Origin of the sequence: Nonomuraea sp. NPDC049758 (assembly GCF_040674635.1) — a bacterium.
In the GTDB taxonomy this organism is placed as follows: domain Bacteria; phylum Actinomycetota; class Actinomycetes; order Streptosporangiales; family Streptosporangiaceae; genus Nonomuraea.
This window is the reverse complement of record NZ_JBFAMZ010000023.1, coordinates 57672-113769: the sequence shown is the minus strand read 5'-3', so window position 1 is coordinate 113769 and position 56098 is coordinate 57672. Positions and strand designations below refer to the sequence as shown.

Here is a 56098-nt window from a genome sequence, read left to right as displayed (position 1 = left end):
GCGCAGGCCCGGCCGGGTCGTCGCGGTGGTCGCCCGTCTGCGTGGCCGCCAGTGTTCGGGCACCTATCCTTGCTTGCATGGGTGACGTACTGAAGGGGCGAGGTTGCGCGTGGGAGTTCGAGGACGGTGGGCTGCGCATTACGCCTGAGCCGGGTAAGGCGTCGAAACTGAGCATGGAGCTCGGAGAGCGGTTCGTGCCGTACGACGCGCTGGCCGATGTCTTGCTGGAGCCTGGTGCACGCGGCAGGGTGGTGTTGCGGGTGGTTCCCCGGGAGGGAGCCGATCCGGTCATGTCCGCGGCAACGGGGCAGCTCCAGGAATCGCTCGATCCGTACCGGCTGGTGCTGCCCGCCGCCACGAAGACGCTGGCCGACCAGTATGCCAACGAGGTGCGCGCGGCCCTGTCCCAGCGCGGTCCGGCTGAGCGGTTCCTGATCGCCGGTCCTTCGGTGCCGCGTCGTTTCAAGGCATGGGACGGTGAGGCCGCCTTCGACGGGCAGGCTGTCACCTTCACCTGGTTCGCGTCCGGAGCTTCCCCGGCCAAGTACACGGCAGGTGACCGACGTTACCCGATCACCGAGATCGAGGGCGTCGAGTGGCATGCACTGGAGGACGCTCGCGGGTCATTGCGGCTGCGCATCCGTGGGCACCAGGCCCTCTCCAACCCCAACAACGATCCCGCCTCCGTGGTGTTCGGCATTGGCTGGGGAGCCACGCATCACTCCCTGCCCTTCGCCGCCGCAGTGCTGGCCGCCGTACAAGCTCCCATGATCGAACAGGTCACGGCGGAAGGCTGAACTGCTGTCCCGTATGTGACTTTGTGCGCCTCGACGGGCGGCGCCAGTCGCGCTGGCACGGGTCGGCCATGACGCATCGAGCCGGACGCAGACGGGACGGTGTCGATGGCGCCGAACTCGGCGGTCACCTTCACTTGCCGCTGAAGACAGGGAAGGCGCTGTGGTCGCCGTGGTCCACATCGCGCAGGCCCCCGCAGAGCGTCCATGTCCGCGTCGGAGATTTCGAAGTCGACGTCGGCGTTGGACCGCATGTGCTCAGGATTCGCCGTCTTGGGCAGCGACACCGTGCCCAGCTGGAGGGTGTAGCGGATGCACAGCTGGGGGACGGACACCCCGTACTTCTCGGCCATCGCCCGGACGTCGGCGTTCTTCAGGATCGCACCGTGGGCGATCGGCGAGTACGCCTCGACGAGGATCTGCTGGCTCTCGCAGTAGGCCGGCAGCTCCGCGGGGGTGTTCCCGGCGTGCACGAGCAGCTGGTTCACGTGCAGGGCGACGGCGATCTCGGGTTGGCCTGGCCGAGCGTGATGTGCCGCAGTACCTCGAGTTCGCGGGGCGTGAGCGTGACCGGGCGGCGCGGCCGGGCGCTGGCGTGGTGCGGGGAGGCGATGCGGCGCAGCGCGTCGGGGAAGAGCACCGCGCGCCGGGAGTGCACCAGCCGGACGGCTTCCACGAGTTCGCCGGCCGGGCTCGTTTGAGCACGTACCCGGCGGCTCCGGCGCGCAGGGCGGCCCACACCAGCTGGTCGTCCTCGAAGGTGGTGACGATGACGACGCGGGTGGACGGGGAGCGGCGGGTCAGTTCGACGGTCGCGGCGAGGCCGTCCATGCGGGCATGCGGATGTCCATCAGCACGACGTCGGCGCCCGGCCGGTGGGGCGGGGGAGCCGGCGGTGGCGTTCTCGACGGTCACCACCAGCTCGCCGGGGGCGTCCGTGCTGACGTCGAGCGTGACGGGGCCGGACCGTGGCGCAGGGCGTTGGTGAGCGCCTCCCGGGCGATGGCGTAGGCGGTGCGGGAGGTGGCCGCAGGGATGCGGCCGAGGGGGCCGGCGTTCATGTGGACGTCGAGCCCGCGGGTGAGGGTGTGGAGCGAGTCGAGCGTGGGGGTGCGTGCCGCCTCGCCCGGCGTCGAGGACGCCGAGCAGCACGTCGAGGTACTCCTGGGCGGCGCGGGCGGTGTCGAGCAGGTGATCCAGCGAGCGCGTCGGGACGGGGGGCGGGGCGCTGGAGCGCGGCCTGCGCGGCCATGCCCTGCACCAGGACGATGCTGAGCGCGTGCCCGACCGCGTCGTGCAGCTCCAGCGCGAGGGTCTGGCGGCGGCCGAGCTCCTCCAGCATGCGGGACGGTTCGGCGCGGAGCAGGTGGCGCACCGCCCACCGCTGCCCGAATCCGGCCGCGACCATGGCGGTCGCCAGCGCGAGCACGGTGGCCAGCGGTTCGGCGTGTACGGCGGGCGGCTATGAGCGGCCATTACCCATCGTCATGGTCGGGACGGCTTCGAGGAGCTGCTTCGTGTACGGGTGCGCGGAACGCTCGATGACGTCCTCCGTCGTACCGTGCTCGACGAGCCGGCCGGACTTCATGACCGCGATCGAGTCGGCCACGTAGCGGACCACGGCGAGGTTGTGCGAGATGAACAGGATCCCGACACCGGTCCGGGTCTGGATCTCCTTGAGCAGGTTGAGCACGGCACCCTGGACCGAGACGTCGAGCGCCGACGTGATCTCGTCGGCGATCAGGACCTCGGGCTCGGCGGCGAGGGCGCGGGCGATGGCGACGCGCTGCCGCTGTCCGCCGGAGAGCTGCCGGGGGCGCTTGTGGACGTCGCCAGGATCGAGCCGGACCATTTCGAGCAGCTCGGTGACCCGGGCCGACCGCTCCCGCCGCCCGCTCCCCCGGGGCAGGCCCTCGGCGATCGACGCGCCGACGCTCATCCGCGGGTTGAGGGACGCGTACGGGTCCTGGAACACGTACTGCAACGGCGGGCGGTCGCGCGGGTCGAGCACCGCCCCCTTCCAGAGGATCGTGCCCGAGGTGAGCGGGGTGAGGCTGACCGCCGCCCGGGCGAGGGTCGACTTGCCGGACCCCGACTCGCCGACGAGCCCGACGACCGAGCCGGCCGCCACGGTCAGGCTGACCTCGTCGACGGCCGTCACGGCATCCTGATTGTGGCCGTACCGGACAACTATGTCGCGGAGCTCGAGCATGTCACGCCTCGCTTTCCAGGACCGGCAGCAGCGGATGCCAGCAGGCGACGGCGCCACCGCCGCCCGAGTCGGCCAGTTCGGGACGCGCCTGCCGGCATCGGTCGTCCGCCCGGCCGCACCGGGGCGCGAACGCGCAGCCCGGCGGCAGGTCAGAGGCGTGCGGCGGGCGGCCGGGAATGTTCGCGAGCGGCCGCGACCGGTCCGTCGACATGTCCGGGATGCTCGCGATCAACGCGCGGGTGTACGGATGCGCGGCCTCGGCGAGCCTGCTGACCGGCAGTTCCTCGACCACCCGGCCGGCGTACATGACCAGGACCCGGGAGGCGTTCTCAGCCACCACCGCGATGTCGTGGCTGATCAGCAGGACGGCGGCGTCGCTCTCCCGGGAGATGCGCCGCAGCAGGCCGAGCACCTCCTTCTGGACGGTCACGTCGAGGGCGGTGGTCGGCTCGTCGGCGACGATCAGCGCCGGCTGGGCCATGAGCCCCATCGCGATCGACGCGCGCTGGCGCATGCCGCCGGAGAACGCCATCGGGTACTGTTTCGCCCGCGCCTGCGGGTCGGTGATCAGCACTGCGCTGAGGCGGTCGACGGCTCGTCGCCACGCGTCCCGGCGGCCGAGGCGTTCGTGGGTCTCCGCGACCTCGGCGAGCTGGCGTCCGACCTTGAGCGTCGGGTTCAGCGACGACATCGGGTCCTGGAACACCATCGCGAGCGAGGTGCCGAGCAGCCGCTCGCGGTCGCGGGGGCGCATCCGCCGCAGCTCGTTGCCCTTGATCTGGTGCACGTCGGCCTCAGCGACGTTCGGGTACGAGGTGAGCTGTGCGGCCGCCATGGCGGTGAGGCTCTTGCCCGATCCCGACTCGCCGACCAGCCCGACGATCTCGCCGCTGCGAAGGCGCATGCTGACGTCGACGACCGGGGAGAAGGGCGCGGTCTCGCCGGGTACGGTGACGGTCAGGCGCTCGATCCGGAGCACCTCGTCGCCCGGTGGCGGCGTCTCGGCCGGGGCCGTGTCCCGGCGCTGGGACCTGAGGGACGGGAGCCGGAGGTGACCGTGCTGGCTGCCGCCGAGGACCTGGGTCAGCAGCTCGCCGGCGAGGACGAATGCGAGACCCGCGACGACGATCATGATGGACGGCGCGAGCGCGGCCGCCGGGTTGGTGTAGATGGCCGGCAACCCGTCGGCGAGCATGCGTCCCCAGTCGTACTGCGGCGGTTGCACGCCGAAGCCGATGTAGGACAGCGCCGATATGCTGAGCAGCGCCGCCCCGACCTGGCTCGTCGCGTTGATGACGAGGGGTTCGGAGATGTTCGGGATGACGTGGCGAATCAGGATCCGCCACCGCGGGACCCGGAGCAGTCGCGCGGCGGAGACGTAGTCGGCGTTCGCGACGCCGCTGGCGGTGGTGTGGGTCAGCCGCGCGAACGAGGGCGCGAAGGCGATCGCCATCGACAGCACGGCGCCGCGCGCCCCCACTCCGAAGATCATGGCGAGGAACAGGGCGAGCAGCAGCCCGGGAAAGGCGACCATCAGGTTCAGGACGGCGACCACCGCTCGGCCGGCGCGCCGGCCGAGCACGACGGGGACGGTGCCGATGATCAGCCCGCAGGCCACACCGATGCCGACGACGAGCAGAGCGAGGACGAGGGACAGCCGGGTGGCCACCAGCGTCCGCGTGAGGACGTCGCGTCCGAGGGCGTCCGTGCCGAACGGGTGCGCCGCCGACGGTCCCGCCTGGAGCGCGCCGCCCGCGATCTCCGTGGCCCGGTCGCCGAGCAGCAGCGGCGCCACGACGGCGGTCGCGACCAGGAGCAGCAGCAGGGCGACCGTGACCACGCCGAGCGGCGACGACAGGTGATGGCGGGTACGTGACCAGGACACGTCAGCTCTCCTTGATCGTCGAGCGCGGGTCGATGACGGCGATCGCGATGTCGACCGCGAGGTTGATCAGCAGGATGCCGGCGCCGAAGAAGAGCGCGACCGCCTGGACGACCGGGTAGTCCTTGGCGAGCACCGAATGCACGAGCTCGGCGCCGACGCCGGGCCAGGCGAACACGTTCTCCACGAGCACGGTGCCGGCCACCATCGACGCGAGGATCATGCCGGAGACGGTCAGCGTCGGGGTCAGCGTGTTCGGCAGCGCGTGCCGCAGGTAGATCAGCCGCGCCGGGAGGCGCTTCGCGCGCGCCGCCCGGATGTAGTCCTCGCCGAGCACCCGCTGGGTCTCGGCCCGGACGATCCGCGCCAGGTAGGCGGCCGGCCCCAGGACGAGGGCGGTCACCGGCAGCACGAACGACGCGGGACCGGACAGGCCCGCGACCGGCAGCGCGTTGAGGGAGACGGCGAAGACGAACACGAGTCCGACCGACACCAGGTAGTCCGGCACGGAGAGCGCGAGCCCGGTCACGCCGCCGAAGCCGAAGTGCAGGCCGCGGCCCCGGCCGTCCCGGGTGGCGATACCGAGGAGCAGGCCCACCGGTATCGCCACCGCGAGGCAGACCACGAACGCGGTCAGGCCGAGCTGGAGGGTCGCGGGCACCAACTGTGCCATCTTCTCCCGCACCGGCGTCTGGGTGTCCAGGGACGTACCGAGGTCGAGGTGGAGCAGGTTCCAGAGATAGTCCAGGTACTGCCGCCACAGCGGGTCGTTGAGCCCGAGACGCTCCCGGGTGGCCGCGATGGTCTCCGGCGGCGCCATCAGGCCCAGGGCTCCGCGTACCGGGTCGCCCGGCAGCGCGTGGACCATGGCGAACGATGCGGTGACGACGACCGCCAGCGAGACGACGAACCTCCCCAGCCGCCGGATCAGGAAGACCGGCCACGGGTGCCTGGCGCGCAGCGACGACTTCACAGAACCTCCCATCCTCCCCGCCGTACCTAGCGCAGAACCCGGAGCGAGGTGGGCTCCAGCACGCGGGCGACGACGTCGAACTTGGCCCCGTTGCCCCAGTAGAGGTAGGGCGAGACGGCGATCGGGGTGATGTCCGCGTCCTTGATCAGGGCACCCTCGCCCGCGTTCCAGTCGGCGCAGCCGCCGGTGCCGGACTTCGCCTGCGCCGCCTTGATCGAGCTGTCGAAGACGTCGTTGCGCATCGAGCCGTAGTTGATGCCGCCATTCGACGGGGTGGCACCGGAGAAGAACGGCACGAGCGTGGCCGGGTTGGACACGCCGAGGCCGATGAGGGTCGCGGTCCACGGGCCCTTGCCGCCGAAGACGACGTCGGACCGCGCGGCGAACGACTGCCCCTTGAGGTCCACCTTGACGCCGAGCGCCGTCCACTTCTGGCCGATGTACTCGGCCGCCGCTGCGGTGGTGGTGTCCTCATTGTCGTAGACGAACGCGACCTCGAGCGGCTTGCCGTCCTTGGCCCGGGCTCCGCCGCCGGCGGCCGTCCAGCCGGCCCGGTCGAGCAGCGCCGCCGCGGCGGCCGCGTCGTACGCCGGCTTGTTCGGGGTGACGGTGTCACCGCTGCAGATCTTCGGGTCGGTCAGCAGCCCGTTGGCCTCCTGTCCGAGGCCGCTGGTGGCGACCTGGGCCAGTTCCTTCATGTTGAGAGCGCCGACGAGCGCGCGCCGAACGTTGACGTCGGCGGTCGGCAGACCGGCGGCCTGGTTGAAGGTGAGCTCGTCGTCGATGATGCTGCCGCCGTCCGAGAACACCTTGGCGGCCTTGAGCCGCTGGGTGTCGGCACCGGAGAGGTGCGAGATGTTGACGCCCTTGCTCAGCAGGAGGTTGGCCGTCGTGGTCACGCTCGTCACGAGCTTGAAGGTCACCTTCGCCGGCATGCCCTTCTCGGCGGTCGAGGCGCCGTTCGGCCCCCAGGCGTACCCGTCGCGGCGGGTGTACGTGTACTGGTTGCCGGCCTGCACGCTGGAGAGGACGAACGGACCGGAGCCGGCGGAGGCCGCCTTGAGGGAGTCGCGGCTCTTGATGGCGCTCGAGCAGACAAGCGGCAGCTCGGCCAGGTTCTGGAAGAAGAAGGGCGCGCCCTCCTTGAGCTTGACCGCGACGGTGCCGGCGGCCTTGTCGGCCGTTGCCGTGGCGCCGGCAGGAACGGCGGCGCCACGCATGGGCGAGCCGTTGCCCTCGGCGGCCACGTAGTTGATGTTGTCGGCCACCGTCTGCGCGTCCATCGGCGAGCCGTCCGAGCAGGTGACGCCCTCGCGGACGGTCAGCGTGTAGGAGGTTCCCTCGCCGCTCCACGACTTGACGACGCTGGGCGCCACCTCGCCGGAGTCCAGCAGCTTGACGGGCGTGTCGTAGGCGAAGACGGCCATCATCTTGTTGACGCCGTTGACCGAGCGCTGCGGGTCGAGCGCGCCGGGGTCGCTGTCGATCGCGATGGTGAGCGAGCCGCCGTCGGCATAGTCGTCGCCGGACGAGCTACCGGTGCTCCCACCGTTGGAGCAGGCAGCCAGCGCGACCGTCGAGCACAATACGGAAACCGAGACACGAAAAGGGCGATTTCGGACCATTGGCGCGTGACTTCCTCTGCGGCCGGCGGGACGAGCCAGCTCGGCGCTGGGTGATGTAACCCACGATTGAAGCCACAGCGCGGCGGCGATTCTTGTACAAGCCCACAAAGGTGCCCGTGCTCGATCGTGGCCAGACCCAAGCCCCACGGTCGCCCCTCACTTTAACGTCGTCCGTCAGACCGTATCCGACTAGGTGAAACGTGGATCAAATGACGGAGGGGTCCGGGTTGGTGGACGTCGAAAGCCTCGGCAAGCGGTACCAGGAGCTCCGGTACCGCACGGCGCCCACCTGGGCGCACCTGATCGGTGAGTACTCGGTGGCAGGGCGCTTCGAGGACGTCAGCGCGACGGCCGAGGCGGCCGAGCTCCGCGAGCTGCGCGAGATGGCACATGCCGCCGCCGCGCTCGCCCGTACGCCGGACGGCACACCCGTCTCGCTCGACGCCGCGGTCCTCGCCTGGCAGGCCGCGACCAGAGCCGACGTGCTCGAACACCGGTTCGCCGAGCTCGACGTCGACCCGCTCTTCGGGCCGGTGACCCAGTTCCCGGGCCGGGTCGCCAAGCTGGCGCTCCCGTCCGCCGAGGTGGCCGGCGCCCTGCCGATGAAGTACCGCGGCTTCGCGCGCAATCTGCGCGACAGGCTGGAGCGTCTCGCTGCGGGCCGCGCGGCCGGCCGTACCCCGGTCGCCTTCGCCGTGGCGGACACCGTGGACAGGGTGCGGAAGTGGCTGGACGTCCCGCTCGAGGACGACCCGCTGCTGGCCGTCGACCGCGCCGCGCGCACGGATCACCTGCGCGCGGTGGTCGGCGAGATGGTGCGCCCCGCGCTGGCCGACTATGCCGACGCGTTGACATGGGAGGTCGCGCCGTCCGCGCGGCCCGACGAGCGGTGCGGGCTGTGCTGGCTCGACGACGGCGATCGCGTCTACGCCGCCCTGGTCCGCTCGCACACCACCACCGACCTCCACCCTGACCGCATCCACGAGATCGGGCTCGCCCAGGTCGCGGCCCTGGACGAGGAGTACGCCGCCCTCGGCCGGGAGGTCTTCGGCACCTCGGACGTGGCCGCCGTCATGGCCAGGATGCGCGACGACCCGGCCCTGCACTTCGACGACGCCGCCGGCCTCGTACGCGCCGCGGAGGTCGCCCTGGCCCGGGCGACCGACCGCGCCCCGGACTGGTTCGGGCGGCTGCCCCGCGCCACGTGCGCGGTCGAGGCGGCGACGAGCGGATCGCTCGGCCAGTACATGCTTGCGCCGAAGGACGGCTCGCGGGGCGGGACGTTCGTCATCAACGTCTCCGATCCGCGTGCCTGGGCCCGGTACGAGGTTGAGGCCCTCGCCTTCCACGAGGGCGTTCCCGGGCACCACCTGCAGATGGGCCTCGCCGCCGAGCTCACCGAGCTGTCGGAGTTCCGCCGCACCACCACGGTCACCGGCTTTCTCGAAGGCTGGGGGCTGTACGCCGAACGGCTCGCCGACGAGATGGGCCTCTACAGCAGCCCGCTGGACCGGCTCGGCATGCTGTCGTTCGACTCGCTGCGGGCCTGCCGCCTGGTCATCGACACCGGCCTGCACGCCAAGGGCTGGAGCCGGCAGCGGGCCAAGCGCTACCTGGCCGAGCACTCCCCGCTGAGCCCGGGGCACATCGACGCGGAGGTCGACCGGTACATCGTGACGCCGGGCCAGGCCTTGGCCTACTTGGTCGGCCGGCTCGAGATCGTGCGGATCCGGCGGGAGGCGGAGCGCCGGCAGGGTGCCGGCTTCGACCTGGCCCGGTTCCACGACGTGGTGCTCGGCGCGGGGCAGCTGCCGCTGCCCTTGCTGGAGGCGCACGTCGCCGCGGCACTACCAGGCGTCGTCGGGTAGCGCGCCGGGCGGGCGGCGGCGATGCCAGTCGCTGACCGCCTGCACGGCTTCGCCCACCATGAGCAGGGCCCGGTCGGCGCCGCGCCGGCCGACCAGCTGTGCGCCGACCGGCAGCCCGGCCGGCGAGGGCGACACCGGCAGGCCGAGGACGGGCAGGCCGGTGATCGACCAGCAGCCGGTGAGCTGGTTGATCCGCCGGCTGGCGAGGGTGAGATCGCCCTCCCCGGCAACGGGCGCGACGAAGGGCGTCGCCGGCACGGCGATGACGTCGGCCTCGGCGAGCACCTCGTCGACCCGGGCCCGCCAGACGAAGGCCACCGCGAGCGCGCTCTCGATCTCCTCGGTGGTGACCCGGCGGCCCGCCTCGATCCGCCCCTTGATCCCGGCGCAGACGCGGGCGTCGTGCCAGTACGGCCGGAGGTGGCGGATCGCCTCGGAGTTCTGCAGCGCGGCCATCGCCTGGTGCACCCGATCGACGTCGCGCAGTGCCACCCGCCGGATCTTCGCGCCGTGCGCGCCCAGCAGGTCGAGCAGGTCGCGGAAGCCGGCGGCGACCGCGGGCTCCAGGTCGTCGAGGAAGTACTGCTCGGGTACGGCCACGGTCAGGCTGGACAGGTCCCGCGGCGGAAGCGGCCGCGAGCCCGTGCCGGCCATGACCTCCAGGGCGATGCGGGCCTCGGCCGCACTACGCGCGAGCGGCCCGACGACGTCCATGCTGGGGCTCAGCGGCGTCACTCCCAGCGTCGGCACCAGCCCGTGGCTCGGGCGCAGCGTGGTCACCCCGCAGAACGCGGCCGGGTTGCGCAGCGAGCCGCCGGTATCCGTGCCGATCGCGAGCCGGACCAGGCCCGCGGCGACCGCGACGGCCGACCCGCCGCTCGAGCCGCCGGGGATCCGGTCCAGGTCCCACGGGTTGCGGCAGGCGCCCCACGTGTCGTTCTGCGTGGTCGCCCCGAAGCTGATCTCCTCGAGGTTCGCCTTGGCGACGATCCGCGCGCCGGCGGCCCGCAGCCGGCGCACCACCTCCGCGTCGATCGCCGCCGCGGGCGGATGCGGGGCGCGGAGCCCGTCGGTGCGCACCGTCCCGGCGACGTCGATGTTGTCCTTGACCGCGATGGTCCAGCCCGCCATCGGGCCGTTCTTCCCGGCCGCGATGTCGTCCTCGATCAGCTGGGTGAAAGCGTTCAGCCGGGCGGCGAGCGCCACCACGGCGGCGGGAGCGCCGCTCACCGTTCACCGCCGAAGGCGCCGCCCCGTGCAAGATCGGCCAGTTCCGCGGCGCTCATGCCGAGTTCCTCCCGCAGGATCTGCTCGCGGTGCTCGCCGAGGCCCGGCGCTCGGTCCGGCGCCGGGTTCTCCCACCAGGCGCGTCCCGCCGTGCGCACGTGCCGTACCGTACCGAAGCTGGGGTGGTCGGTGTCGACGACCAGGCCGCGCTGCGCGGCCTGCGGCTCCTCGAAGGCCTCGCGCAGCCCGTTGACCGGGCCGCACGGCACGCCCGCCGCCGACAGCAGGCCGACCCAGTGGTCGGTGCCGTGCCGGGACAGGGCGGAGTCCAGCACCGCGTCCAGCTCGGCCTGGTGCGCCTGGCGGCCGGCGAGCGTCGCGAACCGGGGATCAGCGGCGACCTCGGCGACGCCCAGCACCTTGGTCAGGCGCTCGAAGAACACCGGCTTGACGCAGGCGAGCATCAACCAGCCGTCCGCGGTGGGGTAGGCGCCGAACGGCACTACCGAGGGGTGCGCCGACCGGGTCTTGCGGCGGGTCTCGTGCCCCCGGGTGAGGAACCAGGTCGCCGGGTAGGAGAGCATCGCCATCGCCGTGTCGAAGAGGCTGACGTCGCACTCGCCGCCGACGCCGTCGCGCCGGGCGACGTGGACCCCAGCCAGCAACGACATCGCCGCGACGACTCCGCCGCAGTAGTCGACCAGCGAAAGACCGCTCTTGGTCGGCGGTCCGGCCGGGTCGCCGGTCAGGTCCATCCACGCGGCGAGACCCTGGACGACGTAGTCGTACGCCGGCTCCGCCCGCCGCGGCCCGGTCATCCCGTAACCGGACAGCGAGCAGACCACCAGCCGCGGATTGAGGTGGCTCAGGTCGGCGTACCGGAGGCCGAGCTTGTCCGGCACGTCCCCGCGCAGGTTGTACATGAGCGCGTCGGCGCCCTCGACGAGGCGGTGCAGCACCGCCACGCCGGCCGGAACCGAGAGGTCGAGGCAGATGCTGCGCTTGTTCCGGTTGAAGCTCTGGAAGAAGAGGCTGTCGTCGTCCTCGGCGAACGGCGGGACATGCCGCCCGATGTCGCCGCCCGTACGCGCGTCCTCGATTTTGATCACGTCGGCGCCGAGCTCGGCGAGGTGCAACGATCCGAATGGGCCGGCGCCGTACTGCTCGACGGCGATGATCCTGATGTCACTGAGTCCCGTCACGTCTGCTCCTGTGCTCGATGACCGCGTGGGTGCGTGCCATCTCGTTCCTGGTCACCATCACTGCCTCGTCGACGCCCATGCCGGGCCGGGCCAGCAGCACGTCCGCGCCCGCGCCCATCGCGACGTGGGTGGCGATGCGGGCCGACAGGTCGGTCTCGGTGCACGACCCTCCGAGGTACGCCGCGACGCCCGCGGCCCGGCAGGCGAGAACGGACCGCACGGCGTCGTCGAGGCTGCCGACGTCGGGCATCTTGATCTGGATCATGTCGGCCGCCCGCGCGTCGAGGAAGGCCAGCACGTCCTCGTGGGTGTTGCACCACTCGTCGGCGACGATCTGGACGCCGGTTTCGTGTTCACGCAGGCGCAGGAGGACGTCGATCTGGGCCTCCCGCGACGCCGCGCGCATCGGCTGCTCGACGCGCAGCGGGAACGGCGCGCACTTCTCGGCCAGCCGGGCGAGGAAGCCGGCCACCTCGGCCGTGGAGGGGAAGACGTCGCCGAGGGTGCCGTAGCAGTCGATGTGGATCACTGGCCGGTAGTCGTCGTCCGGGCGCCGCGCCAGCACCCGGTCGCGTACCCAGCCGACATACTCCAGCAGCAGGTGGCCGCCGGGCCCGACGAGCAGATCGGCGTTGTTGATCAGCCCGTGCGGCAGGCTCTCGACCCGGCGCAGCACCATCCGGTCGACCGCGCCCCGCCGGTCCTCGCCGGACTGGGCGAGCAGCGGGACCGGACCGATCGGATCGGCGCCGCCGTACTCGGCGGCGACCACCTCGGCCATCGTGCGCCGGGTGGCGTTCGCGGCCGCGTCGAGCAGGGCCTGGCTGACCCCGTACGCGACCGCTCGTGGCAGCCCGAGCGGCGCGATCAGGGCGGAGGTCTCCCGGAAGGAGTCCACGGTCGCGTCCAGCAGGACGTCGCGCAGCACCGGCAGCCAGCGATCGCGGGCCGCCTCCGCCAGCAGGACGGGCTCGCGTCCGGAGCCGCCGGCGTACTGCACCGACACCCCGGCCCCGGTGGCCACGCGGTCGTCGTCGAGGACGAGCAGAATCTGCAGCGACTCGCTGGGCTGGCGGATCGCGCGGTAGCCCGGGGTGAGCGCGGGGCCGTCGTAGAAGTAGCCGTCGCGTACCGCCCCGGCCTTGATCGCCGCCTGGTCGTCGTTGCTGTAGGTGCCGATGCCGGGCACCGCCAGAATCTCCGAGACGCGCATCAGCCGGCGTACCTTGTCACCCAGTCCACGACCCGGGCGTTGTAGTCACGCCGGAACCGGGGCGGGCTGTTGAACAGCATGTTGTGCGACGCCTCCGGGTAGATCACGATCTCGGTCTGCACGCCGAGCTCGCGCAGCGCCGTGTGCCACTGCCTGGCCTGGTCGAGCGGGCAGCGGACGTCCGCACCGCCGTGCAGGAGCAGTGTGGGAGTGCGTACGTCGGCCACGTGGGTGATGGGCGACATCGCCGCGTAGTTCTCGGTGTCCGCCCAGAACGCGCCGCCCCATTCGCTGGTCGACAGGGCGCGCCGGTTGTCGGTCGTGCCGGCGGCGCTGCGCAGATCGCTGATGACGCCCCCGCCGACGGCCGCGGCGAACCGGTCGCTGCGGCTGGTGAGGTAGCAGGTCATGTAGCCGCCATAGCTGTAACCGGTCACCGCGATGCGGTCGTTGTCGACGAGCCCCTCGGCGACGAGCTCTTCGAGGGGCTCGAGGAAGTCCGCGGTGTCCGAGGTTCCCCACCGGCCGCTCACGGCGCGGGCGAACTCCTCGCCGTAGCCGTCGCTTCCCCGCGGGTTGAGCAGCAGTACGGTCCAGCCGCGCGCGACGAGCTCGTGGTGGTAGAGGTGCACGGCCTCCGCGGCGCCGTTCCAGGCGTTGTGCGGGCCGCCGTGGATGTCCAGCAGCAGCGGCTGCGGGCCGGTGGCGTCGGGGTCGCGCATGACCCATCCGGTGACGGCCGTCCCGTCGGAGATGGTGAACGTACGCTCGGCGCGCGGGGCCGGACGCCGGTCGCCGAGCCGCTCGCGATGGTTGGTCAGCTGGGTCGACGTGCCGGTCGTGAGGTCCAGGACGTAGATCTCGCCGAACGTGTCCGGCCCGTTGCCGAGGAACGCGACCAGTGTGCCGGCCACGCTCAGGCTCGAGACGTTCTGGTCGGGCGCCGCGAGCAGCGCGGTGGGGGTGCCGCCGGTCTCGGGCATGGTGTACGGCACGACGTAGCCGCCCTCGCGCACGCAGAACAGGACCGTCCCGAGCTGCGGCACCACGCGCGGCGTCGAGCCGGGATAACCGGGCGCGCCGTACATGACCTGCCGGTCCATCTGCTCGGTGAGGTGCCGGGCCGTGCCGTCCGCCGGATCGACGAGGAGCAGGCCGGTGAAGCGCGCGGGCCCCTCCGGGTGGCCGCAGACCAGCAGCCGGGTGCCGTCGCCCGTCCAGGCGAGCGGCCCGGCGCTGCCGGATTCCGGGCCCGCCGGCCGCGGGACCCGTCCGGGGTCGCCTAAGTCGATGGTGTACGCGGCGGATTGCCGGGTGAGGTCGGCGTCCGCGGACATGGCGGCGGAGAAGGCGATCCGGGTGCCGTCCGCCGACCAGGCCGCCCCGGATGCGCTCCACTCGCCGGCGGTGATCTGCTCGCATCCGCCCGTGCCGACGTCGGCGACGTGGATGTGCTGCCGCGGGGCGCTCAGCACGCCGGCGCCGTCAGCGTAGTAGTCGAGGCGACGGCTCACGACCGGCGCGCCCCACGCCCACGTGCCCTCGGACTCCGGGGGATCGGCCGGCGCGGTGAACAGCAGCCGCGAGCCGTCCGGGCTGAACGCCGGGGCGCCCGCTCCGCCGGGCCGGCGGGTGAGCTGCCGCGCCTCGGACGTCCCGACGTCGAGCAGCCAGATCTGGGGCCGGCCGTCGGTGGTGCGCAGGAAGGCGAGCAGCCGGCCGTCCGGCGACCAGGCCGGGGCGCAGTCGCCGACGCCGTCGGTCAGGCGGCGCGGGTTCCCGCCGCCGGTGGGCACCAGCCACAGGGTCTGCTCGACGCGGTCCGCGTCGAGGTCGTCGGTCTGGACGACGTAGGCGACCGCGCTGCCGTCCGGGCTGATCGCCGGTTGCTTGGGTACGTCGATCCGCCGGATGTCGTCGACAGTCAGATAGCGGTTCACACCGGTCCTCTCGTCGGTTGCCTGGATTCCGGACACCGCTGATCGTCACAAGTCGGGGGGCGGCGGCGCTGGTGTCGCGGCACGAAATTGCGGGCGCCGGGTAGCGCCGCGCGACGAGGCTGCCGGTCAGGAGCGCATGAAGAGCCGGAACTGGAGCATCAGCGACAGCCGCTCGTCGTGGTTGTCCAGGCTTATCCCGGAGACCTCCGCGACCCGCTTCAGGCGGTAGCGGAACGTGTTGGGGTGGACGTGCAGCGACGCCGACGCGGCGATGTTGTCGCCGAAGTGGTCCAGCCACGCGCGCAGTGTCGGCACCAGGTACCCGTGGCGCTCGTCCTGCTCGACGAGGCGGGCGAGCGGCCCGCTGAGGCCCATCCCCCGCGCCGACACCAGGTCGGCCATCTCCATCATGAGCAGCTCGTACGCGTGCTCGACCGTCGAGCAGACGCGGTCGCCCTGCTGCGCGCTGCGGGCCAGCCGCAGCGCGCGGTCGGCCTCCTCCCGGGCCCGCGGGAGGGCGTAGGCGTCGGGCGCGACGGCGCTGACCCCGATCACCGCGGCGGACCGCCGCCCTACCCGGGCGAGGAAGTCCTTCGCCATCCGCTGACCGCGGTCCGAGTGCGGGTCGGCGGCCGGGGGCAGCGGAACGATCCCGTACACGATGTCGCCGACCAGCGCGGCGGAGGCGCCCGGCTGGACGGTGCCGAGGTGCATGTCGAACGCGTCACCGATGCGCAGCAGCTCGGCCGCGCGGTCGCCGCGCAGGCGTGCGGGCTCGTCCTCGCCGTCCGGGAGCGCGACCGCGAGCACCAGCATCGGGCGGTGGGGCAGGCCCAGCCGGGCCGCGACCTCCTCCGCCTCCGGGCCGCCGGCCAGGACCTGGGCGGTGAGGTCCGAACGCATTCGGCGCTCCACGTTGGCGTTCGCGCGGTGGCTCAGCAGGTGCACGGCGACCGTGCCCTGCAGCTCGCGGAAGGCCTGCATCCGCTCGTCCGAGAGCGGACCGGGGACCGCGGCCCACACCGAGCCCAGGATCTCGTCGTCGGCCCGGATGCCCAGCACGACGCGGGGCATCGTGAAACCGCCGTACCCGCTCTCGGGCGGATCGACGAAGAGCGGCTCCTGGGTGCGGTACAACTGGCGGAAGATGCCGCGCTCGGTGAGATCCTGCGTGGCCCAGGGCGTGACCTGGCGGTTGAGGATCGCGCCGATGCGCGACGGGTCCGCCTCCTCCTGCCGGATCGAGAAGGCGAGCACCCGGGAGTCCCGGTCCTCGACCGTGACCGGCGCGTCGAGGATCTCGGCGATGGCGTTCGCCAGGGCGAACAGGTCGCCGGTCGGGACGCCACTGAGCGGCGCCGCGAGCGCGGGGCCGGACGAGCCGTTCACCAGCGGCGCGAGGGTCGCGGCGAGCTGGATCCAGGAGTTCTCGTTGCCGAGCGCGAGCACCGGCACGACGGTCCGCGGGCCGGTCAGCGAGGCGACGACGCTCTCGTGGACGATGAGCGCGCCGCCCTGGCGTGCCACCCGCTCGCTGAGGGCGGTGAGCTGTGCACCAGCCTGGACCCCGACGGCAAGAACCAGGGGGCGCCGCGACCAGGCGACCTGGTCGGCCGGGTCGAAGATCACCAGGCCGTCGACGATCCGGTCGAGATCCTGGCCGTCGAACGCCGGGCGGAGCAGGGTGTGGCCGGCGTCCTCCAGGATCCGGGCCAGCGTGATCGACGGTCCGTCCACCACGACGGATGCTTCCGGCTGCTCCGGGTGCCCCACGGCTGTGACTCTAGCCACGGCCGGTTGGCCCGATCTTGTTCCACGGCACTGTCGGCCTGCTCGATCTGGTGCGGCAGCACCATCTATCCGGGGCTTCGGGGTGAATGCGGGATGGGCGGTAGCGGTCGCCGCTGTCTATGAGGACGCTGAACATCAGCGTTTCATCGGTCTGCTCAGCCCGAGGTTGGTGGGTGGTCCGGGTGCTCGGTGGTCGATGGAATGCGCGGGTAGGCCGGTGGGGCGTGTCTGGGCCGGCCGGGACCCGGGGGCGGCCAGAAACGCGAACATACTGCCCTCGGGCACCAGACGACCCACCAGCGCGGCGGCGTCGAGAAGCTCCCGGTCTGCACGCTCCACACTCCGCACCCAGAAATCATCGCATATCGGCATAAATCACGACAGACGATATGCCGATTCTTCAGCGGCCTCCTATAGAGGTAGCCACTCGGTGTGAACTGTTGCTGCGGCGAGGGCTTCGGGGTCGGGGGTGACACCCAGGCCCGGGCCTTCTGGGACTGACATGTAGCCGTCGCTGAGTTCGAGGGGTGGGGTGATGTCCTGGTGGTAGAAGCGCGACGAGGCGGAGATGTCGCCTGGTAGCCGCATGCCGGGCAGGGCGGCCAGGGCGGCGTTCGCGGCGCGGCCCAGGCCGGTCTCGACCATGCCGCCGCACCAGACCGGGACGTCGTGGGCTTGGCAGAGGTCGTGCACGCGCCGGGCCTCGAGGTAGCCGCCCACCCGGCCGGCCTTGATGTTGACGACACGGCACGCGCCCAGTCTGATCGCGTCGGCCGCGGCCCGGGCGGAGGTGATCGACTCGTCCAGGCAGATGGGGGTTCGCAGGTGGCGGGCCAGCTCGGCGTGGCCCAGCACGTTCTCCTCGGCCATCGGCTGCTCGATGAGCAGCAGGTCGAAATCGTCCAGCCTCCGGAGTTGGTCGACGTCGGCGAGCGTGTACGCCGCGTTCGCGTCGACCTGCAACGGGATGTCGCCGAACGCGTCCCGGATCGCGCGCACCGCCGCGACGTCCCAGCCTGGCTCAATCTTGAGTTTGATCCGCCGGTATCCGTCGGCCAGGTAGGCGCCGACCGCGGTGACCAGCTCGTCGAGGGTGTCCATGATGCCGACCGAGACGCCCGCCGGCACCGACGTGTGAACGGCGCCGAGCGCGCGGCTCAGCGGCATCCCCAGACCCCGTAGCTCGGCGTCCCAGACCGCCATCTCGAGCGCCGCTTTGCTCATCCGGTGCCCGCGGAAGCGATCCAGCGCGGCGCTGACGAGGTTGACGTCGATGGCGGGCAGGTCGCGCAGCGCGGGCACGAGGAAGTCGCGCAGCGTGATCATCGCCGCGCCGACGTACTCCGAGGCGTACAGCGGGTGCTGCGCGGCGACACACTCGCCCCAGCCCTCGGCGTCGGCGGTGACGGCACGGAGGATCAGCACGTCTTTGGTCGTCTGGGTGCCGAAGGAGGTGCGGAACGGCGACACCAGGGGCAGCCGGAGCCGCCGCATCTCGATGCCTTCCAGCGCGGATACCTTACCCATCAGGGTCACCTCAGTCCTCGGTCCGGGTCAGGGGGATGTTGGCGTACGCCGGGCCGGCGTCGCCGACCGTCAGCACCTCGCCGGTCGCGGACAGGTAGCGTCCCGGGCCGGCTGCGGTGAGCTGCAGGGTGATCGGGTGGTCGAGGGAGCCCCCACTGGGCAGGTCGATCACGGCATGGTCCCCGTCCTGCCGCAGGCGGTACGGCGCCATCGGCACCTCCCCCACCCGGGATTCGTAGTCGCCGGCCAGGCCGGGTTCGAGCGTCGACGGGCCGAGCTCGGGCACGGCGGTCCGGTACCGCACATCGCCGGTGACGGCGTCGAGCTGGTAACGCACGTGCCCGGCCGCGTCGCGCAGGAACACGGACCGGCCGTCGACGCCGTGAAGCTCGCCGTCGCGGGCGACGACGTCACGGATGTCGCCAAGGCGCCCGACGTACCGGCCGGCCGCGTCCTGCGGGTGAGGCGAAACCGCCGCCGGGGGTGGGGTGGCCTGCGAGCCGTGGCCGTCCGCGAGCCGCCGGACGATGTCGGCCGCCAGCTCGTTCTGCAGGTCGTGGTCCACGGAGTTGGTGAGCACCGCACCGCCGATGCCGAGGTCCGGCAGCCAGAACACCTGGCAGAGGAAGCCGAAGCCGGACCCGCCGTGGTGCAGCACCCGGACCCCGGGCGCCCAGCGGTCGACGTAGAGCCCCAGCCCGTACCCCTGGGTCTGCTGCTCGGTCAGCCTCGGGAAGTCCAGGTGTTGCCGGGCCAACTCGGGCCGTAGGACGCCGTCGCCCTCGCGCAACTGGAATCGCAGGTAGCGCAGTACATCCGCCACGCTGGTGTAGAGACCGCCCGACGGCACCATCGGCACTCGCCGGGGCACGTCGCGACCCGCGCGGGCGAACGTGCGGGAGTGCCCGAGCGCCCGGTCCTCCTCGCCGTCGAAGGCGCCGAAGTCGAACGTCGACCGGGTGAGACCGAGCGGCTCGAACAGCCGCCCGCGCATGAACTCGGCGAACGTCTCCCCCGCCGCAGTGGCCACCACCTGGCCGGCGAGGTCGATCCCGAGGTTGGAGTACTCGTGGTGGTGGCCGACGGGGAACCGCAGCCAGGTCTCGGAGATGCTGGCGAGGTGCTCCTCGAACGTGGCGTCGCCGACCTCGTAGTTGGACCCGACCGGCGCCTCGTGGGTGAAGCCGGCCGTGTGGGTCAGCAGGTGGCGCAGGGTGATCCGGCGTTCGGGCCGCTCCTCGAAGTCGCTGTGTACGGTGAAGTCCGGCAGGTGGCGCAGGATCGGCTGGTCGAGGTCGACCAGGCCCTCCTGCACGGCCAGCAGCACGCCGGTCGCGGTGACCAGCTTCGACGTCGACTGGACGCTGAACATGGTGCGGACGCCGATGCCGCTGCCGAATCCCTCGGCCCACAGGACGCCGTCGGCATCACACAACCCTACGGCGACCCCCGGTATCCCCCGCGACCTCGCTTCGCGGGGAACGGCTTCGGAGAGGTACGCGATGAGCTCATCGACCCGCGACATGACCCGTCCCTTCTTCGGTACGACCCCGCGCCGTCGACGATCCGGCCAGGACCGCCTCGTATCCGGCCGGATCGGTGACCCCCTCGGTGTCGAAGAGGACGAGCGTGGATCTGGGCCGCAGCAGCGAACCCGCCCGCGAGTCGAGCCGCAGGCGCCGGAGACCGGCCAGGCCGGCCGCGCCGCTCTCGCTGGTCGCGACGCCGAGCGCGGCGAGGTCGCGGACGGCCGCGGCCACTTCGAGGTCGGAGACCCGGGTGGCGGCACGGACGCCCCGCTGCAGCGCCGGCCATGCCACCAGCGAGACCTCGCCGCAGTTGAGCCCCGCCATCGTCGACTCGTGCGGTCCCGGCACCGTCACTCGTTCCCGGGCCGCCAGGGACTGCCACAGGCAGTCGGCCGCCGCCGGCTCGGCGGTGACGACGCTGCACGACCCGCTCGCGAGGCTGCGGACCGCGGCCGAGGCGAACGCGCCCACGCCCACCGGGACGAGCGCCAGGTCGATCGACGCGTCCGAGCCGAGCGCCGCGGCGAGCTGGCGCCGGGTCTCGGCGAAGATCGTCGAGTAGCCGGCGGCCACGGCCTCGGGGATCCGGGTGTACCCGGGCCACGACGTGTCCGAGACGAGCAGCTCGTGCCGGCCGTCGGGCCGGTCCCGCTCCGCGCTCTCGGCCGACCGGCGAACGGCGTCGTCGTACGATCCGGCGACCACCTCGACCTCGGCGCCCTCACCGCGGATCGCATCGACGCGTGCCTCGGCCATGTCCGCGGGCACGAAGATCCGGCTGTTCAGGCCCAGCCGGCGCGCCAGGTACGCGACGGCGCGGCCGTGGTTGCCGTCCGTGGCGGTCGACAGGACGATCGAGGCGCGCAGGGCGCCGGCCGCCTCGGTGAGCGCGTCGAACGTCGGGAAGGGCACGCGGCCGATGTGGCCGGCGATCGCCACGCTGACGGCCCAGCTCGCACCGACGACCTTGAACGACGGCAGGCCGAGGCGCTCGACCTCGTGCTTGACGAGCACGTGCGCGACGCCGACCTGGTCGGCGATCGCCGGCGCCGGCACCAGCGCGGACTCGGCGAATCCCGGGATCGATCGGTGAAAGTGCTCGATCGCGTCCGGAGGGCGTTCCGCCCAGCCGTCGAGGGCCGACCACGCCGGATTCCACAGGACGTTACTCTCGAAGTGCGCCATCTCAGTCCCCAGTTCCCCTTTTCTCATCGATGGCCGAGCCAGCCACGATCCGGCGCGCGCGCTCGACGACCGGGGCGTCGACCATGACGCCCCCGACGGCGACCGCACCCTGCCCGGCCGCCGCGATCACCTCGCGCGCCCAGGACACCTCCTCCGGCGACGGCGCGAAGGCGGCCCGGATCGCGCCGGCCTGGACCGGATGGACCGCGAGCTTGCCCGCGTAGCCCTCGCGGCGCGCTCGCCCGGCGTCGGCGAACGTGGCGTCGTAGTCCCGCAGCGCCATGGTCACCCCGTCCACCGGCGCGGGCTTCCCAGCCGCGCGGGACTCCAGAGCCAGCCGGCTCCGGACCTGCCTGACGACGTCGGACTCCTGCTCGCAGCCGAGATCGAGGGCGAGGTCGACAGTGCCCAGCATGAGCCGCTCCACCCGCTCGACGGCGAGCATCTCGGCGACTCTCCCGACGCCGGCGGCGGACTCGACGAGGGCCGCCGACGGCACCGGGAGCAGGTCGCACACGCGTTGCAGGTCCGCCGCCGACTCGGCCTTGGGCACGACCACGCCCCGCAGGCCCGCGCAGCCGACCAGCGCGCGCAGGTCGTCCGCGTGCCACGGTGATCCTGCCGGGTTCACCCGTACCCAGGCGGATCCGCCGGCGGCGAGCCAGCCCGCGACGTGGTCCCGGGCCGCCGACTTGGCAGTCGGCGCCACGGCGTCCTCCAGATCGCAGATGATCTGGTCGGCGGCGCTCGCGGCCTTGGCGAAGCGCTCAGGGCGGTCGCCCGGGACGAAGAGCCAGGCCGGGCCTCGTACGGTGCTCATGCGACCAACGCCGCGAAGGTCCAGTCGAGGACGGCTCCGCGACCGGCCACCGAGGTCTGGGTGTTGAGCACGGCGATCGCGGTGCCGTCCCGGTAGGGCGTGACGCCCCGCACCGTGACGCGGCTGCGCACCGTGTCGCCTTCGAAGACGGGCGCGACGTGGTCGCACGCGAACCACTCGGTCACGATCACCAGCCCCGGGACCATCCGGCAGGTCTGGCTGAGCGCGAGCCCGATCGTGTGCCCGCCGTAGACGAGCCGGCGGCCGCCGGCGGCCTCCGCGTCGTGGTGCACCGCCGCGATGTTGACGGTGAGCCGCGCCAGTTCCGGCGCGCTCGAGACGACGTCGCCGGCCGCCAGCTCGAAGGTGTCGCCGGCCGCAGGCAGACCGCCGGGCGAGGGCGCCAGCGGCTTGAGCGACCACTGCGCGAGCCAGTCGGGGGCCGTCGCCACGTCCGGCACGGACGGTGCGGTGAAAAGGCCGTCGACGTGGGGGCCCGTCTCCGGGGCCGGTCCGGCCCCCTCGCGGCAGGGCAGCAGCGCGCACCGGTCGAAAGCGAGGATGACACGTCCGGTCTGGTCCCGGGTCACGATGCTCAGCACCGCCTTGCCGCGCTCGGGCCGGTCGGGCCGGGACCGGACCCGGCGGAGAGCGACGACCTCGGTCGAGGTGACGAGGGTGTCGCCGAGGTACGGCGTCGCCCGCGGCCGCAGCCCCCGGTAGAAGAGGTTCGCCACCACCTGGCGGGTCACGACGCTCGACTGGCCGACGGCCACGTCCCAGACCACGCCGGGATACGCGAGGCCGGGACGTCCGGTGACCCGCTCGGCGAGCGTCTCGTCGAGGCAGAGCCGGAGCCGGTCGCCGAGGATCGCCCGGTGCTGGGCATGGAGCCCGGCATCCAGCGTGACGGCCGGCGCGGTGAAGGTGTCGCCGACCGCGAGGTCGTCGAACCAGGGACCGTCCACGACGCTCATGCGTTCTCCTCCAGTGCCGGCACGCCGGCGGTCAGGTAGCGGGTGAGCAGGCGCACCCCGCGGCCGTTGGCGCCTGCGGCCCACCGGGCGTCGGCGGCCGGGCGCATCACCGTGAGCCCGAGGTCGAGGTGCGCCCACGGCACACCGGACGCGAACGGCTCGAGGTACAGCGCCGCGGTGATGGCGCCGTACGGCTGGGGCGCGTCCGGGTCGAAGTTCCGGGCGTCCGCCACGTCGGAGGCGAGGGTGGCCCGGTAGGGCTCCCACATCGGCATCGCCCACCCGGGCTCACCGGCCGCGCCGCCGGCGGCCAGCACCCGCGCCAGCAGGGCGTCGTCGGTGCCGAAACCGGCCCACATGTCGGGGCCGAGGCCGGTGACCGAGGTCAGCGTCGCCAGGTCGACGATCGCGGCAGGGCCGGCCTCCACGGCGTACACCATGGCGTCCGCGACCACGAGCCGTCCCTCGCAGTCGGCGTCGGTCACCTCGACGGTCCGGCCACCACGATGGCGCAGGACGTCCCCGATCCGGACCGCGTACGGGCCCGGCATGTTCTCGGCGCACGGCAGATAGGCCCGTACCGGCGCGTCGGAGCCCAGGCGGGCCAGCGCGACGAGGGCGCCGAGAACGGCGGCGGCGCCGGCCATGTCCGCCTTCATGGTGAGCATGCCCCGGGTGGGTTTGAGCGACAGGCCGCCCGCGTCGAAGGTGATGCCCTTGCCGACGAGCGCCGTGTGCGGGCCGTCGCCTCCGCGTCGCAGCTCGATCAGGCACGGCGGATGCACGCTTCCCCGGCCCACGCCGGCGATGCCGCCGAATTGCTCGCGCTCCAGCGTCGCGGCGTCGTGTACGCGTACCTCGAACCCGAGCGCCTCGCCGAGTTCCTGGCACACGGTCGCCAGGCGCGCCGGGACGAGTTGGCCGGGCGGCGTGTTGATCAGGTCCCGAGCGAGGTTGGCGGCCGCGCCGAGCGCGACCCCTTCCCGCACGGCACGCTCCGGCCCCCCGTGCCTACGCGGACCGGGGTCGAGCCGGGCGAGCAGGTCGGCGACGGTCCAGTCGGGGCGGTATCGGTACGTGCCGAGGGTCCAGCCCTCCGCCGCGGCGACCGCGCAATCCGGGTCGGCCTCCCAGCACCCGATCGCGTCGAGCACCGCCGGCGCGGATCCGCAGTGCCGGGCCGCCGCCATCGCGGCCGCCCGCACGTGGTCGAACGCCAGGCCCGGCCGGGGATCACCGACGGTCACGTAGACGAGGTCGGGGCCGTCGAGGATGGGGATCCGGGCCACGTCGTCGGCCTCGGCCGGGCCGAGGCGAGCCCCGATCGCGTGCACGTCAACATCAACTCCGGCCTCCGCGAGGAAGCCGGCGACCGGGGCCGGCACCACCCCATCGGTCCCGACCGGCACGACGACCACGTCCGCCACCCGTTCCGTCACCTGGTCCTCCTGAACACGCGGGCCGCCCGCTGCGACCCGTCTCGTTTGAGCAAGCTAACCGGCGGCGCCGGCTGCCGTCGGTGTCGAACACCCAACCTCGGGACCGCCTTTCATGTCGGGCCACAAGAGTCGCCACCGCACCCGATGAAACGTTGGCGGCGCCGTCCAAAGCGCCGGAGGAAAACCCATGAACGCACTGTCCGTCGGCTCCCGCTCCCGGGTCGCCGGCGTCGTCGCGGCGTCGGTCCGGATGATCCGCTGCGAGTCACCCTCCACCGACCTCGCCGCGGTCGCCCGCAGCGCCGACTGCGTCGCGCGGGTCGGCGAAGAGATCCTGGGCCGCCCCGCCGAGCCGATCGTCACCGCCGGCCGCACCCACCTGCGCTGGCGGTGGGGAAAGGAGCCACCTCGCGTGCTCGTGCTGGGGCACCACGACACCGTCTGGCCGCTGGGCACGATCGACACGATCCCCTGCACGGCCGGCGACCGGATCCGCGGGCCCGGGTGCCTGGACATGAAGGTGGGCCTCGCCCTCGCCTTCCACGCCATCGCCGCGCTCGACGACCCATCCGGGGTCACCCTGCTGGTCACCGGCGACGAGGAGCTCGGCTCTCCGACCTCCCGCGAGCTGATCGAGGATGAGGCCAGGGGCTGCGCTGCGGCCCTGGTACTGGAGGCCGGCGACGACTCCGGCGCCCTGAAGACCGAGCGCAAGGGCCGTGCCCACTACGAGCTGACCTTCGCCGGACGCGCGGCCCACGCCGGCCTGGAACCGCACCTGGGCGCGAACGCGCTGATCACACTGGGCGCCGCCGTCGGCGCCGTCGCCGCGCTGGCCGACGAGGCGGCGGGGACCAGCGTGACGCCGACGATGGCTTCCGCCGGTACGGCCGTCAACACGGTGCCGGACCGGGCCACGCTGACGATCGACGTTCGCGCCCGGACCGCCGAGGAGCTGCGGCGGGTCGACGCCGCGATCCGCGGCCTGGCGCCGGCGAACGGTGACGTCACCATCGAGATGGAGGGTGGCATCGACCGTCCGCCGCTCGATGCCACGATGACGGCCGGGCTGTTCGAGCGGGCCCGCGCCGTGGCGGATCGGCTGGGCATCGGCCCGCTCGCCGGCGTCGCGGTCGGCGGCGGATCGGACGGCAACCTCACGGCCGCTGCCGGGGTGCCGACCCTGGACGGCCTGGGCGCGGTGGGCGGCGGGGCGCACGCCCGCCACGAGTGGGTCGACGTGGCTCGGCTCGGCGACCGTCTCGCCCTGCTGACCGGGCTGCTCGCCGACCTGCTCGGCGAGGCCGGGCGATGACGCCGGAGCACGGAGTGTCAGTCCGCGAGGCGGCCGGGCTCGCCGACCTCGAGGCGATCGCCGCCCTCTTCAACCGGGTCTGGGACGGCGCGCCCGACTCCAGCCAGATCACCGTCGCGTTGCTGCGCGCCTTCAGCATGACCGGCAACTACGTCGCCGTCGCATTCGTCGGGGAGCATCTGGCCGGCGCCGCGGTCGGGTTCCTCGCCCCGCACAACGGATCCCTGCACAGCCACATCACCGGGGTCGAGGCGAAGTACCGCGCCCGGCAGATCGGCTATCTGCTCAAGTGCCACCAGCGCGACTGGGCGCTGGGCCGCGGCATCGGCTCGATCACCTGGACGTTCGACCCCCTGGTCCGTCGCAACGCGTACTTCAACCTGGTCAAGCTCGGCGCCCGGGCGACGGACTACCTGCCCGACTGCTACGGCCCGATGCACGACGGGCTCAACCGCGGCGAGGCCAGCGACCGGCTGTTCGTCGAGTGGGACCTGCTCTCCCCCGCCGCCGCCGGGCCGCCCGAGGGCGACCATCGGCCGCTGATCACGGTCCGCGACGACGCGCTCCAGGTGGTGCCGTGGACCGGCGGGCCCGCCTTCGTCCCGGTCCCCGAGGACATCGAACGGGTCCGGGTCGAGAACCCCCTCCTCGCGCGGGCCTGGCGTGCCCACGTACGGGACGCGCTGGCCGGGGCCCTGGCCGGCGGCGCCGAGATCGCCGCCTTCGACCGGCGGCACGGCTATCTGATCACCAACCCAGCCAAGACAGGAGAACGATGAAAGACCACCCGGACGTCGTGACGATCTGCTCCGACCTCATCGCGATCGACACCAGCAACTACGGCAAGGCGGGCAGCAAGGGCGAGCTGGCCGCGGCCGAGTACGTCGCCGGTCTCCTACGCGGGGCGGGGTACGACCCCGAGATCATCGAGTCCGCGCCGACCCGGGCCAACGTCGTTCTCCGGGTCCCGGGCGCCGACCGGTCGCTGCCCGGCCTGCTCGTCCACGGGCATCTCGACGTCGTCCCCGCCGAGCCGGAGCGGTGGACGGTGGCGCCGTTCGAGGGCCGGGTGGCGGACGGATACGTGTGGGGCCGCGGCGCGACCGACATGAAGGACACGGTCGCGATGATGCTCGCCACCCTGCTGCGGTGGGCGGCCGACGCGACCGGACCACGACGCGACGTGGTCTTCGCCTTCGTCGCGGACGAGGAGGAGGACGGTGCCCTCGGCGCCGAGTGGCTGGTGCGCAACCGACCCGAGCTCTTCGCCGGGGTCACCACCGCCATCGGCGAGTCGGGCGGGCGGCCCGTGCCGGTACGGGCGCCCGACGGGACGGTACGGCGGTTCTACCCGATCGCTGTCGCCGAGCGTGGCTCCCTCCACATGCGTGTCCGCGCGACCGGTACGGAGGGCCACGGGTCACGCCCGAACCCGGACAACCCCGTCGCCCGCCTGGTGACCGGCCTGGCCCGGATCTCGGCGCACCGGTGGCCGCTGACGCTGACGCCACCGGTGCGCCGGCTGCTCGACACCGCCGTGCGGACCCTCGGCCTGGACGCCGACCTCTCCTCCGACGAGGGCGTCGAGGCCGTCCTCGACCGGATCGGGCCGCTGCGCGAGTACGTCGAGCCGTCGCTGCGCTGCTCGACGAACGTCACCGTGCTCGACGCGGGCTACAAGTTCAACGTGGTACCAGGCGAGGCGCACGCCGAGATCGACGTACGCTCGCTGCCCGGCACCGAGGACGAACAGCTCGCCATCATCGACGAGTTGCTGGGACCGTCCGTCACCCGGTCATTCCTGTCCTACCGCCCCGCGATCGGGGCCGGCTGGGACAACCCCTGGTACGACGCGATGGCCGCGTCGGTCCTGCGCCACGACCCGGACGGCGTGATCGTCCCGTTCTGCATGGGCGGTGGCACCGACGCCAAGCCGTTCGCCGAGCTGGGGCTGGCGGGCTTCGGCTTCGCCCCGCTCGGTGAGGACCCCGACGGCCGCACACCAGCCGGCATGCACGGCGTCGACGAACGTGTGCCGATCGCGTCCCTGCGCAGCGGCCTCGACGTGCTGGACGACTTCCTGCGCACGGTATGACCCGCTACGGCGCCGCGAACGCCCTGGCGTGGAACCGGCTGCATCCCACCTGACAGTGAGGACGGAGATGAGCGCTTCCCGCCAGGGTCTGCCCCATCGCCTGACTGACCTTGGGTCCTCAACGGGATCCGTCTACCCCGGCCGGGAAGCGCTCATGTGCACTCACCGGACGCGGCACCTGTGACTTCATGGGAGCCTGGCCGGAGGCCCCATCACTGTCTTGTCCGCTTGCCCGGCTGGCCACCGACGGCACTGCACCCTGCCGATAACTACATCCGCCCAGGTCATGGCCATCTGGAGACTTCGCGTCGCGGCACGAGCTCCAACCACCGGGAGAGGGCGAACGCCTGCGGCATGATGATCGGCCATGCTCTTCGTCTGGCCTACCTCACCGTCACGAACACGTTCACCGCGCTGCGATTGCTCCCCATGGGCGACCGGGACAAGGACATCGAGATCCGCGCCCTGCACCACCCGATCACCATCCTCGAACGCCAACTCGGCGCCGACACCAGAGTGCGATTCGCGCCCGAGGACCGAGCCTTCCCTGCCGCGCTCCCGACCTCGCTGCCCCGCGAGGTCCTCCGCCGGGTGCGGCTGCTCATCCGCCCCGACACCGTCTTGCACCGGCATCGCGACCTGATGCGACGTCGTCACGCTCGTACCTGTCGGCCGAAGCGGCCTGGCCACCCACCCACGGTCCGCTCCATCCGTGCCCTCGTCCTGCGTCTGGTTCCGGAGAACCCCGGCTGGGGCTACCGACGCGGTCAATGACCTCCGATCCCCAGGCCGGGGCCGCGTCCCGGCCAGCGGGGTAAAGCCAGACCGGCCGGAGGCCAAAGGAAGGGCCAGGAGGAAGGGCCGCTGGGCGCGCCACGCCGCCTCGGTGGCCCGCTACACGAATACACGCAGGTTGCATGAGATGCCACGGCATTCGGCGCCCCTACGCGTCCTGCTCCAACCTGACTGCGGACTCGAGGCTTTCGACGTTGAGCGCGGTACGTGATTCTCGGCGGGGGTCAGGCGGTGGTGAGCTGGCGGATGAGGGGAAGGAGGATGTCGTCGACGATGGAGGCGATCGCGTCGTCGACCGGCGGGCGGCCGTGGAGCACCACCTCGTTGCGGACCAGGTCGAAGGGCAGCTGGAGCACCCGTGGTGGAAGGTTCACGGCGCGAATCTCGTGCCGCTCCGCCGCTCTGGCCAGGACGGTCGCCGCCGCGTCCCCGCGGGTGGAGCGGGCGATCCAGGCATGCAGGGCGGCGGCGGCGTCCGGGTCGCGGGCCGTTTCGGCGGCCAATCCGGCCAGGACCTCGCCGCGTACGCTGCCCAGCCCCTTCACCGTCTGCCCCAGTAGCTCGATCAGATCCGAGCGCAGGCTGCCGGTGTCAGGGGCCTCCATGCTGGGCGGGGCGGCGCGTTCCATGGCCGCGAGCGCGAGCTCGGCGCGGGTGGGCCATCGGCGGCTGAGCACCGGGCGGCTGGTGCCGGCCAGTGCGGCGACCGCTTCGAACGTCAGCCTGGCGTAGCCGACCTCCTCAAGGATCTGCCAGGTCGCGTCGAGGATGGCGTGCTCCAGTCGCTGTCCGCGTCTTCGGGTGGCCGTCATCGAAACCCTCCTTAAGATTCACATCGCATCTTATGTGTGTTAGCGTGCGAGAGGAAATGAGATACACCTCGCATCTTAAGGAGAGTTTGTGGTCATCACAGCCAGCGTGCACACCGAGGGCGCGCAGATCGTCTACGACCACCAGGGCAGCGGCCCGCTGCTGCTGCTGATCTCCGGCGGTGGCGGCGACGCCGCCCGCCACCGCGGCCTGGCAGCCCTGCTCGCCGAGGAGTACACGGTGGTCAGCTACGACCGGCGGTGCAACTCCCGCAGCACCGGCGACCTCACCCGGGACATGGACATGGCCCAGCAGGCCCGCGACGCCGTCGCCGTGATCCACGCCATGGGCCACGAGCGGGCCTACGTCTTCGGCAACAGCTGTGGCGCCTCCATCGGCCTGGAAATGGCTGCCCACCACCCGGCCGCCATCATCAAACTGATCGCCCATGAGGCGCCGGTCATGTCGATCCTGCCCGACGGCCGTTTCTGGCAGACGTACATGGACGGCGCCCACGACACCTTCGTCAAAGAGGGCGAGGTCGCGGCCATGAAGGTGTTCCACTCCGCTTTCGTCGGCTTCCCGGAGTCCACGATCGCCCGCATCTCGGCGGAGAACATCACCCCGAACAGCCAGTTCTTCCTGTCGCGGGAGTTCCTGCCGATCACGTACTACCTGCCGGACCTCGACCGGATCCGCGCCAACGGGGTGGCGGTGGTCAGCGCGGCCGGGAGCGCCAGCGCCGGCGCGTTCTACGCCCGTACCGCGCCCATCGTCGCCGAACGCACCGGCTGCCCGTACGTCGAGTTCCCCGGCAACCACATCGCCTTCATCAACGATCCCGAACCCTTCGCCCAGGCACTTCGCGATGCCCTGCGTTGACGATTACTCATCCGGCTGGAGGCCGGTCATGACGGAGCACACCAGCGAATCCCTGCCCGAGCTCCCGACGGTCAGGTCCTGCCCGTACCTTGCGGTGGGCGCTGGATCTCGGCGGGCGACATTGGTCGGCGATGGCGTCGACGCAGGACAGGCGCCCTCACACTCACGACGCTCGGCACCTGCACCGACGACCTCACCGCCGCGTACACGCCGATCACACCGGCCGCCTGCCCGGTCGAGGGCGCCCCCCGGTCACGGTTCAGGCCCACCGCATCGAGGTTCCCGCGGGCGGATCGTGGAGCGCTGACGGCGTGGCACTCCTGCAGGCGGTCACGTTCGTCGCGTGGGTAGGCGACGCACAGGTCAGCACCGCGGACGGCGTCTCGACCTTGCACGAGGGGGAATCGGTGTCCTGGTCGGTCGCCGAGGCCGCCCCAGCAGGTCTCCGTGTGGAAGGCGGGCACAGAGTGACCGACGGCGACGGCAACCTGACCTTCACCTGGCCCGCTGGCACCTTCACCGCGCCTCCAGTCGTCGCGATCGCCGGCGAGGCCGGGGCAGGGCACCGGTCGGCGCGCATCGTGTCGAACACGGCGGCCTCGACGGTCGTGCAGGCGCAGGCGGCGGCGGTCGTCAAGGTAATTGGCATTTTGGTACTCGGGTGGGTGCCGCAGCCGCCGGCGTGAGGGGCACGCTCTCGCGGTCGCCCTGTGAGCTGCGAGCGGGGATAGGAGGGGGGAGCAGGCTGCTGGTCCCTGTAGGGGAGAGACCCCTGGCAGTCTCTCCCCCTACAGGGGGATATTTACGTGCGATCGGCACGCAAGGCACGCAACTGCCTAGGATCGCGCAGATGAAGAAGACGATCTTTGGCCTTGCAGCCACGATGCTGACTGCGGCCACCATCACGATGATGCCGTCCGCCGCCCAGGCCGAGCCGCTCCCCAGCGGCTGCAACAGCGGAGTTGGGTATCAGCACGCCTACACCTGGGCGAATTGCTCGGGCGGTGGAGGCTACGTCCGCGCAGTCGCCACCTGTGCTAGCGGCACCGCGAAGAAGAAGGTCTACAGCTCCTGGAAGGTGAACGCGGGCGACAAGCTCGCGCGCACTGCGTACGCTCACTGCCCCAGCTCCTACCCCAAGGCTGTGGGCCACAGCTACGACATCAAGCGCTGATCCGGCCGGCGAGCCAGCGAAAGGGGCCCTCCGACTCTGAGGTCGGCGGGCCCTCCGCGCCTGCTGTCGGCGTACCTGACCAGCCCGATCCGGCACGTCTTCGCCGGTCGGCTGGTCGACTGGGCCCGTGACACCCTGCGCACCACCCTGGACATCGCGCGCAAGCCCGCTGACCAGCGCGGGGCCTCGTGTGGCCGCGCTGCACTTCTTCTTCGGCCCCCGCATATCGCGCATAACCCCAGCCATGCTCTCGGAGTTACGGGCCATCGCCCTCCGATCCGCGACCGCGCGCGGGTGTACCACGGCCAGTCATTCACCGACGAGTTCCAAGCGCTCCGACCCAGAATGCGATCACGAACCCCCGTCGCACCAGGACGACCCGCAGCAAACGCTGCCCCGCCTCTCGCAGGATTCGCTGGAGTGACACATCCGTTCAATCATTTCTGGAGAACGCCTCCCTGGTGGTTCTCATGCTCATCCCGGGCGCGGGGTGGACCACGGCGGCCACCGTCCAGGCGCTGCCTGACATCCGGCCGGCGATCAGCGAGAGCGCCGCGCCGGGAACCGTGACCGTGCTGGCGTGCGAGTCAAGATCTTCCCCTTTCGCCTCCAAGCGGGGGCGGTCCTGCGGAGGGACCTTCGTCTACGACGCCACCGGCGAGGCGGTTCCGGTCATCGCTCACAAGAGAGCGGATCCGGGCGACGTCTACGCCGCCCGGATCACCGCCGACGGCGACAATGCCTTGCTGCGCGGCGGGAAGGGCGTGCCGGCCACCCTTACCCCGGTCTCTCCGGGCCTGCTCATCCTGGGGCTGGTGCTGACGGGCTTGATGTACTTCGCACCGGTGAACACGCTGTGGCCGTTCATGACCGCGACCGGCGCGGCAGCCGTGTCAGGGCTGGTAGGCCAGGTCGCCGGCTTCATCGCGTCCAACACCTGACCGGTCAACCAGCGCCTCGACGCCCCCGGCGTCAGGTCCCCGCCGGCGCGGTCGCCGCCGACACCGAGCCCGTGCACCTGCCGGCTTCGAGGGCTTCGGCTCGCCGCTGGTCGAGGTCGCCGAGGGCGTCGGCTCCGGTGGCTCACTGGTCGGCGTGGGGCTGGTCGCCGGTGCGGTGATCGCCGGTGTCGGATCCGGCGCGCTGGTCATGGGAGGCGATGACGCCGGCATCGTCGGCGTGGTCACGGGAGACGGCGCGGGCGGTCGGCATGGTGGTCGTCTCGGCCGTGGGCGCTGGCACCGGGGCCGAGGGCTGCGCCGTGGTCGGGCTGGCCGAGGTCTTGGCCGGGCCGCTCGCGGGCGAGGTGGGCGGCGCGGCGGCCGTCGTCACGGGCGCGGTCACCGGCGCTCTCGTCGCCGTGCGTTCGAGAGGCGTGCTCTGCGTCGGCGTCGACGCCGGGGTGGCGGTAGGCGCTTCGGTGCCGTACGCGGTTGGCGTCTGCCACACCGGATCGGGGCACACCTCCTCCGCCATCGGATCCCATCGATCAACTGCCGCCTGCTCCACTTCGGCGGACGCCCCTTGCCCAACGCGGCAGGCAGATGTGGCTCCAGCCCCGCCCACTGCGCGTCAGTGAGGGCGTGCCGCCTCATCACCACTACGCCGGCCACGAGGTCTCCGGTGTTTCGTTCTTCTTGGTCGTTGAACCAACTACCGGAGACCTCTTCGTTCAACGATCACCGGCACGCCTCACACACGTGATCTTTCGATACACGGCCTAGGAATCCCTGGTCAGGGTGTAAGTGCGCGTGACCGCGGTGAGATCGCCGTCCTCCCTGGTGGCGGCGACCAGGTCAGGAGGTCGGGGGACGAAGCCCGGCACCGCGGTCAGCCCGTCGGTCTCGGCGATCACCGTAAGGCGGAGCCGGTCCTTCTCCGGTACGCGCACGGTGATCAGGACTCCCGAGGCGGGGATGCCGCGGAAGCGGATCTCGGTGGGCCAGGTGCCGGTCCGTGTGCCGGTGACGGGCACGCTCGCCGTCCCTAACCGGCCGGCCGACGCGGTGGCGTGCGTGATCGGCTGGTCGAGCCGTAGCGTCACCGAGCGCGTGCCCTTCCCTGCGGTCACGCGCAGTTTCAGGGTGTCCCCGCGGTAGGCGAGGACGTCGGCTCGCGGGCCCTCGGCGGCGATCGCCGGCGCCTGCCCGGTCCACAGTGTGCCGCGCGCGTACCCGGGAGGCAGCGCGGAGGCGTCGTGGCCGGACACGTACCGCTCGGTCCACGGCGCCGGGTCCGCGTCGGCGCTGACCCAGTGGGCGGTGCGGGTGACGGCGTCCATGACGTACGCCAGATGCGTGCGCCGCGGCCGGTCCGTGTCACAGTCGTCCACCACGAACCCGGCCGCGACCAGCCCCGCCACGAGGAGAAGAGCCGTCAGGGGCGCCGCGAGCACAGCGGCCCGCTTCGGCCGGACGGCGGGATCAGGCAGGAACAGCTCCGCGATCGGCACGACGACCAACCCGGACAGGGCCAGCACCAGCGCGCCCACCCCACCGAGCGCCAGCCCCATCCCGTCGAAGACGTCCCCGGCCAAGGACGGCAGCAGCATCGCGGCCGTGACCGGGCCCAGCATCGCCACGACCGTCCGTGCCCAGGCAGGCGCGCGGAGCACGACCGCGGCCAGCCACCCGAGCGAGCCCAGCAGCGCCGGCAGGGCGAACAGGAAGGACGCCCCCGGAGCGACCTGGGCGCACAGCACGCCCAGCCCGGCAAGCCAGATCAGCGCCCCGACCGCCAGAGCCGCCGGACCCAGCCTGCGGCGCAGCACCAGGTACCAGCCGAGGACCGCCAGCGCGCACAGCGCCGCGATCGCCGCCTGGTACGGCCGCGGCCGGTGCAGCAGCCCGCCCATCGCGTCGTAGGCGGGCCGCCAGGCAACCAGCAGCTCCCACAGCACCTGCGCCAGGACGGCCGACACCGCCAACGGCACCAGCGCCGAGACCGCCGCCGCGAGCAGGCGGGGCAAGCTCAGCAGCCGCCTGACCCGGGCCACCACCGCCAGCCCCGCCACCGCGACGACGGCCAGCCCCGCCAGCGGCCAGACGAGCCCTCCGGGGTACGTGATCATGGTTCCGAGCGCGCGGAAGTAGGTGACGTCGTGATCGGAGGTCAGCGTCCGCAGGTCCGTGTCTCCGAGGGTGCGCGCCAGCGCCAGCATGTTGCTGCCGTGGTGCTGGAGGCTGCCTGGGTTGAGGTTGGCGATGGAGTCGCCCGCGGTGTGGTACAGCGAGGAACGCTGGATGTAGGCGAAGTTCATGCCGGTGAAGCCGGCCTTGGTCAGCGGGGTGAAGTCGGTGTTGTTCGGCAGCAGCCGATACAGCTCCACCATGGCCGAGTGGCCGCGTGGGGCCGGGACGGCGCCCGCGAAGGTCTCGACCAGGCGGGCGTTGTTCGCGGAGGTCTCGAACATCATCGAAGGGCCGCTGACCCCGCGGGCCTCCCAGTTCAGCAGTACGCCGCCGGCCTTGCCCAGGGGGTGTTCGCGGACGAAGGCCTCGGCGCCGAGCACGCCGTCCTCCTCGCCGTCCGACATGAGCAGCACGATGTCGTTACGCGGGCCGGGACCGCCGCGCAGCGCCCGGACGGTCTCCAGCATCGCGGCCACCGCCGCGCCGTCGTCGGAGGCGCCCGGTCCCATGGCCGCGGAGTCGTAGTGAGCGGCGATGAGCACGGTGCCGGTCGAGTTCGTACCCCGTAGGTGGCCCACGACGTTGTCGACCTGGCCGAACGTCGCCAGCCCCGCTGCGGAACGCGCACCGACGGCGCGTTGGATCTCGACCTGGAGCCCTGCCGCGCGCAGCTGTGCGGCCAGGTAGTCCCGGGCCTGGTCGCCGGCCGGGCTGCCGATGGGCCGTGGTACGGCGGCGAACTCCTTCAGGTGAGCCAGCGCGCGCCCGGCGCTGAACCGGTCGGCCGGGGCGGTGGCCGGCAGGGGTTGCATGGTGCTGTCCGCCATGGCTGTGAACATGACCACCGCGGCCAGGGCGAGCAGGGCTGCTGAACCGGCCAGCAGCCGGCGCGGCACATCGAACAACTTTCCCATCATGACCAGGCACGGTAGGCCGGGCCGCTACCCCGGCGGAATGAGGCGCCCGCCCGTCCAGACCTGCGGTTTTCCGCAGGTCTGAGCGGCCGTGCGCCTCATTGCCGCCCCCTCCGGGTCTATGTAAGGCTTATAGTCCGACTTATTCGGTTACCGGGACGAGGTGAAGCGTGCGGATCTCCATCACCGACTACGCGGTCGGGGCGACTCTGGCCGGCGATCTGGCCAACACCTCGCCGACTGTGCGGGGCGAGGCTCTGCCGACCCCGGACGCGTTGGCGGAGTTCCTCGCGGGGCACGGGCTGCGGCTCGACGCCGTGGCGGATGGGCGCCTGCCGAGCGACGACGACGTCCGCGAGGTTCACCTGCTGCGCCGGGAGGCGCGCGGCGTCGTGGAGACCGAGACGGAGGACCAGGCCGTCGCGGGCGGCGCCGTACTGGCCGGGCGGGCGGGGCTCCGGCCGGTGCTGGAGCGCGATCCGAGCGGACGATGGCAGTGGCACGTACCGACCAGGCCGGGCGCGCCACTGGCCGAGGAGCTGGCCACGTTCATCGGCATCGGGCTGCTCGGCGCCGTCCGGGCGCTCGGGCACGACCGGTTCCGCGCCTGCGCCGCCCCGGGCTGCCGCGGGGTGTTCGTCGACATCAGCCGCGGTGGACGCCGCGTCTACTGCACGCCCGACGTGTGCGGCAACCGGATCAATGTCGCGAACCACCGCGAACGGCGGCGACTTGGCAGCGCCGCCGGCTGAAGGGCACCGCCCCACCTTACGCAAGACATGAGGAGAACCCCCATGAACGACCCCATGGACAGTACGGCCGCCCGTCCGCTGGGCGGGCCGCCGCTCGTAGGTGCCTTCCGGCTCCCCGACGGCACCTGGATCCGCGGCCGTGGCCTACGCCATCCGCTGCCGGAGGGGCCCAGGCCCGATTTCGGCCTTTACCTGGGCTCCGACGGGCTCCGCCGCCGCCACGAGGACGAGCTGCGGTGGCCGCACTCCTGGATCCGGTGGCCCGACTTCCGGCTGCCCCGCGACCGCGACGCGGCCGTGCGAGAGATCCGCGCGCTGTACGAGCGAGCGCGGACGGGAGCCGCGGTGGAGGTCGCCTGTGGGGGCGGCGTCGGCCGCACCGGCACCGTCGTGGCCTGTCTGGCCATCCTGGCCGATCTCGACCCGGCCGATGCCGTCGCCTGGACCCGCGAGCACCACCACCGCCGGGCCGTCGAAACCCCATGGCAGCGCCGCTGGGTGCTTCGCTTCCCGCCGCCCCTCAGCTCGGACTCCCGCGACTAGGCCGTGTCAGGTCGTCGAGCTTGGCGGTCATCGTCCACATGTCGCCGACGACGGCGTCGTTTTCCGGCGGAAAGGTTTCGCCTGAGTCAGCGAAGTTCCTGGGCGGCAACGTCCGCATCAGCGGCGTACTCGCGGTCGTCGAGGTCATGCAGTACTTCCTCGTCCCGCTGGTGCTCTTCAACGGCACCGGCGACCCCGGCGGCGCGACCCGCTTCTTCAACCTCTACCTGTACCAGACCTTCTTCACCTACCAGGAGATGTCCTACGGCTCGACGCTGGCCCTGGTGCTGTTCCGCCGGTCCAGGCGGTGGGTCCACTACACGAGCGAGAGGTGACCCGGTGACCCCGACCCCGGCCCGCCGCATCCGGACGGCGCTGATGACGATCGTGATGTTCGGCATCGTCGTGGCGTTCCTGTCGCCCCTCGTCCAGATGACGCTGTCGTCGCTGAAGAGCGAGCTGGACCGGGTGACCAGCGCTCTGCCTGGACCGGTGATCCTGTCCGACCGCCCGGTACGGCGTCTTCCACGCCAAGTCGGTGTTCACGAAGGACGGCCACTTCGAATCGATGGTGGCGGACCCGGACGGGGAGTGGCACAAGGACGAACGCCGGGCCTGGTTCAGCCCGCCGCCATGGGCCGAGTCGCGGCTCCCCGACGCGGCGACCGAGCGACGGCCGCGGGCTCCGCCACACCCGCCGGGGAGGAGCCGGCCGTTTCTGATCGGCGATTGGGTGTGTCCTACACGTCCGGCTGGCGCGAGGAGGCGCGGTGGGAGAACCGGTCCGAGTACGAAGACTGATGGACGCCGAAGGGCAGAAGCTGCAACAGATCGTCCGCCGGGGCAACACCAGTTCGGTCCGGTACCGGCGGGCAATGATCGTGTTGGCTTCGGCAGGGGGGAACACCGTCGCGTGATCGCGCGCCCGGTGGCCGCCGATGAGGACACCGTCCGCGCGCAGGCTCTACCCCTGGCCGCGCAGGAGCAGAGCCATGTCGCAGCGTGGCCTCGGGTCAGTCCGTGAAGACCAGCTTGGAGTACTGGTATTGGGTCTTGCCGTTCTCGTCGCCGTTATGGACCCGGCCCGTCATGACCTGGTTGGAGGGCGCCATCGAGGTGTGGCTGCTCTCCTTGTACTGGTCGCTCCAGATCGGGCCGGTCACCTTCACCTGGCGGTTCTGCCAGTACAGCGCGGCGGTGCGGTACCTCGTGGGGCCGTTCTCGTCCTTCTCGTGCCATCTGCCGACCAGCACATGGTCGGCCGGGGCGACGATATAGCCCGCGCTCTCCTTGCGAGGCTGGGTCCAGTCACCGGAGTGCACGAAGACCTGCTGCCCGTTGATGTAGATCGTTCCGCAGTAGTACGTGGTCGGGGCGTTCTCATTGCCGTAGTGCCTGCGGCCGGTGAGCACCTGGTTCACCGGGCAGATGAACTGGGAGTTCGTCTCGGACGGCATCGTCTTGGTGGAACCGGCCCGGACCTCGATCGTGTAATCGGCGGCCGCTGCGGGAGAACTCATGGTCACGGCCGCCAGCGCGGCGACGGCCAGCGCGGCGGACACGGTCGTGCGGTGTTTCGTCATCGTCTTTCCTGCTTTCTCGTGCCAGTACGTCTGTGGGTTCAGCCCGCGAAGGTCACCGTCGAGTACTGGTACTGGGTCTTGCCGTTCTCGTCCCCGAGGTGCAGGCGGCCGGTCATGACCTGGTTGTGTCCAGCGGTCCAGGAGTGGTTGCTCTCCTTGTAGATGCCGCTCCAGGTCTTGTTGATCAACTGCACCTGCCGCCCCTGCCAGAACAGCGTCGCGGGGCGGTACCGCGTCATGCCGTTCTCGTCACCGGTGTGCATCCGCCCGGCGATCGCGGTGCTCCCCAGGGCGGGTTCGTAGAAGGAGTCCTTCTCCTTCTTCTCCGGACTCCAGTCGAGCAGCGACACCCTGACCTGCTCACCGTTGATGAAGATGAAGCTGCAGGTATACGTGGTGTCGGCGTTCTCATCGCCGTAGTGGCTGCGACCGGTGAGCACCTGGTTCGTCGGGCAGGTGAAATTCGACCGCCACTCCTTCACCGTCTCGACGTGAGCGCGCTGAACGCTGATCGTCACCGCCGAGGCCGACGCCGCCGAGACGGGCGCCATCGCCACGATCGCCAGCGCGGCTACCGCCGTCGCGACGGGCATGGCCTTACGAAGCATTTCCATTACTTGCTGGATCCCCCTGTGTTGCCGCGAATGGATCTCATCCGCCCCACAGGTCTAAAAGATCATGCTTGATAACGCCTTGGACTTAACTTGGACGGTTGAGGGTCAGCCCCTCTTACCAGAGCGCTCCTGTTCGATCCACTCCCGCAGAGCGGCGGCTGCGCGCTGCGGCGGACGAGCATGCCCGGCGCGCCGAGACCCTGCGGGCCGCGGCCGCTGATGCCGACCTCGCCCGCGAGCGTGCCGAGCATGACAGCCGTCAGGCTCAGGCCCGGGCCGAGCCCGCCGAAGGCCGCGCCGAGACTGCCCGGCAGGAGGCGGCCGACGCGCGTTGGGCCCTGGTCGTGGCCCAGGGAGGAGCCTGTCCGGTGCCAGAACTGATTGCAGCGGGTCTGACCTGGTCTTCCAGGCTTGCCTCTCGTGCTGTTACGCCTTCTGTATCGGCTGGTGGTCAGGGTGTTCGGCTGGCTGGTGCTGCTCGCACGGGGCAGTGCTTCCAAAGAGGTGGAGATCTTGGTGTTGCGGCATGAGGTCGCGGTGCTGCGTCGCCAGGTCCCCCAGCCCAGGCCGGCCCGGGCCGATCGGGCGCTGCCGGCCTGGCATCGCAGGCTCGTCAAGAAGAAGTGGACCTACCCCGCCAAACAGGGCCGGCCCCTGATCTCTGAAGAGATCCGCGATCTGATCGTCCGATTGGCTCGGGAGAATCCACGCTGGGGACATCGGCGCATCCAGGGTGAGCTCCTCGGTCTTGGCTACAGGATGGGAGAGGGGACGGTCCGCCGGGTCCTGGCGGCGGCGGGATTGGGGCCCGCGCCGCGCCGGGCTTCACCGACCTGGCGCCAGTTCCTCATCTCTCAAGCCTCCGGCATCCTGGCATGCGACTTTCTCCACGTCGACACGGTGTTCCTCAAGCGCCTGTACGTGTTGTTCGTCATGGAGATCGAAACACGGCGCGTGCACATCCTCGGTGCCACGGCAAATCCGACCGGCGCCTGGACGGCGCAGCAGGCACGCCGTCTGCTGACGGGACTGGGCGAGCGAGCCGACAGGTTCCGGTTCCTGATCCGGGACAGGGACGGCAAGTTCGGCAGAGCATTCGACGAGGTGCTCATCGGCGCGGACGTGCGCGTCCTGAAGATTCCGCCGCGCTCGCCACGGGCGAACGCGTTCGCCGAGCGAGTCGTCGGCACACTTCGACGCGAATGCCACGACCACCTGATCATCTATGGTGAACGGCACCTGCGTACACTGTCACCGGGCTGACCAGCGAGTACCGCAGAGTAGCCTGACCGCCTTGCAAATGCCCAGCTCAGCAACAGCATCGGCGTTTGGCGCCGCACAGGACATCGTGGTCGACGGTGGCTGGTTCACCGCCGCGCCGTACCTCGGCAACGAGAGGTCACGCCACATGCTGAGCCTGCTGAAGAAGAAAGGCATCCAGGGCTTCTTCAGGCGCTCCAAGTAACGCCCCTCGCCCGGACCGACGGGCCCATGGTGGATCTGCGAAGAGAAGATCCAAGGCGCGCTTGACTCCGGCGATCGAACGGAGCGGCGACCTCAGGTGAGCGCCTCGCGGAGGACGCGAACAGCCTTCGGCCCGACTCCGTGCAGCGCCAGCAGTTCGGCGTCGGTCAGTGCGGCGACCTGGGTGAGCATGGTGATGCCTGCGCCGGCGAGGGCTCGGGTGGCGGGTCCTCCGATGGCCTTGGGCAGGTCGCCGACCTCACCGGGCGTCGCGTCGTCCCCCGCGGCCACTCGCGTCGCCAGGTGCCTCGGTGCCTGCGCGAGCCAGGCGCGACGCACCCAGTGGTTGAGCTGCTGACCGTTGATGTCTCCGATCGGGACACGAACGCCGACCGGCGTCGCGTCGCGATCCAGCCGCTGCGCTGCCGGATGCGCGGCAAGCGCCTCTTCCGCATCCGGCGCGGGGAGACGGAGTTCCACCAGGTTGTCCTTGCCCATCGACGCGAACCGTTTGCCATGCACCGTGAACGCGACGATTCCTCGGTCGATGACGTGCTCGGCCGTCTCGGGACAGGAAAGGGCGGCCTTGCGAAGCTGGGCGAAGGTCGTCATCCGCCCAGCCTGGCATATCAGCCCCGTTCCCGAGGCCGCGCTGCCGAACCTCGTCACCCGGTGGGAACTGCCGCCGTCGCGGCCCAGGTACCTCAGCGGCCCAGGTACCTCACCGGACCGCCGTCAGGCTCTAGGGAACGGCCTTGAGCAGCCAGAGCTCGTTCTCGTCACGACCCTGGTCGAACTGCACCACGCGCGCGCCCGGGTCGGTGGAGGCGTTCGCGACTGCCAGCACCTTGCCTGAGTGCTTGGCGATGAGCCGGTAGACGCCCGGCTCCTGCTCCTTGAGGTACCAGATCTGGCTGGGGCTGCCGTTGATGCTCCACTGCATCGCGAAGTCGGAGTTCTGGTTCGCCAGGGTGACGTCCAGGGCCTTGCCGGAGTGTTCGGCGATGAACTTGTAGCCGCCATCGGCGGGTTCCAGGCGGAAGATCTGGTTGGTCCGGCCGTGCGGGGTCCACTGGATCGCCCAGCCACCGTCGGCCATGTCCATAAAGGTCCTCTCGAACGGGAGCGGGAGGTGGCGGTGCGTCGCCTCGTCTCCAAAGAGACGATTACGCACGCGAAATCCCCCTCCGGCCGTGACCGCTCCCGGACAGAGGTCCCGCTGCAGAAAGGCGGCGGTAGCCCCCTCGACCACCGCTCCCCCACCGCTCCCCCGCGCGCCCACCACCCGGCGCTGCCCGCCCTGGCGCGCGGCGCGTGCTGGTGGGGCAGGCCCTACCAGGATGTAGCCGTCCATGCCAGTGAGCATTGGGCAGCCGGCGGGATCGTTTACTGTGATCGCCGCCCATAACGTGATGACCAGCGCCGATACGGCGCTGCATCACCATTCGGGAGAAGTCACTTCATGCGCATCACGTCCAAGCCCCTCGCCCTCGCTCTCGCCGCCGCCACCGCCGGCACAGTCCTTGCCACCGTCCCGGCGCACGCCGCCCAGGCCACGACGCCGAGCACAACAGCCTCGCTGCAGAAGGCGATGGACGCACTAGTCGATACCGGCAACATGGCAGGAGTGCAGGCCAGGCTCACCGAGGCCGGCAACCAGCGCGTGCTGCGCGCCGGGACCGCCCGAATCGGCGTCAGCCGCCCCGTCCCGGCTGACGGGCTGTTCCGCATGGGCAGCGCCACCAAGGTCTTCACTGCGGCCACCGTGCTGCACCTGGCCGGCGAGGGACGCATCAAGTTGGACGAGCCCATCGCCACCTACCTGCCCGGGCTGCTGCCACGCGAGAACGACATCACGGTGCGGATGATCCTGCAGCACACCGCCGGGATCCTCAGCTACACCGACATGCCGGAGTTTCCCACCGTCGGCGAGCCGTACCTGAAGCTGCGCTTCACCCGGTTCACCGACGAGCAGCTGGTGGCGGCCGCGCTGGCCAAGCCGCTGAACTTCGAGCCCGGCACGCGCTTTTCCTACTCCAACACCGGCTATCTGGTGGCCGGGATGCTGATCAAGGCGGTGACCGGCAACAGCTGGCAGAGCGAGGTCACCAAGCGCATCATCAAGCCGCTGGGCCTGCGCGACACCTCCGCTCCCACCTCCTCCACCTCCATCCCCGGGCCGCACGCCCACGGCTACATCAAGAAGAGCACCGGCCAATACGTCGACATCAGCCGACTCAACCCGAGCATCGCCAGCGCCGGCGGCGCGATGATCACCACCACCAAGGACCTGACGACCTTCCTCCACAGCCTGGCCACCGGCAAGGTCATCAAGCCCGCCCAACTCACCGAGATGAAGAAGGGCCTGTTCGTCAACTCCCAGATCGGCGCGTACGGCCTGGGCCTGAGGGTGCAGTCCACCAGCTGCGGAAAGCAGATCATCGGCCACACCGGAGGCATCCCCGGCTACCTCACCGCCGCCTACACCACCCCCGACGGCCGCACCACGCTGGCCCTGTCGGTCAACGAGAAGCAGCCGCAAACCGACCAGGCTCCCTTCGAGAAGGCGATCGACGCCGCCTTCTGCGCCTGAGACCGCCCCTGCCCCGAGGGTTCGACCTCTGGGCAGGGTGCGCGTCTGACGGCATCCTGGGCGGAGGAACCTGCGGGCAGCCGTCAGCACGAGCAGAATCTTGCGGCGACACAGGCTCATGGCCACGTCCCGCCCCCGCCGTCAGCCCGTGCCCGGGAGACGTTCCCTACGAGCAGGGGCAGCCGCCATCTCTTCCCCGCCAGCCCTGCACATCCCGATCGCAGGTTCCTCACCCCCTCCCGTCACGCCACACCGTCACCAAGGAGAACCGATGTCGCCGTCCCACCCCACCAGAGCCGCCCTCACGCCCCCGCCGGCCACCCCCCGATGGCGCCGCGCCGTGGCCCCGGCCACCGCGGCCGCCGTCGCCCTCAGCGCCCTGGGCCGGTACGAGCAGGCGCTGCGCGATCTCGCCGCGGTCACCGTCGTCTTCGCCGCCCCCGACCTGATCGAGGCGGCCGTCCGCGCCGAGGCGCCCGACCGCGCGGCGGACGCCTACGCCCGGTTCGCGGCCTGGGCCCGGGCGGCCGACCGGCCATGGGCCCGCGCGGTCGCGCTGCGCTGCCGTGGCCTGCTGAGCCCGGCCCAGGAGGCGGGCGAGCACTACGCGCGCGATCGACCTGCACCGGCAGGGCGGCCGGCCGTTCGAACGCGCCCGCGCGTAGCTGCTGTACGGCGCGTGGTTGCGCCGCGCGCGGCGCAGGGCCGAGGCGCGTCCGCCGCTGCGGTCGGCACTGGAGATCTTCAACCGGCTCGGCGCCGCGCCGTGGGCCGAGCGTGCCCGTGCCGAGCTGCGCGCCACCGGGACAGCGCACCCGCCGCCCGTCCCGCCGACGCGCTCGCGGCGCTCACTCCTCAAGAGCTCCAGATCGTACGGCTGGCCGCGGCGGGGGTGAGCAACCGCGACATCGCCGCGCAGCTGTTCCTCAGCCACCGGACCGTCGAGTACCACCTCTACAAGGCCTATCCCAAGCTCGGCATAGGCTCCCGGCAGGAGCTGGCGAGCCTGGTGTGAACCGACCCCGGTGGTGACTACCGTGGCGCCACGGATTCGGGCCGGTGGGGCCGCCTCCTAGCGTTACGGCCATGGAACACGTGAACGTCGCGATCATCTACTACAGCGCCACCGGCACAGTGCACGCGCTGGCCCAGGCCGCCGCCGAAGGTGCGGAGAAGGCGGGCGCGCGCGTACGGCTGCGCAAGGTCGCGGAAACGGCGCCGGCCGCGGCGATCGACTCCAAGCCGACCTGGGCCCAGCACCTGCGCGACACCGCCGACGTCGCCGAAGCCGGCCACGACGACCTGCAATGGGCCGACGCGGTGTTGTTCGGCACCCCCACCCGCTTCGGCAACCCGGCCGCCCAGTTGCGGGCCTTCATCGACACCACCGGCCCGCTGTGGATGCAGGGCAAGCTGTCGGACAAGGTGTACTCGGCCTTCACCGCCTCCAACACCGCGCACGGCGGGCAGGAATCCACCATCCTGGCGCTGAGCCACACCTTCTACCACTGGGGTGGCGTCATCGTGCCGCCGGGCTACACCGACCCCATCCAGTTCCGGTCCGGAAACCCCTACGGCGCCTCCCACGTGGCCGGCGACGGCCCGCCCACGGAGCTGGCCCTGCAGGCCGCCGCCTACCAGGCTTTCCGCGTCACCGAGATCGCGGCCGCGCTCAAGGCCGGACGGCGATGATGTCGGAGGAGTCCGCGATCAGCGCACTGCTGGAGATGCGCGCCGACGCCTGCCGGGTCAAGGACGTCGATCGGTTGATCGCGCTCTACGCTCCCGACGTCGTGTACTACGACGTCGTCCCCCCGATGAGGTTCGCCGGGCTCGATGAGGCCCGCCGCAACTTCGTCCGCTGGTTCGGGGAGTACGACGGGCCCATCGCGCTGGAGACCCGCGAGTTGGTCGTCGCGGCGGGCGTGGACGTCGCGTTCGCGCACATGCTCCACCTGGACAGCGGGAAACGCAGGAACGGCCTCCAGACGTCGATCTGGGTGAGATCGTCCCTCGGGTTCCGGCGGGTGGGGGGACGGTGGTTGATCACCCATGAGCACGTCTCGGTGCCGATCGACCCGCGGACCCTGCAGGCGTGGCTCCCGCCGGAAGGCTGAGGTGGTGCGGGGAGGATGGGAGCTGTGGACACTCAAGTGAGAACCCGCGTCTCTGGGAACCGGCGGACAGCCGTTGGCGCTGAGAACGATCAGGAAGCGCTCGGGTCTCCTATGTCTCGTTCATCGAGGTGTCATCGCTGGACGGCGACGCTGCCAGCGATCACCCGAAGCCTGGAGGCCGAGGCGATCGACGACGCCCTCGATCTGAGCGCGCTGCCGATGGTCACCAGGCTGATCAGCCCGGCCCGTCGCAAGTCCGCCGACGAACGTGCGGATGCCACCCCGGGCTGAGCGAATCCTGCGTCCAGGCACCGCTGCAATCCCGGGGAAGTCTCCACCGGAATACACAAGGATCATTGTGCAACAGATCTTGTACATATACTGTCCATCGTATGATCACCGATTCGCGGGTGCTCGCCGCCATGGCGCATCCCCTGCGCCGCCGCCTGCTCGACCTGCTGAAACTGGAGGGCCCTGGCACTGCCAGCAGCCTGTCGGGGCACACCGGCGAGGCCGTCGGCAACCTCAGCCACCACCTGCGGGCCCTGGCCGCCGCAGGGCTGATCGAGGAGGCCCCTGAGCTGGCCCGCGATCGGCGCGAGCGGTGGTGGCGCCGTACCACCCCCACGCTGCGCTGGTCCTCGGCCGACTTCACCGGCGACGCCGCCGGGGAGACGATCGCCCGCGCCCTGGAGTCACTCAACCTGGAGCGGCAGACCGGGCACGTGCGGCGCTGGGCCGACCAGCCTCAGGAGGAGCAGGAGCGCTGGCCGCTCGGCCCGTTCTCCACGGAGGGGTGGCTGCGGGTGACCGACGAGGAGCTGGCCGACTTCGCCGCGGAGCTGCAGGCCGTCATCGACAGGTGGGCCGGGCGTGAGCTGCCCGACGACGGCCGCGAGCGCGGTACGGTCTTCACCTTCGCCAGGGCCGTGCCGGGGCGTCCGTGACCCGCACTCCGGGGAGCCGGTTCGGCCTGCTCCAGCACAGGGACTTCCGGCTGTTGTGGATCGGCGAGAGCGCCAGCAGCCTGGGCAGCGCCGTCACCACCGTGGCACTGCCCCTGGTCGCGATCACCGTCCTGGAAGCCTCGGCGTTCGAGGTCAGCCTGCTGTCGGCGGCCGCCTGGCTGCCGTGGCTGCTCATCGGGCTGCCCGCGGGCGCCTGGATCGACCGCCTGCCGCGCCGCCGGGTGATGCTCGCCGCGGACTGGGTGTCGCTGGCCGCCTTCGTGAGCGTGCCGCTGGCGGCGGTGGCCGGCCGGCTGACGGTCGGCCAGCTCCTGGCCGTCGCGCTGGTCGCCGGGATCGCCAAGGTCTTCTTCGCCACCGCCTACCGCGCCTACCTGCCCTCCCTCGTCGCGGGGCACGACCTGCTGGAGGCCAACGCCAAGCTGCAGGGCAGCGAGCAGGTGGCCAACCTGATGGGTCCCGGCCTGGCCGGGCTGCTCGCCCAGCTCCTCTCGGCGCTCGGCGGGCTGGTCGTCGACGCCGTGACCTTCGCCGTGTCGGCGCTCTGCCTGTCACGCATCAGGCATGCCGAGCCCGTCCCCGAGCGGTCGCGGCGCCGGCTGCTGCCGGAGATCCGTGAGGGGGTGCGCACGGTCGCGCACGACCCGCTGCTACGCGGCAACACCCTGTACGGCTGCGTCGCCAACCTGGCGCTGACCGGCTACCAGTCGCTCCTGGTCGTCTTCCTGATCGGCGAGATCGGCGTGAGCCCTGGCGTGACGGGGGTGCTGATCGCGGCCACCAGCCTGGGTGGGGTCGTCGGCGCGGCGGTGGCGCGGCGGATGGCGACGCGTTTCGGCAGCGCGCGGGCGGTACTGCTGGGCAAGGCCGGGCTCGCCCCGGTCGGGCTGCTGATCCCGCTGGCCGACCAGGGGGTGGGGCTGGTGGTGTTCGTCATGGCCGGGGTCGTGATCGTCGCGGGCATCGTGGCGGGCAACGTCGTCTTCTCCGGGTTCGTGCAGGCGTACGTGCCCGATGCGTTGATGGGCCGGGTCTCGACGAGTGTGCAGGTGGTGACCTTCGGCGCCATCCCGTTGGGAGCGGTGCTGGCTGGGGCGCTGGCGGAGGCGTTCGGGGTGCGGGCGGCGCTGTGGGCGATGCTGGCGGTGTTCGCGCTCAGCGGGCTGATCCTGCTCGCCAGTCCGCTGCGGCGCCTGCGCGACCTGCCCACCGGTCGGTTGCCCGGCCCCGCGACCACCGAACCGGACGTACGCGTCTCAAGCTCATCCAGTCCATGCTGAGGCACGCGCGACAGGCGACCACGGCGGATATCTACACGCATGTTCTCGCCGAGGTCCAGAAGGGCGCGACCGACAAGATGGACGGCGTCCTGGCGAGCCTCACCAAACCGCGGTCGAGGCGCAGGAAGACGGCGCTGTGAGCGCGTTGCTACATGCGTTTACGCGGTCTTGATCTCGCCAGCGATCAAGGAACCGCCTGGTCAAGATAAGCGCGCCCTGCAGGATTCGAACCTGCGACCGTCGGATTAGAAGCAAGATCTTTAAGTGCCGTACTGTGCCAGCCGGTGACGATTCCTCCCACCAAAGCGCGTTCTGCGTGTCACGCGGTGTCGGGTCCTGACGATGCGTGACGGGGCGTACGAGCACGCACCGAGCACGACCGCCGTCCTGTTGGGTCATTGCATCATGGCTCCCTGAATGGATCCCGCGCTCCGGCCATGCCGACACCATCGACAGAGGGCTCGCCGCGCTCGACACGTGTTCTAACCCGTACACCACTCCCGTGGACGCAACTCACCTGAAAGGCTGAAGCCACAAGAACATTCCCTACAACGGAATATCCGTAATTCCCGAACGCCATCTTTCGATTTCCGGGACATAGATCCGAAATGCTCACTACGCTGTTCTTCCGCCCGCGCGGTCGGCGGCGCGTCACACATGGCGACTGGGGAGGATCCTTGTACCTGGAAGTTCCGCTTAGCGACGGCCGAGCATTTCTCGTCGAGAGCGACACCGGTCAAGGAGTCGTCCGAGCCGGGCGGGGCAGGGACGCGGTCCAGGCGTCGGTGGAGACGTTCGAGGAGAGTCTGGCCAGAGTGGGACAGATCTCCGAAATGATCGTACAAAGATTCACCGCTCTCGAAGGCGGCCCCGACCATGTTCGCGCCGAGTTCGGCATCAAGTTCTCGGCGGAGACGGGCATGGTCGTCGTGAAAGGCACCGCCGACGCCCATTTCGTCCTCGAACTCGAGTGGAGCCGCTCCACGGCGGAGTGAGCCGATTCAGGGGGAGACAGCGGTGGGATCGGGCTGGGAGACGGCGATCGCGCGAGTGCTGGACGGCGACCGTCCCGAGGGCGCCGCATTTCTCATCGCCGACCGCTACCTGCTGACCTGCACCCACGTCGTGGCCGGAGTGGCCGGCCGGACAGCCGACGAGGCTCTGCCGGTGGGCCACAGCACGATCGTGGACTTCCCTCTGTCGGGGGATCGGGGCCCGCGGGAGGCCCGGGTCTGTTTCAGCAGTCCGGTCGGCGCCGACCTGGGCGGAGATCTCGCCGTACTGAAACTGACCGGCGATCCTCCTCCCGACGCCGTGCCGCTCAGGTTGGCGGACGTCGACGGCCTGGCGGGCCACCGATGGCGGGCGTTCGGGTTCCCCACCCGGAGCGGCATCGGAAAGGACGCCGGCGTTTGGAGTTCGGGGCTGGTCGAAGGCCGGGAGGCCACCGGCTGGTGGCAGCTGAGGGCCGACCCGGATGCCGCATTCCCGCTCGCTCAGGGCTTCAGCGGCGGGCCAGTCTGGGACGAGGAATTGGGAGCCGTCGTCGGCATCGTCGTCACAGTCGAAGCGGACGCCCGCCTCCGCACGGGATACGCCTTGACGGTGGCGTCGGTCGAACGCGACTGGCCAGAGTTGCGCAGGGCGCTGCTGGCTGGCAATCCATACCGGGATCTGTCGGCGTTCACCGAAGAGGACGCCTCCGTGTTCTTCGGCCGGGAGCACGAGACGCGGCGGCTGATCGATTTGGTGGAGCGCGACAACGTGTCGCTCGTGCCGGTTCTCGGTGCTTCCGGGGTGGGCAAGTCCTCGTTGGTGAACGCGGGCCTGGTCAGTCACCTGCTCGGCTCGGGGCGTTACCTCGTCACCCGTATCCCTCATGGTCAGCGGTACACAGCAGAGGAACTACTGGCCTGGGCACTTGTGTCGCCCATTGATGAGGGGAGGCAGGACGACTCCGCATGGCATGCCCGGTGGCGGAATCTGGTCGGGCGACTCGGAAACGACAACGAGTCGGCCATAATTGTTGACCGGTTGCTGGCGTGCCGGCCGCGGGGCACACGCCTCCTGGTAATCGCGGACCAATTCGAAGGACTTCTCACCGAAGCGCCCGACGTGGCTTCGCGTCTGGACTCCCTACTCGGCGCGCTCACCGTGCGGCGAGCGGACGGACGTCGAGCCGTTCAGGCGGTGGTGGTCTCCAGGACCGACTTCCTGCGCCATATGGAGGCGCTTCCGCACATCGCGGCAGCATGGAACGCCACGCAGGTGGTGATCCCGCCCATGACCCGGGATCAACTGCGCGAAGCCGCCACGCGCCCCCTGGAGGGATTCGGCGGCGTACGCTTCGCCGAAGGCCTGCTCGACCGCATCCTGGACGACACCCCGGCAGGTGCGGCCGGACTGCCGCTGCTCGAATTCACCCTCGACCGGTTGTGGCAGCACCAGCGGCGCGGCGAGCTGACGGCACGGTCGTATCATGCTCTGGGCGCGGTGGGCGGCGCGCTGGCCGCCACCGCCGAGAAGGCACTCTGGTCATGGGCGGACCCCACCGAACAGGCGGTGCTCGAACGGATCTTCATCCAGCTGGTCCGGCCCGGCGCCCTGCTCGACGCGGGCGAACGCGCCCCGGACACCCGCCGTGTGGCCGACCGGGACCAGTTCGGCGCCGTCGAGCAGGCGCTGATCCAACGACTGGCCACCACGCGACTGGTGGTCTCGACCCGGCGGCCTACCGGCGTCCACACCGTCGAACTCACCCACGAAGCCCTGCTGTCCGCCTGGCCCAGGCTGGCCGCCTGGGTCGAGGCGAACCGGGAGTTCCGCCTCTGGCAGGAGGACCTGCGTGCGGCGCTGCGGGTCTGGGAGAACGCCTCGCGCGCCCCCGCCGCTCTTCTGCCCCCCGCACAGGCAGAGGCGGCAGAGGAGTGGGTACGACGGCGCGGCGACGAGATCACCGCCACCGAACGCGTCTTCATCCACGCCAGCCGGCTCGCCGCGGCGCGCCGCAGGCGAAGGCGGCGTGCTGTCGTGGCAGCTGTGGCGATCGTCGGCACTCTCGGGCTGATCGCAGCGGGCGTTGCCGTCGATCAGTATCGCAGCAGCGTCCGGCAGCACCGGACCGCGCTGTCCGGGCAACTGGTCTCTCAGGCTGCCGCGTTGGACGGCTCACAGCCGAACGTCGCCAAGCAGTTGCGCATCGCGGCTTACCGCACTGCTGGGACGGCCCAGGCCTTCAGCGCACTGCCAGCGGGCTTGCCGTTGCCCGGGACCATCTCCACGCCTGGAGTGGACCATGTCGCGATCAGCAATCTGCTGATCGCCGTCACGGCCGACGGGCGACTGCGCCTGTGGGATCGCAAGAAGCACGCCTTCGTCGCCGCCCTGCCGCCCCAGGGCGTGACGGCCTCGACGTTCAGCCCCGACGGCAGAGCCCTCGCCACAGTCGACATCGGAGGGCACGTCGGGATCTGGAACATCTCACGACCGGACCACCCGGTCCGCGACAGGACGTTCACGGGCCCCAAAAGGCTGATCCAGGCCGTCGCGTTCAGCCCGGACGGGCGGCTGCTTGCTACAGGCGGCTCGGATCACGCCATCGATCTGTGGTCGGTGGGCTCGGACGGTGGGGCCGCCCCGCTGGCAACGCTCGCCGGCGGAACGGGGACCGTGACCGGACTCGCCTTCAGCCCCGACGGACGCCGGGTGGCCGAGGCGAACGCGGACGGCTCCACAGGTCTGTGGGACGTCACGCGACCCACCGTCGCGAAGCGGCTGACGAGGATCGGCGGCGACCAGCCGATGCGGTCGGTCGCGTTCTCACCTCTGGGCGATGTGCTGGCCGCGACCGGCCACGACGGACGGGTGCGCCTGTGGAACACCAGCGACTCTCGCAAGCCGGTCGCGCTGTCTGTGCTCGGCAAAGCCGATTCCCCTGCCAAGTCCTCGGTGGCCTTCTCGCCCAACGGGTTGTTCCTTGCCGCCGCCGACGTCACCAACAACCAGCCCGTGCAGCTGTGGGACGTCTCGAACCCGACGTATCCCTCGGCTCTGCCGAGCCTCGCCGACGGGAGCGGGAACACCGTTGTGGCCTTCAGTCCCGACGGGACCACGCTTGCGACCCTGGACAAGACATCGGACGACCTGCGGTCCTCCAACGACGAGGTCAAGCTCCGGGACATGGTCAACCCGTGGCTGCCGAACGCGGTCGCCACCGTGCCCCTCGCGGGGAACGTCAGCTATTCCTCGGTCGCGCTCTCTCCCGACGGGAAGCTGCTCGCCGCAGCCGGAGTGGGCATCGGCGTCGGCATCTGGGATGTCAGCGATCCCCAGCGCAAGCGCCGCATCTGGGCAGGGGACATCGGCGCGAGCGTCTCCCTCTCCGGCCGCACTCTGGCGGTCGGAGCGCAGGACGAGATCACGTTCTGGGACCTGGGCAATCCGAACCACCCCTCGCGACGCGGTTCGATCAGCCTGACGGGAACCGGCGGTGGCGTCGACTACCTCGACGTGCGGTTCAGCCCGGACGGGCGCCTGCTCGTGGCCCGGGACGCGTTCCTGCACAAGGCCTGGATCATCGACACGAGATCCGTCGCCGAGCCCTCTTTGCTCGCCGTCGTCCCCGGCCCTCCGGGCGGCCCCGGAACGATCAGCGCGGACGGGTCGCTCCTGGGGATGAGCGAGGTCGTCGTCAGGCCCAACCGTGCCGGCGAGGCGCGCCTCTGGGACCTTCGAAATCCGGCCGGGCCGAGGCCGTTGCACGGCCTCGGCAGTCGTCTCGGCACGGTGACCGCCATGGACTTCGCGCCGGACGCGTCCGTGTTGGCGGTTGGCAGCGTCAACGGTGCCATCGTTTTCTGGCAGGTCACAGCGGATGGTGAGCCGAAACGGCTGGCCACCACCTCGGGTTCAGGATCCGCCGTCGTCGCGCTGCGCCACAGCGCGGACGGCCGGTTCCTGGTGAGCATCGACGTCACGGGCGCCGTACGCATGTGGGACCTGTCGACCGCTACCGGTCCCGTCCTGATCGGCGCCTACGTCTCGCCGAATCCGCTCGGCATCCTGATGCAGCAGGCCTCGGTCGCCGTCGGGCCGCCATGGGTTCCCGGCGGCGGCAGGCTGGCCGTCACCGCCGGTGCCATCAACAGGACCCAGATCTGGACGGACGATGCCGGGCTCGTCGTCCAGAGGCTATGCCTGACCATCGGCGACACCCTGACCGGAGAACAGTGGGACCGGTACGCGTCGGACGCGGACCACTCCGACCCATGCCGAGGCTGACTATCGGGGCGGAATACCGTCTTCACGTTCGTTCGAGGAGGATCGACCATGAGATCGACGCAAGCAGCGGCCGCTTGGCCAAGAATCGGCGCTCGGCGACTCGCCTGCCTCGTCCTTGCGGCGATGGCCTGCTCGGCCGGGTGCGCCGTCACGCCCACGCCTGCTCCGGGCGCGACCACCCTCGCCCCCTCATCCCCGGCGCCGTCGAGCCCACCCGACTACTCCGACTTCACGGGCCAATGGGGCGGGCACGGCAACAGCATGACCGTCGCGGCCGACGGCACCTTCACCATGCGCCGACGCACCTACGCGTTCTGCGGCGAGAATCCCCCGCCCTGCGACTCCATGGTCAACGGCGTGATCACCTCCGGCGCGGTCGCGCACGGGATTCTGGAGTCGGTGTCCGGAACGCTCGCCAAAGGGCAAATAGGCGACAGCACCGACACTTCGCTCCTGCCGACAGGCCCGGTAACCTTCACCCTTGACACGGCGAACAATGTCATCGAGGCTCTGGACCTCAATTGGTGCGGCCCCAGCGCCCCCACGGGCGTCTGCGACTGAAAGTGATCGCGTCAGAACACGTCCACGATGGCGCCGGCCTGTGTGAAGGGTGACAAGCTTCTGTACACGGTCGTGAGCTGCGATTTTGTCTTGGCTTCTGGACCGGGGCAGCGGCCTGGCTCGAGCAGTCCCCGTCCTTGTCATAGCCGCTTCCCCCGGGACGGGACCGCCGTGTCAAGGGTCAGCGAAGCTGATCGCGAAGCGACGCCGTAGGCGCCTTGGCTCTGCGCCTGCTGATGATTACATCCTGTGCTGTTTCAAAACTCGTACACATGTTCTGAGCTGGCGTTTCTTCGGATCAGCTAGGCGGCTCGGTGGTACTCGTTGATGGCTCCGCTGAGCACCTGTCGGCGCTGAATCCGGCCTTCCAGCGGCACCACAACGTCCTCGTCTTGATCAGGTGGGCGTTGCCAGCGGGACTGGTGCGGGCGATGGTTGTTGTAGTGATCGGTGTACTCGTTCAGGATTGATCGAAGGTGGCATCCGTTGTAGATCAGCATGCGGTCGGTGCACTCGGTTCGGGCGGTGGCGGATCCAGCGTTCGGCGTAGCAGTTGGCGCGGGGCGTTCGTGGTGGTGTCTTCATCACCGTGACGCCCTGGCTGGTGAAGATCTCGTCGAAGGCAGCGGTGAACTTGGCGTCCCGATCACGGATGAGGAACCGGAACGAGGTGGCCCGGTGCCCGAGGGCCATGAGCAGGTTGCGGGCCTGCTGGGCGGTCCAGGCGCCGGCAGGATGGGCGGTGACGCCCAGGAAGTGAACGCGTCGGGTTTCCACCTCCATCACGAACAGCACGTACAAGCGCTTCAAGAAGATCGTGTCGACGTGGAAGAAGTCACAGGCCAACAGCCCCTTCGCCTGCAGGCGCAAGAACGTCTGCCACGAGGTGTCGAAGCTTCGTGGCGCCGGCGGTTGTCGGCGTGAACGCAGAATCCGCCGCACCGTCGCCGCGCTGACCCGCACACCGAGCCGCACCAGTTCGCCGTGGACCCGCCGGTACCCCCACCTCGGATTCTCCTGGGCCAGACGAAGGACCAGGTCTCGGACCTCTTTGCTTGTTCCGGGACGGCCGGTGCGGTGGGGGTGGGTCCATGCGCGTCTGCTCAAACGCCGACGCCAAGCTAACAAGGTGCCCGGGGTGACCAGCCGATGAGCCCGCAGCATCGACGGCAGGAAGCGAGCTAAGGCCGCGAGAAGCGCCCTATCGGCCCAGTCCGACTTCGGCCGCACAACCTGACGCTTCAACACGGTAGCTTCGTGGCGGAGCACCATGATCTCGACATCCTTGAACGTCTGGCTACGCCCCAGCAACACCAGCCAGCCGAACACCCGGATTAAGGTCAGATACAGCAGACGAACCGACACAGACCGCGATCTTGCCTGCGCGGCGCCTGGAGGTCAAAGCCGCAGATCAAGCACCACGCGATGAGTTTTGAAGCGGTACAGGCTGGTGAGCGAGGCCGTCGGCCAGTACATTCGCCGCGGCATCATGTCCAAGGCCCGTACCAGAGCGCAGATCGAGGACTTCTTCACCGGGTTCGAGCTCATCAAGCCGGGTGTGGTGCCGGTGCACCGGTGGCGGCCCGACGACCAGGCGCTGCTCATGGAGGACTCCATGGTCTCGATGTACGGCGGGCTCGCGGTCGAGCCCTGCCCCTTGGGCGACACGACGACAGTGCCGCGCTCCCGGCGTCGGCGCCGGGCCGACCACCGGCGATCTCCAGGACGAGTCGGTTAGAATCGACCGCTGTCCGAAAGGACCATCATGGCGGAGGCGGCATGGGTCGATCGGCGCGTCCCGGGCGGCGACTCTCTCCCCTGTCCAACCCCGGCACCCCCCTCGGGAACTTCGCCCAGGCAATGCGGGACCTGCGTGACCAGGCCGGTGATCCCAGCTACGAGGCGCTGGCCCGCGAGTCCGGCCGGCTGGGCACACCGTACTCCGAGACCTCGCTCCGCAACGCCGCCTCCGGGCGCGCCCGGCCGTCCTGGGGCGTCGTCGAGGCGTACGTCCGGGCCTGCGCCGCCTTCGCGGAAGCCCAGCCCCGGCGGGCGTCTGGCACCGCGCTTGACTGGCACCTGCCAGCGCTCCTCGACACCTGGGCAGCTCGCTGGCGCGAGATCTCCCTGTCCGCCGACAGAGCGGAACCAGGCCCGGCGCCCGGCCCGGAACCGCGGGCCGACCGGGCCGCGGATCCCCTCAAGTTCCCGGGCAACCTACCGTCGGCCTTGGCCGGTTTCATCGGCCGGGAACGTGAGCTGGCAGAGGGCGCCCGGTTGGTCCTGACCACCCGTCTGGTGACCCTGACCGGGGTCGGTGGCGTCGGCAAGACCAGCCTCGCCCTCCGGGTGGCGGAGGAGACCGCGAGCCGCTTCCCTGCCGGGGTGTGGCTCGTCGAGCTGGCCGGGCTGACCGAGCGGGCCATGGTGGACCATGCCGTCGCCACCGTCGTCGGCGTGCAGCTCAATGCGGATGAGCGACCCCTTGAGGCCATCGCCAAGGCACTCCGCGGCCGGCAGGTTCTCCTGGTGCTGGACAACTGTGAGCACCTGCTCGACGTGACCGCGGCCCTGGCACAGACGCTGCTGCGTGCCGTGCCCAGTCTGCACATCCTGACGACGAGCCGGCAGCCGTTGAACGTGGCTGGTGAGCATGTGCTGGAGGTCGGCCCGTTCCCACCCCCTGGCGACACCGGCACGGACTCGGTGGCTGTGGACCTCTTCGCCGACCGCGCGCGAGCGGTGTCGCCGGGCTTCCGCGTGACCGCCGAGAACCGCGCCACGGTGGCCGCGGTGTGCCGCCTGCTGGACGGGCTGCCGTTGGCGCTGGAACTGGCCGCCCGCCGCCTGCGCACCCTGTCCCTCGACGACCTGCTCGACCGGCTCGACCGGCGCTTCCTCCTGCTCGGGCCGACGGGCGCGGAACGTACGGCGCATCCACGGCACAGGACGCTGCGCGGGGTGTTCGACTGGAGCTACGACCTGTGCTCGCCGGACGAACAGCTCATGTGGCAGCGGCTGTC

At 71.1% G+C, this 56098-nt stretch carries 57 protein-coding genes and 2 pseudogenes (1 of these 59 running past the window's edge); 30 read left to right on the top strand and 29 right to left on the bottom strand.

Going from position 1 to position 56098, the window contains the following annotated elements; genetic code table 11:
* Positions 1 to 77 precede the first annotated feature (77 nt).
* Entirely contained in the window at positions 78 to 797 is a 720-nt protein-coding gene (locus AB0J46_RS42395) for a DUF4429 domain-containing protein (RefSeq protein WP_364340703.1), read from the top strand.
* Here the strand turns inward: AB0J46_RS42395 and AB0J46_RS42390 are convergent.
* The 9 genes and pseudogenes from AB0J46_RS42390 to AB0J46_RS42350 form a co-directional block, all read right to left on the bottom strand.
* Positions 719 to 1267 carry an aldo/keto reductase gene (locus tag AB0J46_RS42390; RefSeq protein WP_364340778.1) on the bottom strand — a complete coding sequence of 183 codons (549 nt, stop codon included), beginning with the start codon at positions 1265 to 1267 and terminating at the stop codon, positions 719 to 721. The genes AB0J46_RS42395 and AB0J46_RS42390 overlap by 79 nt on opposite strands.
* 11 nt (positions 1268 to 1278) lie before the next feature.
* A complete protein-coding gene (locus AB0J46_RS42385; RefSeq protein ID WP_364340701.1) occupies positions 1279 to 1470 on the bottom strand; it encodes a hypothetical protein in 192 nt (63 codons plus the stop codon).
* Positions 1471 to 1538: 68 nt separating this feature from the next.
* Positions 1539 to 1625, bottom strand: a pseudogene (locus tag AB0J46_RS42380) (DNA-binding response regulator); the annotation flags it as partial.
* An 80-nt stretch (positions 1626 to 1705) separates the two neighbouring features.
* Positions 1706 to 1855 (bottom strand): hypothetical protein, encoded by a 150-nt coding sequence (locus tag AB0J46_RS42375; RefSeq protein WP_364340699.1) that lies wholly within the window; start codon positions 1853 to 1855, stop codon positions 1706 to 1708.
* On the bottom strand, positions 1852 to 2223 hold the full coding sequence (locus AB0J46_RS42370) for a histidine kinase (protein ID WP_364340697.1): 372 nt from the start codon (positions 2221 to 2223) through the stop codon (positions 1852 to 1854). Before AB0J46_RS42370 ends, AB0J46_RS42375 begins: the two co-directional genes overlap by 4 nt.
* Positions 2224 to 2256: 33 nt before the next feature.
* Positions 2257 to 3006: an ATP-binding cassette domain-containing protein gene (locus AB0J46_RS42365; RefSeq protein WP_364340695.1), complete on the bottom strand. Its 750-nt coding sequence runs from the start codon at positions 3004 to 3006 to the stop codon at positions 2257 to 2259.
* Between the two features lies 1 nt (position 3007).
* Positions 3008 to 4891 carry a dipeptide/oligopeptide/nickel ABC transporter permease/ATP-binding protein gene (locus AB0J46_RS42360; RefSeq protein WP_364340693.1) on the bottom strand — a complete coding sequence of 628 codons (1884 nt, stop codon included), beginning with the start codon at positions 4889 to 4891 and terminating at the stop codon, positions 3008 to 3010.
* Between the two features lies 1 nt (position 4892).
* The gene (locus AB0J46_RS42355; RefSeq protein WP_364340691.1) at positions 4893 to 5873 is read right to left on the bottom strand and encodes an ABC transporter permease; all 981 of its coding nucleotides are present in this window, start codon (positions 5871 to 5873) and stop codon (positions 4893 to 4895) included.
* A gap of 14 nt (positions 5874 to 5887) precedes the next feature.
* Positions 5888 to 7447 (bottom strand): ABC transporter substrate-binding protein, encoded by a 1560-nt coding sequence (locus AB0J46_RS42350; protein ID WP_364340689.1) that lies wholly within the window; start codon positions 7445 to 7447, stop codon positions 5888 to 5890.
* 248 nt (positions 7448 to 7695) lie between these two features.
* Between AB0J46_RS42350 and AB0J46_RS42345 the strand changes: the two genes are divergently transcribed.
* The gene (locus AB0J46_RS42345; RefSeq protein ID WP_364340687.1) at positions 7696 to 9354 is read left to right on the top strand and encodes a DUF885 domain-containing protein; all 1659 of its coding nucleotides are present in this window, start codon (positions 7696 to 7698) and stop codon (positions 9352 to 9354) included.
* Here the strand turns inward: AB0J46_RS42345 and AB0J46_RS42340 are convergent.
* The 11 genes from AB0J46_RS42340 to AB0J46_RS42290 all read right to left on the bottom strand — a co-directional run bounded on the left by AB0J46_RS42340 (position 9334) and on the right by AB0J46_RS42290 (position 24204).
* A complete protein-coding gene (locus AB0J46_RS42340) occupies positions 9334 to 10584 on the bottom strand; it encodes an amidase (protein WP_364340685.1) in 1251 nt (416 codons plus the stop codon). The two genes, AB0J46_RS42345 and AB0J46_RS42340, sit on opposite strands and share 21 nt — an antisense overlap.
* Complete coding sequence (locus tag AB0J46_RS42335) at positions 10581 to 11783, bottom strand: CoA transferase (protein WP_352351821.1); 1203 nt, start codon at positions 11781 to 11783, stop codon at positions 10581 to 10583. Before AB0J46_RS42335 ends, AB0J46_RS42340 begins: the two co-directional genes overlap by 4 nt.
* The gene (locus tag AB0J46_RS42330) at positions 11767 to 12996 is read right to left on the bottom strand and encodes a methylaspartate ammonia-lyase (RefSeq protein ID WP_364340683.1); all 1230 of its coding nucleotides are present in this window, start codon (positions 12994 to 12996) and stop codon (positions 11767 to 11769) included. Before AB0J46_RS42330 ends, AB0J46_RS42335 begins: the two co-directional genes overlap by 17 nt.
* Complete coding sequence (locus AB0J46_RS42325) at positions 12996 to 14936, bottom strand: S9 family peptidase (RefSeq protein WP_364340681.1); 1941 nt, start codon at positions 14934 to 14936, stop codon at positions 12996 to 12998. Before AB0J46_RS42325 ends, AB0J46_RS42330 begins: the two co-directional genes overlap by 1 nt.
* A 126-nt stretch (positions 14937 to 15062) precedes the next feature.
* Complete coding sequence (locus AB0J46_RS42320) at positions 15063 to 16709, bottom strand: helix-turn-helix domain-containing protein (RefSeq protein ID WP_364340679.1); 1647 nt, start codon at positions 16707 to 16709, stop codon at positions 15063 to 15065.
* A 429-nt stretch (positions 16710 to 17138) separates the two neighbouring features.
* Positions 17139 to 18254 (bottom strand): o-succinylbenzoate synthase, encoded by a 1116-nt coding sequence (gene menC, locus AB0J46_RS42315; protein ID WP_364340677.1) that lies wholly within the window; start codon positions 18252 to 18254, stop codon positions 17139 to 17141.
* A 10-nt stretch (positions 18255 to 18264) separates the two neighbouring features.
* A complete protein-coding gene (locus AB0J46_RS42310) occupies positions 18265 to 19779 on the bottom strand; it encodes a serine hydrolase domain-containing protein (protein ID WP_364340675.1) in 1515 nt (504 codons plus the stop codon).
* A complete protein-coding gene (locus AB0J46_RS42305) occupies positions 19763 to 20968 on the bottom strand; it encodes a pyridoxal-phosphate dependent enzyme (RefSeq protein WP_364340673.1) in 1206 nt (401 codons plus the stop codon). Before AB0J46_RS42305 ends, AB0J46_RS42310 begins: the two co-directional genes overlap by 17 nt.
* A 1-nt stretch (position 20969) precedes the next feature.
* Entirely contained in the window at positions 20970 to 21788 is an 819-nt protein-coding gene (locus AB0J46_RS42300) for a CoA ester lyase (protein WP_364340671.1), read from the bottom strand.
* Positions 21785 to 22765: a MaoC family dehydratase gene (locus tag AB0J46_RS42295; RefSeq protein ID WP_364340669.1), complete on the bottom strand. Its 981-nt coding sequence runs from the start codon at positions 22763 to 22765 to the stop codon at positions 21785 to 21787. Before AB0J46_RS42295 ends, AB0J46_RS42300 begins: the two co-directional genes overlap by 4 nt.
* On the bottom strand, positions 22762 to 24204 hold the full coding sequence (locus AB0J46_RS42290; protein WP_364340667.1) for a leucyl aminopeptidase family protein: 1443 nt from the start codon (positions 24202 to 24204) through the stop codon (positions 22762 to 22764). The genes AB0J46_RS42295 and AB0J46_RS42290 overlap by 4 nt, the downstream gene beginning before the upstream one ends.
* 187 nt (positions 24205 to 24391) lie before the next feature.
* On the opposite strand from AB0J46_RS42290, the gene AB0J46_RS42285 reads away from it, so the two are divergent.
* From AB0J46_RS42285 to AB0J46_RS42270, 4 genes are all read left to right on the top strand, one after another.
* Entirely contained in the window at positions 24392 to 25519 is a 1128-nt protein-coding gene (locus tag AB0J46_RS42285; protein WP_364340665.1) for a M20/M25/M40 family metallo-hydrolase, read from the top strand.
* A 14-nt stretch (positions 25520 to 25533) separates the two neighbouring features.
* Positions 25534 to 26298 (top strand): GNAT family N-acetyltransferase, encoded by a 765-nt coding sequence (locus tag AB0J46_RS42280; protein WP_364340663.1) that lies wholly within the window; start codon positions 25534 to 25536, stop codon positions 26296 to 26298.
* Positions 26295 to 27614, top strand: coding sequence for a M20/M25/M40 family metallo-hydrolase (locus AB0J46_RS42275; protein ID WP_364340661.1), 1320 nt, complete (start codon positions 26295 to 26297; stop codon positions 27612 to 27614). The genes AB0J46_RS42280 and AB0J46_RS42275 overlap by 4 nt, the downstream gene beginning before the upstream one ends.
* Before the next feature lie 354 nt (positions 27615 to 27968).
* Entirely contained in the window at positions 27969 to 28388 is a 420-nt protein-coding gene (locus AB0J46_RS42270) for a hypothetical protein (protein WP_364340659.1), read from the top strand.
* Between the two features lie 245 nt (positions 28389 to 28633).
* Here the strand turns inward: AB0J46_RS42270 and AB0J46_RS42265 are convergent, their stop codons facing one another.
* Entirely contained in the window at positions 28634 to 29221 is a 588-nt protein-coding gene (locus tag AB0J46_RS42265) for a TetR/AcrR family transcriptional regulator (protein WP_364340657.1), read from the bottom strand.
* A gap of 88 nt (positions 29222 to 29309) precedes the next feature.
* Here AB0J46_RS42265 and AB0J46_RS42260 point away from each other — a divergent pair, with 88 nt between their 5' ends.
* The 4 genes from AB0J46_RS42260 (at position 29310) to AB0J46_RS42245 (ending at position 32216) form a co-directional block, all read left to right on the top strand.
* Complete coding sequence (locus tag AB0J46_RS42260; RefSeq protein ID WP_364340655.1) at positions 29310 to 30101, top strand: alpha/beta hydrolase; 792 nt, start codon at positions 29310 to 29312, stop codon at positions 30099 to 30101.
* Positions 30102 to 30412: 311 nt separating this feature from the next.
* Positions 30413 to 30787 carry a hypothetical protein gene (locus AB0J46_RS42255; protein WP_364340653.1) on the top strand — a complete coding sequence of 125 codons (375 nt, stop codon included), beginning with the start codon at positions 30413 to 30415 and terminating at the stop codon, positions 30785 to 30787.
* 164 nt (positions 30788 to 30951) lie between these two features.
* Complete coding sequence (locus tag AB0J46_RS42250; RefSeq protein WP_358293666.1) at positions 30952 to 31275, top strand: hypothetical protein; 324 nt, start codon at positions 30952 to 30954, stop codon at positions 31273 to 31275.
* 470 nt (positions 31276 to 31745) lie between these two features.
* Positions 31746 to 32216 (top strand): hypothetical protein, encoded by a 471-nt coding sequence (locus tag AB0J46_RS42245; RefSeq protein ID WP_364340651.1) that lies wholly within the window; start codon positions 31746 to 31748, stop codon positions 32214 to 32216.
* 142 nt (positions 32217 to 32358) lie between these two features.
* Here the strand turns inward: AB0J46_RS42245 and AB0J46_RS42240 are convergent, their stop codons facing one another.
* Both AB0J46_RS42240 and AB0J46_RS42235 read right to left on the bottom strand, forming a co-directional pair.
* Entirely contained in the window at positions 32359 to 32619 is a 261-nt protein-coding gene (locus tag AB0J46_RS42240; RefSeq protein ID WP_364340649.1) for a hypothetical protein, read from the bottom strand.
* 376 nt (positions 32620 to 32995) lie between these two features.
* Complete coding sequence (locus AB0J46_RS42235; protein WP_364340647.1) at positions 32996 to 35323, bottom strand: M28 family peptidase; 2328 nt, start codon at positions 35321 to 35323, stop codon at positions 32996 to 32998.
* 167 nt (positions 35324 to 35490) lie between these two features.
* Here AB0J46_RS42235 and AB0J46_RS42230 point away from each other — a divergent pair, with 167 nt between their 5' ends.
* From AB0J46_RS42230 to AB0J46_RS42210, 5 genes and pseudogenes are all read left to right on the top strand, one after another.
* Positions 35491 to 36072 carry a CGNR zinc finger domain-containing protein gene (locus tag AB0J46_RS42230; RefSeq protein WP_364340645.1) on the top strand — a complete coding sequence of 194 codons (582 nt, stop codon included), beginning with the start codon at positions 35491 to 35493 and terminating at the stop codon, positions 36070 to 36072.
* A gap of 42 nt (positions 36073 to 36114) precedes the next feature.
* Positions 36115 to 36615: a protein-tyrosine phosphatase family protein gene (locus tag AB0J46_RS42225; protein WP_364340643.1), complete on the top strand. Its 501-nt coding sequence runs from the start codon at positions 36115 to 36117 to the stop codon at positions 36613 to 36615.
* 20 nt (positions 36616 to 36635) lie between these two features.
* On the top strand, positions 36636 to 36950 hold the full coding sequence (locus AB0J46_RS42220; protein ID WP_364340641.1) for a hypothetical protein: 315 nt from the start codon (positions 36636 to 36638) through the stop codon (positions 36948 to 36950).
* Positions 36951 to 36954: 4 nt separating this feature from the next.
* Positions 36955 to 37416: a hypothetical protein gene (locus tag AB0J46_RS42215; RefSeq protein WP_364340639.1), complete on the top strand. Its 462-nt coding sequence runs from the start codon at positions 36955 to 36957 to the stop codon at positions 37414 to 37416.
* Positions 37386 to 37570: pseudogene (locus tag AB0J46_RS42210) on the top strand (IS630 family transposase); the annotation flags it as partial. The gene AB0J46_RS42215 and the pseudogene AB0J46_RS42210, both read left to right, overlap by 31 nt.
* A gap of 58 nt (positions 37571 to 37628) precedes the next feature.
* Here AB0J46_RS42210 and AB0J46_RS42205 read toward each other — a convergent pair.
* Positions 37629 to 38198, bottom strand: a complete 570-nt coding sequence (locus AB0J46_RS42205; RefSeq protein ID WP_364340637.1) for a hypothetical protein — start codon at positions 38196 to 38198, stop codon at positions 37629 to 37631.
* Between the two features lie 38 nt (positions 38199 to 38236).
* Entirely contained in the window at positions 38237 to 38791 is a 555-nt protein-coding gene (locus tag AB0J46_RS42200; RefSeq protein ID WP_364340635.1) for a hypothetical protein, read from the bottom strand.
* A 441-nt stretch (positions 38792 to 39232) separates the two neighbouring features.
* Here AB0J46_RS42200 and AB0J46_RS42195 point away from each other — a divergent pair, with 441 nt between their 5' ends.
* Positions 39233 to 40075 carry an IS3 family transposase gene (locus AB0J46_RS42195; RefSeq protein ID WP_364340776.1) on the top strand — a complete coding sequence of 281 codons (843 nt, stop codon included), beginning with the start codon at positions 39233 to 39235 and terminating at the stop codon, positions 40073 to 40075.
* A gap of 31 nt (positions 40076 to 40106) precedes the next feature.
* Positions 40107 to 40277: a hypothetical protein gene (locus tag AB0J46_RS42190; RefSeq protein ID WP_364340633.1), complete on the top strand. Its 171-nt coding sequence runs from the start codon at positions 40107 to 40109 to the stop codon at positions 40275 to 40277.
* Between the two features lie 92 nt (positions 40278 to 40369).
* Here AB0J46_RS42190 and AB0J46_RS42185 read toward each other — a convergent pair whose 3' ends face one another.
* Positions 40370 to 40888 (bottom strand): hypothetical protein, encoded by a 519-nt coding sequence (locus AB0J46_RS42185; RefSeq protein ID WP_364340631.1) that lies wholly within the window; start codon positions 40886 to 40888, stop codon positions 40370 to 40372.
* Between the two features lie 130 nt (positions 40889 to 41018).
* Positions 41019 to 41375 (bottom strand): RICIN domain-containing protein, encoded by a 357-nt coding sequence (locus tag AB0J46_RS42180; RefSeq protein WP_364340629.1) that lies wholly within the window; start codon positions 41373 to 41375, stop codon positions 41019 to 41021.
* A gap of 363 nt (positions 41376 to 41738) precedes the next feature.
* Between AB0J46_RS42180 and AB0J46_RS42175 the strand changes: the two genes are divergently transcribed.
* From AB0J46_RS42175 to AB0J46_RS42125, 11 genes are all read left to right on the top strand, one after another.
* On the top strand, positions 41739 to 42869 hold the full coding sequence (locus AB0J46_RS42175; RefSeq protein ID WP_364340627.1) for a serine hydrolase domain-containing protein: 1131 nt from the start codon (positions 41739 to 41741) through the stop codon (positions 42867 to 42869).
* 271 nt (positions 42870 to 43140) lie between these two features.
* On the top strand, positions 43141 to 43884 hold the full coding sequence (locus AB0J46_RS42170) for a helix-turn-helix transcriptional regulator (RefSeq protein ID WP_364340625.1): 744 nt from the start codon (positions 43141 to 43143) through the stop codon (positions 43882 to 43884).
* Positions 43885 to 43955: 71 nt separating this feature from the next.
* The gene (gene wrbA, locus AB0J46_RS42165; RefSeq protein ID WP_364340623.1) at positions 43956 to 44561 is read left to right on the top strand and encodes an NAD(P)H:quinone oxidoreductase; all 606 of its coding nucleotides are present in this window, start codon (positions 43956 to 43958) and stop codon (positions 44559 to 44561) included.
* Positions 44558 to 44986, top strand: coding sequence for a nuclear transport factor 2 family protein (locus AB0J46_RS42160; RefSeq protein ID WP_364340621.1), 429 nt, complete (start codon positions 44558 to 44560; stop codon positions 44984 to 44986). Before wrbA ends, AB0J46_RS42160 begins: the two co-directional genes overlap by 4 nt.
* 111 nt (positions 44987 to 45097) lie before the next feature.
* Positions 45098 to 45277 (top strand): hypothetical protein, encoded by a 180-nt coding sequence (locus AB0J46_RS42155; protein WP_364340619.1) that lies wholly within the window; start codon positions 45098 to 45100, stop codon positions 45275 to 45277.
* 101 nt (positions 45278 to 45378) lie between these two features.
* Positions 45379 to 45933, top strand: coding sequence for a winged helix-turn-helix domain-containing protein (locus AB0J46_RS42150; protein ID WP_364340617.1), 555 nt, complete (start codon positions 45379 to 45381; stop codon positions 45931 to 45933).
* Positions 45930 to 47234, top strand: coding sequence for an MFS transporter (locus tag AB0J46_RS42145; protein WP_364340615.1), 1305 nt, complete (start codon positions 45930 to 45932; stop codon positions 47232 to 47234). The genes AB0J46_RS42150 and AB0J46_RS42145 overlap by 4 nt, the downstream gene beginning before the upstream one ends.
* On the top strand, positions 47228 to 47374 hold the full coding sequence (locus AB0J46_RS42140) for a hypothetical protein (RefSeq protein ID WP_364340613.1): 147 nt from the start codon (positions 47228 to 47230) through the stop codon (positions 47372 to 47374). Before AB0J46_RS42145 ends, AB0J46_RS42140 begins: the two co-directional genes overlap by 7 nt.
* A 468-nt stretch (positions 47375 to 47842) precedes the next feature.
* Positions 47843 to 48229, top strand: coding sequence for a CU044_2847 family protein (locus tag AB0J46_RS42135; protein WP_364340611.1), 387 nt, complete (start codon positions 47843 to 47845; stop codon positions 48227 to 48229).
* Positions 48230 to 48251: 22 nt separating this feature from the next.
* Entirely contained in the window at positions 48252 to 52514 is a 4263-nt protein-coding gene (locus AB0J46_RS42130) for a trypsin-like peptidase domain-containing protein (RefSeq protein ID WP_364340609.1), read from the top strand.
* 48 nt (positions 52515 to 52562) lie between these two features.
* Entirely contained in the window at positions 52563 to 53075 is a 513-nt protein-coding gene (locus AB0J46_RS42125; protein ID WP_364340607.1) for a hypothetical protein, read from the top strand.
* Positions 53076 to 53377: 302 nt separating this feature from the next.
* Here the strand turns inward: AB0J46_RS42125 and AB0J46_RS42120 are convergent, their stop codons facing one another.
* Both AB0J46_RS42120 and AB0J46_RS42115 read right to left on the bottom strand, forming a co-directional pair.
* Positions 53378 to 53542 (bottom strand): hypothetical protein, encoded by a 165-nt coding sequence (locus AB0J46_RS42120; RefSeq protein ID WP_364340775.1) that lies wholly within the window; start codon positions 53540 to 53542, stop codon positions 53378 to 53380.
* Positions 53472 to 54440 (bottom strand): helix-turn-helix domain-containing protein, encoded by a 969-nt coding sequence (locus tag AB0J46_RS42115; protein ID WP_364340605.1) that lies wholly within the window; start codon positions 54438 to 54440, stop codon positions 53472 to 53474. Before AB0J46_RS42115 ends, AB0J46_RS42120 begins: the two co-directional genes overlap by 71 nt.
* A gap of 85 nt (positions 54441 to 54525) precedes the next feature.
* Between AB0J46_RS42115 and AB0J46_RS42110 the strand changes: the two genes are divergently transcribed.
* Both AB0J46_RS42110 and AB0J46_RS42105 read left to right on the top strand, forming a co-directional pair.
* Entirely contained in the window at positions 54526 to 54813 is a 288-nt protein-coding gene (locus tag AB0J46_RS42110) for an SAM-dependent methyltransferase (protein ID WP_364340603.1), read from the top strand.
* A 41-nt stretch (positions 54814 to 54854) separates the two neighbouring features.
* Positions 54855 to 56098 carry the start of a tetratricopeptide repeat protein gene (locus AB0J46_RS42105; protein ID WP_364340601.1) on the top strand. The gene runs 1267 nt beyond the window's last position, so only the first 1244 of its 2511 coding nucleotides appear in the window; it begins with the start codon at positions 54855 to 54857; the stop codon falls past the right edge of the window.

Bases quoted from the DNA above. Each gene is read 5' to 3' on its own strand.
- AB0J46_RS42205 (WP_364340637.1), bottom strand. From the start codon at position 38,198: ATGACGAAACACCGCACGACCGTGTCCGCCGCGCTGGCCGTCGCCGCG.
- AB0J46_RS42330 (WP_364340683.1), bottom strand. From the start codon at position 12,996: ATGCGCGTCTCGGAGATTCTGGCGGTGCCCGGCATCGGCACCTACAGC.
- wrbA (WP_364340623.1), top strand. From the start codon at position 43,956: ATGGAACACGTGAACGTCGCGATCATCTACTACAGCGCCACCGGCACA.
- AB0J46_RS42225 (WP_364340643.1), top strand. From the start codon at position 36,115: ATGAACGACCCCATGGACAGTACGGCCGCCCGTCCGCTGGGCGGGCCG.
- AB0J46_RS42345 (WP_364340687.1), top strand. From the start codon at position 7,696: ATGACGGAGGGGTCCGGGTTGGTGGACGTCGAAAGCCTCGGCAAGCGG.
- AB0J46_RS42305 (WP_364340673.1), bottom strand. From the start codon at position 20,968: ATGGCGCACTTCGAGAGTAACGTCCTGTGGAATCCGGCGTGGTCGGCC.
- AB0J46_RS42235 (WP_364340647.1), bottom strand. From the start codon at position 35,323: ATGATGGGAAAGTTGTTCGATGTGCCGCGCCGGCTGCTGGCCGGTTCA.
- menC (WP_364340677.1), bottom strand. From the start codon at position 18,254: ATGGGTAAGGTATCCGCGCTGGAAGGCATCGAGATGCGGCGGCTCCGG.
- AB0J46_RS42200 (WP_364340635.1), bottom strand. From the start codon at position 38,791: ATGCCCGTCGCGACGGCGGTAGCCGCGCTGGCGATCGTGGCGATGGCG.
- AB0J46_RS42310 (WP_364340675.1), bottom strand. From the start codon at position 19,779: ATGTCGCGGGTCGATGAGCTCATCGCGTACCTCTCCGAAGCCGTTCCC.
- AB0J46_RS42135 (WP_364340611.1), top strand. From the start codon at position 47,843: ATGCTCACTACGCTGTTCTTCCGCCCGCGCGGTCGGCGGCGCGTCACA.
- AB0J46_RS42150 (WP_364340617.1), top strand. From the start codon at position 45,379: ATGATCACCGATTCGCGGGTGCTCGCCGCCATGGCGCATCCCCTGCGC.
- AB0J46_RS42285 (WP_364340665.1), top strand. From the start codon at position 24,392: ATGAACGCACTGTCCGTCGGCTCCCGCTCCCGGGTCGCCGGCGTCGTC.
- AB0J46_RS42180 (WP_364340629.1), bottom strand. From the start codon at position 41,375: ATGGCCGACGGTGGCTGGGCGATCCAGTGGACCCCGCACGGCCGGACC.
- AB0J46_RS42185 (WP_364340631.1), bottom strand. From the start codon at position 40,888: ATGACGACCTTCGCCCAGCTTCGCAAGGCCGCCCTTTCCTGTCCCGAG.
- AB0J46_RS42125 (WP_364340607.1), top strand. From the start codon at position 52,563: ATGAGATCGACGCAAGCAGCGGCCGCTTGGCCAAGAATCGGCGCTCGG.
- AB0J46_RS42355 (WP_364340691.1), bottom strand. From the start codon at position 5,873: ATGGGAGGTTCTGTGAAGTCGTCGCTGCGCGCCAGGCACCCGTGGCCG.
- AB0J46_RS42365 (WP_364340695.1), bottom strand. From the start codon at position 3,006: ATGCTCGAGCTCCGCGACATAGTTGTCCGGTACGGCCACAATCAGGAT.
- AB0J46_RS42275 (WP_364340661.1), top strand. From the start codon at position 26,295: ATGAAAGACCACCCGGACGTCGTGACGATCTGCTCCGACCTCATCGCG.
- AB0J46_RS42155 (WP_364340619.1), top strand. From the start codon at position 45,098: ATGTCTCGTTCATCGAGGTGTCATCGCTGGACGGCGACGCTGCCAGCG.
- AB0J46_RS42160 (WP_364340621.1), top strand. From the start codon at position 44,558: ATGATGTCGGAGGAGTCCGCGATCAGCGCACTGCTGGAGATGCGCGCC.
- AB0J46_RS42270 (WP_364340659.1), top strand. From the start codon at position 27,969: ATGATGATCGGCCATGCTCTTCGTCTGGCCTACCTCACCGTCACGAAC.
- AB0J46_RS42140 (WP_364340613.1), top strand. From the start codon at position 47,228: ATGCTGAGGCACGCGCGACAGGCGACCACGGCGGATATCTACACGCAT.
- AB0J46_RS42245 (WP_364340651.1), top strand. From the start codon at position 31,746: ATGCTCATCCCGGGCGCGGGGTGGACCACGGCGGCCACCGTCCAGGCG.
- AB0J46_RS42295 (WP_364340669.1), bottom strand. From the start codon at position 22,765: ATGAGCGTCGTGGACGGTCCCTGGTTCGACGACCTCGCGGTCGGCGAC.
- AB0J46_RS42250 (WP_358293666.1), top strand. From the start codon at position 30,952: ATGAAGAAGACGATCTTTGGCCTTGCAGCCACGATGCTGACTGCGGCC.
- AB0J46_RS42170 (WP_364340625.1), top strand. From the start codon at position 43,141: ATGTCGCCGTCCCACCCCACCAGAGCCGCCCTCACGCCCCCGCCGGCC.
- AB0J46_RS42175 (WP_364340627.1), top strand. From the start codon at position 41,739: ATGCGCATCACGTCCAAGCCCCTCGCCCTCGCTCTCGCCGCCGCCACC.
- AB0J46_RS42395 (WP_364340703.1), top strand. From the start codon at position 78: ATGGGTGACGTACTGAAGGGGCGAGGTTGCGCGTGGGAGTTCGAGGAC.
- AB0J46_RS42265 (WP_364340657.1), bottom strand. From the start codon at position 29,221: ATGACGGCCACCCGAAGACGCGGACAGCGACTGGAGCACGCCATCCTC.
- AB0J46_RS42300 (WP_364340671.1), bottom strand. From the start codon at position 21,788: ATGAGCACCGTACGAGGCCCGGCCTGGCTCTTCGTCCCGGGCGACCGC.
- AB0J46_RS42375 (WP_364340699.1), bottom strand. From the start codon at position 1,855: ATGAACGCCGGCCCCCTCGGCCGCATCCCTGCGGCCACCTCCCGCACC.